Source organism: Streptomyces sp. NPDC001027, assembly GCF_040299045.1.
Classification (GTDB): domain Bacteria; phylum Actinomycetota; class Actinomycetes; order Streptomycetales; family Streptomycetaceae; genus Streptomyces.
The window spans coordinates 1-56,564 of record NZ_JBEPBI010000007.1 but is presented as its reverse complement, the minus strand read 5'-3'; the positions used below and the strand labels follow the sequence as shown (position 1 = coordinate 56,564).

General features: G+C 72.5%; 49 protein-coding genes, 1 pseudogene and 1 riboswitch (1 of these 51 running past the window's edge). Of the genes and pseudogenes, 24 read left to right on the top strand and 26 right to left on the bottom strand.

Annotated elements, in window-relative coordinates; translation table 11 throughout:
* The 3 genes from ABT300_RS04365 to ABT300_RS04355 form a co-directional block, all read right to left on the bottom strand.
* Positions 1-484, bottom strand: the start of a protein-coding gene (locus ABT300_RS04365) for a C40 family peptidase (RefSeq protein WP_351671931.1). Its footprint begins 551 nt before the window's first position; 484 of the gene's 1,035 nt are visible here — the first part of the coding sequence; it begins with the start codon at positions 482-484; its stop codon lies off the left edge, out of view.
* Between the two features lie 215 nt (positions 485-699).
* On the bottom strand, positions 700-2,043 hold the full coding sequence (locus ABT300_RS04360; RefSeq protein WP_351671928.1) for an NYN domain-containing protein: 1,344 nt from the start codon (positions 2,041-2,043) through the stop codon (positions 700-702).
* Positions 2,044-2,112: 69 nt separating this feature from the next.
* Positions 2,113-2,352 carry a hypothetical protein gene (locus ABT300_RS04355; RefSeq protein WP_020129990.1) on the bottom strand — a complete coding sequence of 80 codons (240 nt, stop codon included), beginning with the start codon at positions 2,350-2,352 and terminating at the stop codon, positions 2,113-2,115.
* Positions 2,353-2,534: 182 nt separating this feature from the next.
* Between ABT300_RS04355 and ABT300_RS04350 the strand changes: the two genes are divergently transcribed.
* The gene (locus ABT300_RS04350) at positions 2,535-3,326 is read left to right on the top strand and encodes a rhomboid family intramembrane serine protease (RefSeq protein WP_351671924.1); all 792 of its coding nucleotides are present in this window, start codon (positions 2,535-2,537) and stop codon (positions 3,324-3,326) included.
* Entirely contained in the window at positions 3,323-3,604 is a 282-nt protein-coding gene (locus ABT300_RS04345; protein WP_057579946.1) for an Lrp/AsnC family transcriptional regulator, read from the top strand. Before ABT300_RS04350 ends, ABT300_RS04345 begins: the two co-directional genes overlap by 4 nt.
* Before the next feature lie 121 nt (positions 3,605-3,725).
* On the opposite strand, the gene ABT300_RS04340 is transcribed toward ABT300_RS04345, so the two are convergent.
* The 6 genes from ABT300_RS04340 to ctaE form a co-directional block, all read right to left on the bottom strand.
* Entirely contained in the window at positions 3,726-5,090 is a 1,365-nt protein-coding gene (locus ABT300_RS04340; protein ID WP_351671920.1) for an aminotransferase class V-fold PLP-dependent enzyme, read from the bottom strand.
* A gap of 180 nt (positions 5,091-5,270) precedes the next feature.
* Positions 5,271-5,387: riboswitch (SAM riboswitch) on the bottom strand.
* 73 nt (positions 5,388-5,460) lie between these two features.
* Positions 5,461-6,525: an anthranilate phosphoribosyltransferase gene (trpD, locus tag ABT300_RS04335; RefSeq protein ID WP_351671917.1), complete on the bottom strand. Its 1,065-nt coding sequence runs from the start codon at positions 6,523-6,525 to the stop codon at positions 5,461-5,463.
* A gap of 146 nt (positions 6,526-6,671) precedes the next feature.
* Entirely contained in the window at positions 6,672-8,318 is a 1,647-nt protein-coding gene (qcrB, locus tag ABT300_RS04330) for a cytochrome bc1 complex cytochrome b subunit (protein ID WP_351671914.1), read from the bottom strand.
* Complete coding sequence (gene qcrA, locus ABT300_RS04325; RefSeq protein ID WP_319278870.1) at positions 8,315-9,373, bottom strand: cytochrome bc1 complex Rieske iron-sulfur subunit; 1,059 nt, start codon at positions 9,371-9,373, stop codon at positions 8,315-8,317. Before qcrA ends, qcrB begins: the two co-directional genes overlap by 4 nt.
* Positions 9,370-10,182 (bottom strand): cytochrome bc1 complex diheme cytochrome c subunit, encoded by an 813-nt coding sequence (qcrC, locus tag ABT300_RS04320; RefSeq protein ID WP_351671909.1) that lies wholly within the window; start codon positions 10,180-10,182, stop codon positions 9,370-9,372. The genes qcrA and qcrC overlap by 4 nt, the downstream gene beginning before the upstream one ends.
* A gap of 62 nt (positions 10,183-10,244) precedes the next feature.
* Entirely contained in the window at positions 10,245-10,865 is a 621-nt protein-coding gene (gene ctaE, locus ABT300_RS04315; protein ID WP_057579930.1) for an aa3-type cytochrome oxidase subunit III, read from the bottom strand.
* Positions 10,866-11,043: 178 nt separating this feature from the next.
* On the opposite strand from ctaE, the gene ABT300_RS04310 reads away from it, so the two are divergent.
* Positions 11,044-11,448 (top strand): response regulator, encoded by a 405-nt coding sequence (locus tag ABT300_RS04310; protein WP_351671905.1) that lies wholly within the window; start codon positions 11,044-11,046, stop codon positions 11,446-11,448.
* Between the two features lie 52 nt (positions 11,449-11,500).
* Here ABT300_RS04310 and ABT300_RS04305 read toward each other — a convergent pair whose 3' ends face one another.
* From ABT300_RS04305 to ctaC, 4 genes are all read right to left on the bottom strand, one after another.
* The gene (locus ABT300_RS04305) at positions 11,501-12,754 is read right to left on the bottom strand and encodes a L,D-transpeptidase (RefSeq protein WP_351671902.1); all 1,254 of its coding nucleotides are present in this window, start codon (positions 12,752-12,754) and stop codon (positions 11,501-11,503) included.
* Between the two features lie 131 nt (positions 12,755-12,885).
* A complete protein-coding gene (locus tag ABT300_RS04300) occupies positions 12,886-13,284 on the bottom strand; it encodes a cytochrome c oxidase subunit 4 (protein ID WP_351671899.1) in 399 nt (132 codons plus the stop codon).
* Complete coding sequence (ctaD, locus tag ABT300_RS04295) at positions 13,281-15,017, bottom strand: aa3-type cytochrome oxidase subunit I (protein WP_351671896.1); 1,737 nt, start codon at positions 15,015-15,017, stop codon at positions 13,281-13,283. Before ctaD ends, ABT300_RS04300 begins: the two co-directional genes overlap by 4 nt.
* Complete coding sequence (ctaC, locus tag ABT300_RS04290) at positions 15,014-15,973, bottom strand: aa3-type cytochrome oxidase subunit II (protein WP_351671893.1); 960 nt, start codon at positions 15,971-15,973, stop codon at positions 15,014-15,016. The genes ctaD and ctaC overlap by 4 nt, the downstream gene beginning before the upstream one ends.
* 296 nt (positions 15,974-16,269) lie before the next feature.
* Between ctaC and ABT300_RS04285 the strand changes: the two genes are divergently transcribed.
* Positions 16,270-17,670 (top strand): cysteine desulfurase/sulfurtransferase TusA family protein, encoded by a 1,401-nt coding sequence (locus ABT300_RS04285; RefSeq protein ID WP_351671890.1) that lies wholly within the window; start codon positions 16,270-16,272, stop codon positions 17,668-17,670.
* A gap of 1 nt (position 17,671) precedes the next feature.
* Here the strand turns inward: ABT300_RS04285 and ABT300_RS04280 are convergent, their stop codons facing one another.
* On the bottom strand, positions 17,672-18,646 hold the full coding sequence (locus ABT300_RS04280; RefSeq protein WP_351671887.1) for a carbohydrate kinase family protein: 975 nt from the start codon (positions 18,644-18,646) through the stop codon (positions 17,672-17,674).
* Between the two features lie 130 nt (positions 18,647-18,776).
* Between ABT300_RS04280 and ABT300_RS04275 the strand changes: the two genes are divergently transcribed.
* Both ABT300_RS04275 and ABT300_RS04270 read left to right on the top strand, forming a co-directional pair.
* Positions 18,777-18,986 (top strand): hypothetical protein, encoded by a 210-nt coding sequence (locus tag ABT300_RS04275; protein ID WP_351671884.1) that lies wholly within the window; start codon positions 18,777-18,779, stop codon positions 18,984-18,986.
* Between the two features lie 165 nt (positions 18,987-19,151).
* Entirely contained in the window at positions 19,152-21,263 is a 2,112-nt protein-coding gene (locus tag ABT300_RS04270; RefSeq protein ID WP_351671881.1) for a hypothetical protein, read from the top strand.
* A 168-nt stretch (positions 21,264-21,431) separates the two neighbouring features.
* Here ABT300_RS04270 and ABT300_RS04265 read toward each other — a convergent pair whose 3' ends face one another.
* Positions 21,432-21,788 (bottom strand): HesB/IscA family protein, encoded by a 357-nt coding sequence (locus tag ABT300_RS04265; protein WP_018848827.1) that lies wholly within the window; start codon positions 21,786-21,788, stop codon positions 21,432-21,434.
* Positions 21,789-22,103: 315 nt separating this feature from the next.
* Between ABT300_RS04265 and nadA the strand changes: the two genes are divergently transcribed.
* The gene (nadA, locus tag ABT300_RS04260) at positions 22,104-23,297 is read left to right on the top strand and encodes a quinolinate synthase NadA (protein WP_351671878.1); all 1,194 of its coding nucleotides are present in this window, start codon (positions 22,104-22,106) and stop codon (positions 23,295-23,297) included.
* A gap of 55 nt (positions 23,298-23,352) precedes the next feature.
* Here the strand turns inward: nadA and ABT300_RS04255 are convergent, their stop codons facing one another.
* From ABT300_RS04255 to ABT300_RS04235, 5 genes are all read right to left on the bottom strand, one after another.
* Positions 23,353-25,593 (bottom strand): serine/threonine-protein kinase, encoded by a 2,241-nt coding sequence (locus ABT300_RS04255; RefSeq protein WP_351671875.1) that lies wholly within the window; start codon positions 25,591-25,593, stop codon positions 23,353-23,355.
* A gap of 124 nt (positions 25,594-25,717) precedes the next feature.
* On the bottom strand, positions 25,718-26,398 hold the full coding sequence (locus ABT300_RS04250; protein ID WP_306953019.1) for a response regulator: 681 nt from the start codon (positions 26,396-26,398) through the stop codon (positions 25,718-25,720).
* On the bottom strand, positions 26,395-27,804 hold the full coding sequence (locus ABT300_RS04245; RefSeq protein ID WP_351671870.1) for a sensor histidine kinase: 1,410 nt from the start codon (positions 27,802-27,804) through the stop codon (positions 26,395-26,397). The genes ABT300_RS04250 and ABT300_RS04245 overlap by 4 nt, the downstream gene beginning before the upstream one ends.
* Before the next feature lie 112 nt (positions 27,805-27,916).
* The gene (gene pspAA, locus ABT300_RS04240) at positions 27,917-28,195 is read right to left on the bottom strand and encodes a PspA-associated protein PspAA (RefSeq protein ID WP_351671867.1); all 279 of its coding nucleotides are present in this window, start codon (positions 28,193-28,195) and stop codon (positions 27,917-27,919) included.
* Positions 28,196-28,229: 34 nt separating this feature from the next.
* Positions 28,230-29,027, bottom strand: coding sequence for a PspA/IM30 family protein (locus tag ABT300_RS04235; protein WP_107444392.1), 798 nt, complete (start codon positions 29,025-29,027; stop codon positions 28,230-28,232).
* Between the two features lie 299 nt (positions 29,028-29,326).
* Between ABT300_RS04235 and ABT300_RS04230 the strand changes: the two genes are divergently transcribed.
* Together ABT300_RS04230 and ABT300_RS04225 are read left to right on the top strand one after the other, a co-directional pair.
* The gene (locus ABT300_RS04230; protein WP_351671863.1) at positions 29,327-29,920 is read left to right on the top strand and encodes a DUF3043 domain-containing protein; all 594 of its coding nucleotides are present in this window, start codon (positions 29,327-29,329) and stop codon (positions 29,918-29,920) included.
* Between the two features lie 83 nt (positions 29,921-30,003).
* Positions 30,004-30,705, top strand: a complete 702-nt coding sequence (locus ABT300_RS04225) for a class I SAM-dependent methyltransferase (RefSeq protein WP_351671860.1) — start codon at positions 30,004-30,006, stop codon at positions 30,703-30,705.
* A 97-nt stretch (positions 30,706-30,802) separates the two neighbouring features.
* Here the strand turns inward: ABT300_RS04225 and ABT300_RS04220 are convergent, their stop codons facing one another.
* Positions 30,803-31,015, bottom strand: a complete 213-nt coding sequence (locus tag ABT300_RS04220) for a hypothetical protein (RefSeq protein WP_319278890.1) — start codon at positions 31,013-31,015, stop codon at positions 30,803-30,805.
* A 173-nt stretch (positions 31,016-31,188) separates the two neighbouring features.
* Between ABT300_RS04220 and ABT300_RS04215 the strand changes: the two genes are divergently transcribed.
* Complete coding sequence (locus tag ABT300_RS04215) at positions 31,189-32,397, top strand: bifunctional adenosylcobinamide kinase/adenosylcobinamide-phosphate guanylyltransferase (RefSeq protein WP_351671855.1); 1,209 nt, start codon at positions 31,189-31,191, stop codon at positions 32,395-32,397.
* Positions 32,398-32,668: 271 nt separating this feature from the next.
* On the opposite strand, the gene ABT300_RS04210 is transcribed toward ABT300_RS04215, so the two are convergent.
* On the bottom strand, positions 32,669-33,571 hold the full coding sequence (locus ABT300_RS04210) for a class I SAM-dependent methyltransferase (protein ID WP_351671852.1): 903 nt from the start codon (positions 33,569-33,571) through the stop codon (positions 32,669-32,671).
* Positions 33,572-33,719: 148 nt separating this feature from the next.
* Between ABT300_RS04210 and cobT the strand changes: the two genes are divergently transcribed.
* The 3 genes and pseudogenes from cobT to ABT300_RS04195 all read left to right on the top strand — a co-directional run.
* Positions 33,720-34,925, top strand: coding sequence for a nicotinate-nucleotide--dimethylbenzimidazole phosphoribosyltransferase (gene cobT, locus ABT300_RS04205; protein WP_351671849.1), 1,206 nt, complete (start codon positions 33,720-33,722; stop codon positions 34,923-34,925).
* Between the two features lie 60 nt (positions 34,926-34,985).
* Positions 34,986-36,713, top strand: a complete 1,728-nt coding sequence (locus ABT300_RS04200; protein WP_351671846.1) for a phosphatidylglycerol lysyltransferase domain-containing protein — start codon at positions 34,986-34,988, stop codon at positions 36,711-36,713.
* Positions 36,710-37,426, top strand: a pseudogene (locus tag ABT300_RS04195) (hypothetical protein); the annotation flags it as partial. The gene ABT300_RS04200 and the pseudogene ABT300_RS04195, both read left to right, overlap by 4 nt.
* 215 nt (positions 37,427-37,641) lie before the next feature.
* Here the strand turns inward: ABT300_RS04195 and ABT300_RS04190 are convergent.
* Entirely contained in the window at positions 37,642-38,409 is a 768-nt protein-coding gene (locus ABT300_RS04190) for a hypothetical protein (protein ID WP_351671843.1), read from the bottom strand.
* A gap of 143 nt (positions 38,410-38,552) precedes the next feature.
* On the opposite strand from ABT300_RS04190, the gene ABT300_RS04185 reads away from it, so the two are divergent.
* The 8 genes from ABT300_RS04185 (at position 38,553) to ABT300_RS04150 (ending at position 50,266) form a co-directional block, all read left to right on the top strand.
* Positions 38,553-39,350 (top strand): adenosylcobinamide-GDP ribazoletransferase, encoded by a 798-nt coding sequence (locus ABT300_RS04185; RefSeq protein WP_351671840.1) that lies wholly within the window; start codon positions 38,553-38,555, stop codon positions 39,348-39,350.
* Between the two features lie 311 nt (positions 39,351-39,661).
* On the top strand, positions 39,662-41,197 hold the full coding sequence (locus ABT300_RS04180) for a leucyl aminopeptidase (RefSeq protein WP_351671837.1): 1,536 nt from the start codon (positions 39,662-39,664) through the stop codon (positions 41,195-41,197).
* Between the two features lie 270 nt (positions 41,198-41,467).
* Positions 41,468-42,856, top strand: coding sequence for a dihydrolipoyl dehydrogenase (gene lpdA / locus ABT300_RS04175; RefSeq protein WP_020130028.1), 1,389 nt, complete (start codon positions 41,468-41,470; stop codon positions 42,854-42,856).
* A 66-nt stretch (positions 42,857-42,922) separates the two neighbouring features.
* A complete protein-coding gene (sucB, locus tag ABT300_RS04170) occupies positions 42,923-44,692 on the top strand; it encodes a 2-oxoglutarate dehydrogenase, E2 component, dihydrolipoamide succinyltransferase (protein WP_351671834.1) in 1,770 nt (589 codons plus the stop codon).
* A gap of 254 nt (positions 44,693-44,946) precedes the next feature.
* On the top strand, positions 44,947-45,570 hold the full coding sequence (locus ABT300_RS04165; protein WP_351671831.1) for a GntR family transcriptional regulator: 624 nt from the start codon (positions 44,947-44,949) through the stop codon (positions 45,568-45,570).
* Between the two features lie 328 nt (positions 45,571-45,898).
* Positions 45,899-48,604 carry a pyruvate dehydrogenase (acetyl-transferring), homodimeric type gene (gene aceE, locus ABT300_RS04160; protein ID WP_351671828.1) on the top strand — a complete coding sequence of 902 codons (2,706 nt, stop codon included), beginning with the start codon at positions 45,899-45,901 and terminating at the stop codon, positions 48,602-48,604.
* A 77-nt stretch (positions 48,605-48,681) separates the two neighbouring features.
* The gene (locus tag ABT300_RS04155) at positions 48,682-49,665 is read left to right on the top strand and encodes a helix-turn-helix transcriptional regulator (protein WP_351671825.1); all 984 of its coding nucleotides are present in this window, start codon (positions 48,682-48,684) and stop codon (positions 49,663-49,665) included.
* Between the two features lie 79 nt (positions 49,666-49,744).
* The gene (locus ABT300_RS04150; RefSeq protein ID WP_351672029.1) at positions 49,745-50,266 is read left to right on the top strand and encodes a DUF4240 domain-containing protein; all 522 of its coding nucleotides are present in this window, start codon (positions 49,745-49,747) and stop codon (positions 50,264-50,266) included.
* Positions 50,267-50,303: 37 nt separating this feature from the next.
* Here ABT300_RS04150 and ABT300_RS04145 read toward each other — a convergent pair whose 3' ends face one another.
* Both ABT300_RS04145 and ABT300_RS04140 read right to left on the bottom strand, forming a co-directional pair.
* Positions 50,304-50,579, bottom strand: coding sequence for a hypothetical protein (locus tag ABT300_RS04145; RefSeq protein WP_351671822.1), 276 nt, complete (start codon positions 50,577-50,579; stop codon positions 50,304-50,306).
* 75 nt (positions 50,580-50,654) lie between these two features.
* The gene (locus tag ABT300_RS04140; protein ID WP_502977876.1) at positions 50,655-51,506 is read right to left on the bottom strand and encodes a peptidoglycan recognition protein family protein; all 852 of its coding nucleotides are present in this window, start codon (positions 51,504-51,506) and stop codon (positions 50,655-50,657) included.
* Positions 51,507-51,726: 220 nt separating this feature from the next.
* On the opposite strand from ABT300_RS04140, the gene ABT300_RS04135 reads away from it, so the two are divergent.
* Entirely contained in the window at positions 51,727-52,911 is a 1,185-nt protein-coding gene (locus ABT300_RS04135; RefSeq protein ID WP_351671819.1) for a MarP family serine protease, read from the top strand.
* Between the two features lie 81 nt (positions 52,912-52,992).
* On the opposite strand, the gene ABT300_RS04130 is transcribed toward ABT300_RS04135, so the two are convergent.
* On the bottom strand, positions 52,993-53,490 hold the full coding sequence (locus ABT300_RS04130) for a GNAT family N-acetyltransferase (RefSeq protein WP_351671816.1): 498 nt from the start codon (positions 53,488-53,490) through the stop codon (positions 52,993-52,995).
* 258 nt (positions 53,491-53,748) lie between these two features.
* Here ABT300_RS04130 and ABT300_RS04125 point away from each other — a divergent pair, with 258 nt between their 5' ends.
* A complete protein-coding gene (locus ABT300_RS04125) occupies positions 53,749-54,642 on the top strand; it encodes a TIGR01777 family oxidoreductase (protein ID WP_351671813.1) in 894 nt (297 codons plus the stop codon).
* 161 nt (positions 54,643-54,803) lie between these two features.
* Positions 54,804-56,222 (top strand): NAD(P)/FAD-dependent oxidoreductase, encoded by a 1,419-nt coding sequence (locus ABT300_RS04120; protein ID WP_351671810.1) that lies wholly within the window; start codon positions 54,804-54,806, stop codon positions 56,220-56,222.
* Positions 56,223-56,564: the final 342 nt, after the last annotated feature.

The window sequence follows — 56,564 nt, the reverse complement described above, 5'->3', positions numbered from 1 at the left end:
CCTCGCTGCGCTCCTGCGCGAGCTCGCGCTGCTTCTCCTGGATCTTCTTCAGCGCCTCGACCTGCTGGGCGCTGAGCTGGTCGGCGGCGGACGCCTTGTCCAGGTAGTCGTCCGGGTTGGAGGAGAGGAGCAGCTGCAGGGACGGGTCGATGGAGCCGGTGCGGTACTGGGCCGCGGCCGCCAGGCCCATGGAGTCGCGCAGCTCGTTGAGGTCTGCCTGACCGCGCGCGACGTTGTCCTGGATGGTGGAGATCTCCTTCTGGAGCTTCTCCTGCTTCTCCTTGGCCCCGTTGTACGTCTCGGTGGCCTGCTCCGCCTCTTCGTAGAGCTTGTCGACCTTGCTCTTGACCTCGTCCTTGCTGAGCTTCTCGCTGGGCGCCGCGTTGGCGGCCTGTGAGCTCAGCACGACGGCAGCGGCGGCTGCGGTGGTCAGCACGGTCACGCGCGCGCGACTCGGCTGCTTCGGTCGACGATGGGACGCCACGGAGACGGGCTCCTTCTTTTGAGTGATCACCCGTTTGGAGGTTCGATCACCAGACCTTAGTGACCTCTCCGTGATCAGTTCAAATCCCCCGGCAGAAAAAACCCATCACGCAACGCAGTTTTTTCACACAACTCACGTGCAGTGATTGACCGATTGACGCTACGTTGCGTGACGATTCCGCCAATTCGGTCATTGAACCCGCATTTTCCACCTTCTCAGGACAGTCGCTTCAGAAGCACCGCGGAAGCCACCGGTCGGGCGCCCGCCTTCGCGATGCCGTCGGCGACCTCGCGGTCGGTCGAGGCGACGATGACCGGCCGGCCGGGCGGCTCGGCCCGCACCAGCTGCCGGATCAGCTCGTCGGCCGTGACGCCCGGCTTGGAGAACAACACCCGCACCCCGCGCGGCGGAGCGAGCAGCACCGGAGCGACGAGCTCGGCGCCGTCGAAGACACAGGTGACCTCGGCGCCGGTCTGCGCGGCGAGTTGCGAGAGCTGACCGAGGAGCCGCAGCCGCTGCTTCTCCAACGGCATCTGCGGATAGCCGGTCTTGGTGACGTTGTAGCCGTCGACCACGAGATGCGCCTGCGGCAGCGCGAGCAACTGGTCGAGAATGGCCGGATCGTGCTCCGACAAGGCCCGTGCGGCGATGTCCTTCGGGGTCATTCGTCCCGGTTCGACCGCGTCGACGGTCTCCGCCGGCCGCACCGACACCGGCGGCAGCGCCAGTTCGCGCCGCAGCCCCTGAGCGGCGTCGAGCACCGTGTCCAGCAGCAGCCGCACCCGCATGTCCTCGACGCTGCGCCCCTCGCGGGCCGCGCGCCGAGCCGCCTCCAGAGCGGCCTCCGCCTCACCCAGACGCGCCTTCAGCCGACGTGACTCGCTCTCCGCGGCGGACACCTGGGCGTGCCCCTCGGCGCGCGCGGTCTCCATCTCGCCCTGCGCCTTGCGCAGGGCGGCCTCGCCGCGCTTGACGTCACTGAGGGCCGACCGCAGCTTGCGGTGCAGCGACTCGGTCTCCTTCTTCGCCGCGTCCAGCTCGGCGCGCAGCCGCTCGGTGTCCGACCGGGTCTGCTCACGCGCCCGCTCGAGCTCCTCGCGCAGCCGCTCCAGCTCGGCGCGGCTCTCCTCGTCGGCCCGCTCGGCGTCGGCCCGCTGGGCCTCCTCGCCGGCCGACGTCACCAGCTTCACCCAGCCGACGGGCCGCAGAACATAGGCCGCGGCCGCCACGTCGAGCGGGTCCGCGGCCGGGGTGGGGGCGCCGGAGTCGAGGGCGCCGGACAGTTCCGGCTGGGCCTCTCTGAACTTCTCGGCGATGCGCTGCCTGAAGAGCGGATCGGTCTCCAGCGCGGCCGCCATCGCGTTGCCCGCGAACTTGGCGCGCCGGTTGGGCGCGAAACGGGCGTACTGACGCAACTGGGCGGGCAGTTCACCGACGGTCAGTCCGCCGAAGCCGTCGGAGACGATCGTGACGACCCTGCGCCGCACGCCGTCCGGCAGCGGACGGTCGAGCATCTCGGCGGCGCCGTCGCCCGGCCCCCCGCCTGCGCTCTCCACCATCCGTCACACCCCAATACTGTGGGAGCCCGCCCCCACTCTCGACGTCGCTCGAGCGGGGGGACCCCGTCGTCAGGAACCGGCGCCCGGCCGATCCACGAGTTCCACCTGGTCCACGGCGTTGCACCAGCGACAACGCACCGACTCGATGGTCTCACTGACCACCTCGCGCTCCTCGACCTTCGGCTCGCCCGCGAGGTCCAGGTGCACGTACTCGACGACCTTCGACGAGCGCGTCACGTCGAACCGCGTGAGGTTGCCGCAGAGAGTGCAGCGCCACCGCGTGGCGGCGGTCGGCAGGGGAACCGTCATCGTGACTTTCCACTTCCTTCTGGTGTCGTGCTCGCTGTGCCGGGTCGGGCCCAAGGCTCCCCCGTGCGTGTGGCTCGTAACCCTACGGCCTGCCGGGTACCCTCCGCCCGTCCGTCCGCGGCGGCCGAGCGGCGGCGAGGCGCTCCCGGTGTGTGCGTCCCGTTACGTCATGCTCTGTACCCATGATCAGCAACTGGAACGGGAACGGGGCGGTCGGCCGAGCGCTCCGGAACCCCTCGGCACCGGTGACCTGCGGACTGATCGCCCTGTGCTGCCTGATCTTCCTGGTCAGCCCCGCCTCGGGGCTCGATCCGGCGTACGGCGCCGGCGACGAGCTGGCGGCCGCCCAGCGGGCCTACTTCCGACACTGGGGCGTGGTGCCCGCCGAGCTCTTCACGGGCGCGCCCCGGGCCGTCCTCACCCCCGCGACCGCCCTCTTCGTCCACGGCAGCTGGGTGCACCTGCTGGGCAACATGCTCTTCCTCTACGTCTTCGGGGCGATGACGGAGGAACGGATGGGCCGCGCCGAGTTCGCGCTCTTCACCGTCGGCTGCGGCTACCTGGCCCTGCTGGGTTACGCCGCCGCCAACGCCGGGTCGTCGCAGTCCCTGGTCGGCGCGTCCGGGGCGATCTCCGCGGTGCTCGGCGCGTTTCTGTACCTGTTCCCCCGGGCGCGGGTCACCAGCCTCCTGCCGTTCCTGTTCTTCCTGCCGCTGCGGTTCCCGGCCTGGGTCGTGCTGCCCTTCTGGGCGGCCCTGCAGTGGGCGGCGGCGGGACAGGCGCCCAGGGGCCCGGGGGTGGCGTATCTGGCGCACCTGGTGGGGTTCGGCCTCGGGCTCCTCTACGCGTGGGCCCGTTTCGGGATCGGGAAAGGTCCCACGGACCGCCCGGGAAGGGCGGCGGCGGGCGACGGGCGGGCGGCTAGAGTGAGGGCCGCCCCAGCTCCGGCCTCCGAGGGAGAGAACCAGCCGTGATCACCGCGATCGTCCTCATCAAGACCAGCGTGGACCGGATCCCCGAGATCGCCGAGCGGATCGCCTCGCTGGAGTCCGTGAGCGAGGTCTTCTCCGTCACGGGGACCTATGACCTCATCGCGATGGTCCGGGTGAAGCAGCACGAGGACCTCGCCGAGGTCATCCCGGGCAGCATCAGCAAGATTCCCGGGGTCGAGGGGACGGACACGCACGTCGCTTTCCGCACGTACTCGCAGCACGACCTCGAAGCGGCGTTCGCCATCGGCTTGGACTCGTAGGGGGCTGCTCCGGTCGGGGGCGGGCAGTCGCGCAGTTCCCCGCGCCCCTTGAGGGGGACGACCCCGGCGGCGCCGTTCTCCCCCGGCGCGCCCCGGGGGGACCATTCCCTGGGGGCCTGGGTCAGTTCAGGGTGGGGACGCAGCGGCCGTTCTCTGTGCGGTAACGCCACTTCGCCCCCTCGGTCACCAGCTCGCGGACCGCGGTCACGAAGCGCTCGACGTGCTCGTCGGGGGTGCCCGCGCCGAAGCTCACCCGGATGGCGTTGAGGGACTTCTCCCCCGGAGCCGCCTCGGGGGCCCCGCACTCGCCCTGCGCCTCGGGGGCGCCGCCCAGGAGGGTGCGGACCAGGGGGTGGGCGCAGAAGAGGCCGTCGCGGACGCCGATGCCGTACTCGGCGGACAGGGCCGCGGCGAAGTGGGAGCTGTTCCAGCCCTCGACGACGAAGGAGATCACGCCGACGCGCGGGGCGTCGTCGCCGAAGAGGGACAGGATCCGGACCTGCGGGACCTCCGCGAGGCCGGTGCGCACCTTCTCGATCAGGTGCCGCTCGCGTGCCACCAGGGCGTCGAAGCCGGCCTCGGTGAGGGCCCTGCAGGCGGACGCGATGGAGTAGGCGCCGATCACGTTCGGGGAGCCTGCCTCGTGGCGGGCCTCGCTCTCGTGCCACTCCACGTCCACTCCCCCGTCCTCGCGCCGGGTGACCTTGCGGCTGGCGCCGCCGCCCGCGAGGTACGGGTCCGCCGCGACCAGCCAGTCCGCGCGGCCGGCCAGCACGCCGGAGCCGAAGGGGGCGTACAGCTTGTGGCCGGAGAAGGCGATCCAGTCGACGTCGAGGTCCTGCACCGACACCGGGTGGTGCGGGGCCAGCTGGGCGGCGTCCAGGACGATCCGGGCGCCGTGGGCGTGCGCCGCCGCCGCCAGCTCGCGCACCGGCCACAGCTCACCGGTGACGTTCGAGGCGCCGGTGACGCAGACCAGCGCCGGGCCGTACGGGTCCCGGGCGGCCAGGGCGCGCTCCAGGGTCTCCACGGCCTGGCCAGGGGTGCGCGGGGCGTCGAGGTAGCTGACCCGGGCGTCCTGCCAGGGCAGCAGTGAGGCGTGGTGCTCGGTCTCGAAGACGAAGACCTGGCAGTCGGCGGGCAGGGCGCGTGCCAGCAGGTTGAGGGAGTCCGTCGTCGAGCGGGTGAAGACCAGCTGGTCGTCGGGGCGGCAGTCGAGGAACTCGGCGACGGTCCTGCGGGCGTTCTCGAAGAGGTCCGTGGAGAGCTGGGAGAGGTACCCCGCGCCGCGGTGCACGCTGCCGTAGTACGGCGCGTAGGCGGCGACGTCGTCCCAGACGCGCTGGAGGGCGGGGGCGCTGGCAGCGTAGTCGAGGGCCGCGTAGGCGACCTCGCCGCCGGTGACGAGCGGAACGGTGACATCCCGCCCCAGAACGTCCAGAGGGGCGCAAACGGGGCGGGTGACGGCAGCGGTGGAGACGGACATGGAGAACTCCCGTGAGAGGCAAGGGGGAACCGCCGTGCGAGCGGACAGGGCTCGAGCACGGAGGAAGGGGAAAGGGGTGTGCGGAGGCGGGGCTCGACGCCCTAGCGCATTCGCTTGCTCACAGGAGACTCCCTCGGACGACCCAGGACCCCTGGCGTTCTCACTCGAAAGAGTGCGAGGGATCCGCGCTTGCCGTGGGCCTCGCTGCCCACAGCCTGGTCTTCACCCGGGGCACCCCGCCACGGACGGAGGGTTGCCGGACAGTCGGCCGGGGCCTCATGACTGTCACTCATGACCTGGTACAGGAACCTACGCGAGCCGATCACGGTCCCGCAACCCGTGTCCGGATGGCGGGACCGCGTCTCACGCGTCAGGCGTTGCTGGCGGCCACCCAGCGCTCCAGGGCCCGCTTGGCCGCCCCGGAGTCCAGCGACTCCGCTGCCCGCGCCATGCCGGCCCGGATCTGCTCGGCCAGCGTCCCGCCGCCCGGCTCGAGGGCCACGAGCGCCGCCGCCGAGTTCAGCACGACGGCGTCGCGGACCGGGCCGCGCTCGCCCTCCAGCAGACGGCGGGCGACCTCGGCGTTGTACGAGGGGTCCCCGCCCCGCAGGGCCTCCACCGGCACCAGTTCCAGGCCGACGTCGCGGGGGTCGAAGGTCTCCTCGGTGACCTTGCCGTCGCGTACCACCCAGACCCGGGAGGTGGCCGTCGTGGTCAGCTCGTCGAGGCCGTCGTCGCCCCGGAAGACCAGGGACGAGTTGCCGCGCTCGGCGAAGACGCCCGCGACGACCGGCGCCATGAGCGGATCGGCGACGCCGACGGCCTGGGCCCGCACCCTGGCGGGGTTGGTCAGCGGGCCGAGGATGTTGAACACCGTGCGGATGCCCAACTGGCCGCGCGCAGCGCCGACATGACGCAGCGCCGGATGGAACTTGATCGCGAAGCAGAAGGTGATCCCGGCCTCCCGCGCCACCTCGGCCACCCGGCGCGGGGTCAGCTCGAGGTTGACGCCGAGCTTCTCCAGCACGTCCGAGGCGCCGGACGCGGAGGACGCGGCCCGGTTGCCGTGCTTGACGACGGTGGCGCCCGCGCCGGCCACGACGATCGCCGACATCGTGGAGATGTTGACCGTCTTCGCGCCGTCGCCGCCCGTGCCGACGATGTCGACGGTCGGCCCCGGCACCTCGATCAGGTTGGCGTGCTCGTACATCGCCCGGACCAGCCCGTTGATCTCCTCGACGGTCTCGCCCTTGGCCCGCAGCGCCACCACGAACCCGGCGATCTGCGCGTCGGTGGCCTCGCCGCGCATGATCCGGTCCAACGCCCAGAACGTGGCGTCCGCGCCCTGGTCGCGGCCGTACAGCAGGCCGTTCAGCACCTCGGGCCAGGAACGGCCCGCCGCGGTGTCGCCTCCAGCGGGGGTCACAGCGCTCATCAGCCGCTCCTGGGTGTCGTACGGATCTTCCGTGGGTGCCGTGGAAGACGTGTGTGCCCACCCTATCCAGCCGACGGGCACGGCAAAGGGCCCCGTCCGACAACCGGACGGGGCCCTTTCACCGTGGCGTGGCGACGCCTCGACGATCAGTGGTGGCCGTGGCCGCTCGTGATCTCCTTGTACTCCTCGACGGTGGGCTTCGGGATCTGCTGGTCCTCGCCGAAGTACGCTCCGCTGATCTTGGCGCGGAGCTTCTCCTTGCCCGTCACCTTGCGCTCGACGCCGTTGTCGTCGACCGTGGCGCCGATCGCGGCCGGCTCGTACTGCTCGTGCGCCGTGAGCGTGTGCAGCTGCTCCTGGCTGAGCGGCTCGTGGATCTCGATGAACTCACCGTGCGGCAGGCGCTTGATGGTGCCGGTCTCCCGGCCGTGCAGCACCTTGTCCTTGTCGCGGCGCTGCAGACCGAGGCAGATCCGCTTGGTGAGGATGTACGCGATGACCGGTCCGACGAAGAAGAAGATCCGGACGAACCAGGTGATCGCGTTGATCGACAGGTGGAAGTGGGTGGCCCACAGGTCGTTGCCGCCGCCGACCAGCGTGATCATGTACATCGTGACCCAGGCGACGCCGAGCGCCGTACGGGTCGGAGCGTTGCGCGGGCGGTCCAGGATGTGGTGCTCGCGCTTGTCGCCGGTGACCCAGGACTCGATGAACGGGTAGAGCGCCAGCGCCGCGAGGACCACGCCGAACAGGACCAGCGGGATGAACACGCCCAGGACGAGCGTGTGACCCCAGAGGTTGATCTCCCAGCCCGGCATGAAGCGGATCAGGCCCTCGGCGAAGCCCATGTACCAGTCGGGCTGGGCGCCGGTCGACACCTGGTCCGGACGGTAGGGGCCCATCGCCCAGATCGGGTTGATCTGCGCGATCGCCGCGATGACCGCGATGACGCCGAAGACCAGGAAGAAGAAGCCTCCGGCCTTCGCCATGTACACGGGCAGCAGCGGCATGCCGACGACGTTCTTGTTGCTCTTTCCGGGGCCCGCGAACTGCGTGTGCTTGTGGTAGAAGACCAGGATCAGGTGGCCCACCATCAGGCCCAGCATGATGCCGGGCAGCAGCAGGATGTGGATCGAGTAGAACCGCGCCACGAAGTCGTGGCCGGGGAACTCGCCGCCGAACAGGAAGAACGAGATGTACGTGCCGACGACCGGCATCGACAGGATCGCGCCCTGGGTGAAGCGGACACCGGTGCCGGAGAGCAGGTCGTCCGGGAGCGAGTAACCGGTGAACCCGGTGAACATGCCGAGGACGAACAGCAGGAAGCCGAACAGCCAGTTGACCTCACGCGGCTTGCGGAACGCACCCGTGAAGAAGACGCGCATCATGTGCACGAACATGCCGGCGAGGAAGATCAGCGCCGCCCAGTGGTGGATCTGCCGGATGAGCAGACCGCCGCGCACGTCGAACGAGATGTGCAGGGTCGAGTTGAACGCCTCGGACATCAGCTGTCCCTGGAGCGGGACGTAACTGCCGTGGTACTCCACCTCGTTCATCGACGGGTGGAAGAACAGCGTCAGGTACACACCCGTCAGGATGATGATGATGAAGCTGTACATGCACACTTCGCCCAGCATGAACGACCAGTGGTCGGGGAAGATCTTGCGCATGTTGGCCTTGGCGAGGGAGTAGATCCCCAGCCGGCCGTCGGCCCAGTCGGCGATCCGCTCGCCGGCCGGAGCCTTCCCGCGTGCGCGGGACTCGTTGCTCTCGTGGTTCTCTGTGGTGCTCATCCGCGCTCCCAGAAAGCAGGACCGACGGGCTCCTCGAAGTCGCCGCGCGCCTCGAGGTAGCCCTCGTCGTTCACGCCGATGCGCAGCTGCGGCAGGGCGTGACCGGCGGGACCGAAGATCACTCGGGCGCCGTCGGAGAGGTCGAAGGTGGACTGGTGGCAGGGGCACAGCACGTGGTGCGTCTGCTGCTCGTACAGGGAGATCGGGCAACCGACGTGGGTGCAGATCTTCGAGTACGCCACGATGCCGTCGTGCGACCACTCGAGCTCGCGCTTGTCCTTGATGTTCTCCGGCTGGAGCCGGACGATCATCAGGGCCGCCTTGGCGATCTCGTTCTGGAAGTCCTCGTCGTGCTCCTCCAGGCCCTCGGGCTTGGCGAAGGTGAGAGAACCGACGGCCACGTCCGAGGGACGCAGCGGCTCGTTGGTGTTCATGTTGACGAGCAGCTTGCCCTTGGCCCACAGCGTGTGCCGCAGCTTGTCCTCGGGCAGCGGGCCGAGGTCGCGCAGCAGCACGACGCCGGAGAGCGGCACCAGGGCGACCGCGCCGAACAGCGTGTTGCGGATCAGCTTGCGGCGACCGAACGCGGACTCCTTGGCGCCCTGCCGGAAGTCCGCGTGGACCTTGGCGCGGACCTCGGGGCTCGCGGCGATCGGGTGGCGCTCGTCGGCGACCTCGACGTCCGACATCAGGGTGCGGGCCCAGTGGACCGCGCCGGCGCCGATGGTGAACAGCGCCGTGCCCAGCGTCAGACCCAGCGCGAAGTTCAGCGCGCTGAGGTGGCCGATCGGGAACACGAAGATCGACTTGTCGGCGGGGATCGCCACGTACGAGGCGATGAAGCCGACCGTGGCGAGCATCGACAGCGTGAACAGGAAGGCGACCGCACGCTCGGACCGCTTGGCGGCCCGCTCGTCGATGTCCTGGACGCGGTGCTCGTGGGGCGGCAGACCGGGGTCGGCGAACGGGTTGCGCTCGTCCGCGACGTCCACCGCGCCGTGCGCGTGGCCCTGCTCTACGGGCAGGTTCTCTTCTGGAATGTCTTGGCTACTCATGACTTCCTGGCCTTTGCGGTCCGAGCGGCGACCCAGACGGCGACCGCGATCAGGGCGCCGAGTCCGAAGATCCAGGCGAACAGACCCTCGCTGACCGGCCCGAGGCCGCCCAGCTCCAGACCACCGGGGTTGTCGGTGTCGCTGCTGTTGACCGCGTGCAGGTACGCGATGATGTCCTTCTTGTTCTGCTCCGACAGGGTGGTGTCGGGGAAGGAGGGCATGTTCTGCGGGCCGGTCTGCATCGCCTCGTAGACGTGCTTCGGGTCCACGTCCTCGAGGGTCGGGGCGAACTTGCCCTTCGTCAGGGCGCCGCCCTTGCCGGTGAAGTTGTGGCACTGCGCGCAGTTGGTGCGGAACAGGTCGCCGCCCTTGGCGATGTCCGCGCCCTCCGGGCCGTACTCGGCCTCGGTCGGGACGGTCGGGCCGGAGCCCAGCGAGGCGATGTACGCGGCGAGCTGGTCGATGTCGGCCTGCGAGTAGATGTTCTTCTTCTTCACCACCTGCGGGCCCTCGGAGGTCGCCGCCGGCATGCGGCCGGTGCCGACCTGGAAGTCGACGGCCGCGGCGCCCACGCCGACCAGGCTCGGACCGTCGGAGCTGCCCTGACCGCCGGTGCCGTGGCAGCTGGCGCAGCCGACGGCATAGAGCTTCTTGCCCTCGTCGATGGCGAGGGACTGGGCGGTGTCGTCAGCCTGCGCCTTGCTCGTGGGCGCGAGCGCGGAGAACAGCCACCCTGTGCATGCCAGCGATAGGACGAGGACGACGAGCGCCGCCAGCGGATGGCGTCGTCGTGCGGAGAGCTTTTTCACGGATTACCCCGGTGTCAGGATCTTCTGCGTCGATGCTTGTGGAGGTGCGGGAGCGGGCCCGGCTACTTGATCAGGTAGATCGTGGCGAAGAGGCCGATCCAGACGACATCGACGAAGTGCCAGTAGTAGGACACGACGATGGCCGCGGTCGCCTGCTCGTGGGTGAACCTCTTGGCCGCGTAGGTGCGCCCGAGGACGAACAGGAAGGCGATGAGGCCGCCCGTCACGTGCATGCCGTGGAAGCCGGTGGTCAGGTAGAACACCGAGCCGTACGGGTCGGAGGAGAGCGAGAGCCCGTCCTTCTTGACCAACTCCGTGTACTCGTAGATCTGACCGCCGATGAAGATCGCACCCATGATGAAGGTGACGATGAACCACATTCTGAGCTTCTTCACGTCACCGCGCTCGGCGGCGAAGACGCCGAGCTGGCAGGTGAGGGAGGAGAGCACCAGGATCGTGGTGTTGGTGGCCGAGAACGGGAGGTTCAGGGCCTCGGCCATCTCCTTCCAGTGATCGGGACCCGTCACCGATCGCAGGGTGAAGTACATCGCGAAGAGGGCCGCGAAGAACATCAGCTCGGAGCTCAGCCAGATGATGGTTCCGACGCTGGTGAGGTTCGGCCGATTGACCGACGGGTGCGCGTGCCCGGTTTCTACTGTCGTTGCTGTCGCCACGACCGACATTATGTCGGTCCCTTATCCCGCCCTCACTCCGGGGGGTGCCGTTCGGAGTGATCGCCCCGTGTGTACTGCCCGTATGGCCCATCGAAGTGGTGTTCCAGGCGGTGTGGACGGGGCGGGTGAGGGAGTAGCATCCGCGGCATCGGTTCTGTCCGTACGACGCTGATGTCACGGAGGAAGCATGCAGGCGACCGCCACGGTGCTGGTCTACAGCGACGACGCCAACACGCGGGAGCAGGTGCGGCTCGCGACCGGGCGCAGGCCCGCGCCGGACGCCCCCCTGGTGGAGTTCGTGGAGTGCGCGACGGCGCCGGCGGTGCTGCGGGAGCTCGAGAAGGGCGGCGTCGACGTCGTCGTCCTCGACGGGGAGACCGCTCCCATGGGCGGCATGGGTCTGTGCCGTCAGCTCAAGGACGAGATCTTCCGGTGTCCGCCGGTGCTGCTGCTCATCGGGCGGCCCCAGGACGCGTGGCTCGCGACCTGGAGCCGCGCGGACGCGGCTGTGACGCTGCCCGTGGAGCCTGTGGAGTTCGCGGGGGCGCTGGCCGCCCTGCTGCGCACGAAGGCGCTCCAGCAGAGCGCGTAGCGGCTCGGGGGGCGGGGCCCGGTTCGCCGTCGGCCCCCGCGCCCCCGGGCGGTCACACCGCCGCCGGGCTCAGGCGCGCCGTCTCCGCCTGCGTCTTCTGCTTGGCGCCCGTCAGCGCGCTGCCCTTGGTCCAGCGGGCCCAGTCCAGGTTCCAGTCGCCGAAGCCGTTGCCGAACGTCTCCATGGTGTCGCCGTTGCTGTTGACGACCTGGACGACGTCGCCCTGACGGATGTTGTCGAAGAACCACTGGGCGTTGGCCGTGCTCATGCCGGTGCAGCCGTGGCTGACGTTCGCGTACCCCTGGGAGCCCACGGACCAGGGGGCGGCGTGGACGTACTCGCCGCTCCAGGTGACGCGGGTGGCGTAGTAGACGGGCAGGTCGTAGGAGTCCGCGGAGCCCTCGGCGATGCCGACGGTGGTCCCGCGCATACGTACGTAGTACTCCTTGCCGAGGACGACCTTGACGCCGTTACGGGTGTCGAAGCCGGGCTTGCCGGTGGTGACGGGGATCTGCTTGATCTCCTGGCCGTTCCTGGACACCGTCATGGAGTGCGTCGCCGCGTCCGTCACGGCGACGACCCGGTCGCCGGTGGTCAGTTTCAGCTCCTTGACCGGGCCGCCCCACAGCCGGTCGCTGATCTTGATGCCGTCCAGGTTGCTGTGGGCGCGGACGGTGGCGTGGGCGGGCCAGTACTCCTTGGGGCGGTAGTGGAGCTCCTTGTCGTCCACCCAGTGCCAGCCGCCCTGCGCGAAGGGCGTGGAGTCGACCTTCAGCCCCCGTTCGACGACGGCCCGCTGGGCGGGGTCCTTGACCGGCTGGTCGAGTTTGGCGACGACGGGCTGGCCGACGCCGTACTCGCCCGCCTCGGGGCCGAACTCCACGGCCAGCCGCTTCTTGACGGTGGGCTTGCCGGTGTCGAAGGTGAGGACCCGGCGGCCGGGCGCCCCGTCGTCGTCCTCGGTGCTCACCCGGACCGTGTAGTGGGCTCCTGCGGCCAGCGGCTCGGTGCTGCGCCAGCGGCTGCCGTCGGCGGAGAGTCGGCCCGCCACGTAGCGGCCTGTGGCGTCGACCGCGGTGACGTCCGTGATGCGGTCGTCGTCGTCGGCGGTGACCTCGAGAGGCTTGTCCGGGTCGGCCTTCTTGCCGTCGCCGTCGGGCGTGCTGAAGGAGATCTGGTCCGTCGCGTCGTAGGGGCGCGCGGAGAGCGGGTTGCCGTCGGAGCCGCAGCCGGTGGCGACCGCGCCCAGGGCGATCACCAGCAGGGTGCAGCCGACGACGGTGCGGGGGCGGGGTTGGTGGCTCATGACTTCACGCTAGGGAGCCGCCCCCTCGGCGGCGCGCTGAGTGACCCGGACGGAGCACGCCCGTTGCGGCAAAAGCGTGAGCCCGGACGCTCCTGACGGAGTGTCCGGGCTCTCGCCGCGTTCAGCGCGTGCTACTGGGTGCGGTTCTCACCGCGGTAGTACTCGAAGACCCAGCCCCACAGACCGATCATGATGATCGGGACGGAGAAGTAGAGCAGCCACCAGCCGACCGCGACACCGAGGAAGGCCAGGGCGCCGCCGATGCCGAGCGACAGCGGCTGCCAGCTGTGCGGGCTGAAGAAGCCCAGCTCGCCGGCGTCGTCCGCGACGTCCGCCTCCTTGTTGTCCTGTGCCCCCGCGTCGACCCGCCGGGCGGTGAAGCCCAGGTAGAAGCCGATCATGATGCACAGGCCGAAGGCCAGGAAGAGCGCCGTGGTGCCGGCCGGCTCCTTCGACCACACGCCATAGACGACCGCCATGGCGAGGACGAAGACGCTCAGCCAGACGAACATCTTGCCCTGGATCTTCACTTGCCGGCCTCCTTGCTGCCCGCGATGGCGCTGGCGCCGTGGCCGCTGTGCTCCAGCTGCTCGAGCGCGGCGATCTCCGGGTGGTGCAGGTCGAACGCCGGGGATTCGCTGCGGATCCGCGGCAGGGTGAGGAAGTTGTGGCGCGGCGGCGGGCACGAGGTGGCCCACTCCAGGGAGCGGCCGTAGCCCCACGGGTCGTCGACGCCGACCGGCTTGCCGTACTTGGCGGTCTTCCACACGTTGTAGAAGAACGGCAGCACGGACAGACCGAGGACGAACGAGCTGATCGTCGAGATCGTGTTCAGGGCGGTGAACCCGTCGGCGGCGAGGTAGTCCGCGTAACGACGCGGCATGCCCTCGGCGCCCAGCCAGTGCTGGACCAGGAAGGTGCCGTGGAAGCCGATGAACAGCGTCCAGAACGTGATCTTGCCGAGCCGCTCGTCGAGCATCTTGCCCGTCATCTTCGGCCACCAGAAGTGGAAGCCGGAGAACATCGCGAAGACGACCGTGCCGAAGACGACGTAGTGGAAGTGCGCCACCACGAAGTACGAGTCGGAGACGTGGAAGTCCATCGGCGGCGAGGCCAGGATGACGCCGGTCAGACCACCGAAGGTGAAGGTGATGAGGAAGCCGGTCGCCCACAGCATCGGCGTCTCGAAGGACAGCGAGCCCTTCCACATCGTTCCGATCCAGTTGAAGAACTTCACGCCGGTCGGAACGGCGATGAGGAACGTCATGAAGGAGAAGAACGGAAGCAGCACGCCGCCGGTGACGTACATGTGGTGCGCCCACACCGTCACGGAGAGGCCGGCGATCGAGATCGTCGCGGCGATCAGGCCCATGTAGCCGAACATCGGCTTGCGGGAGAAGACCGGGATGACCTCGGAGATGATGCCGAAGAACGGCAGGGCGATGATGTACACCTCTGGATGGCCGAAGAACCAGAAGAGGTGCTGCCACAGCAACGCGCCGCCGTTGGCCGCGTCGAAGACATGTGCCCCGAATTTCCGATCCGCCTCCAGCGCGAACAGCGCGGCGGCGAGAACGGGGAAGGCCAGCAGGACCAGGACCGCGGTCAGCAGCACGTTCCAGGTGAAGATCGGCATGCGGAACATCGTCATGCCGGGTGCGCGCATGCAGATGATCGTGGTGATGAAGTTGACCGCGCCGAGGATGGTGCCGAAGCCGGAGAAGGCCAGACCCATGATCCACAGGTCGGCGCCGATGCCCGGCGAGCGGACCGCGTCCGACAGCGGGGAGTAGGCGAACCAGCCGAAGTCGGCCGCACCCTGCGGGGTGAGGAAGCCGCCCACGGCGATGGTCGAGCCGAACAGGTAGAGCCAGTAGGCGAACATGTTCAGCCGCGGGAACGCCACGTCGGGCGCGCCGATCTGCAGCGGCATGATCCAGTTCGTGAAGCCGGCGAACAGCGGCGTCGCGAACATCAGCAGCATGATCGTGCCGTGCATCGTGAACGCCTGGTTGAACTGCTCGTTCGACATGATCTGCAGGCCCGGACGGGCGAGCTCGGCGCGCATGAGGAGCGCCATGACGCCGCCGATGCAGAAGAACGCGAACGACGTGACCAGGTACAACGTACCGATGGTCTTGTGGTCGGTGGTCGTCAGCCACTTCACCACGACGTTGCCGGGCTGCCGGCGCCTGACCGGCAGCTCGTTCTCGTACGAGTCCTCAGCTGCGGAGGCACCCTGGGGTTCGTTGAGGATGCTCACAGGACGTTCGACTCCCGGTTCTTCTCGGGGCTCGTTTGCTCGATGCCGGCCGGAACGTAACCGGTCTGCCCGTTCTTGGCGATGTCCTTCAGGTGCTGCTCGTAGCGCTCCGGAGAGACGACCTTCACGTTGAACAGCATCCGGGAGTGGTCGACGCCGCAGAGCTCGGCGCACTTGCCCATGAAGGTGCCCTCGCGGTTGGGCGTCACCTGGAAGGAGTTGGTGTGACCCGGGATGACGTCCTGCTTCATGAGGAACGGCACCACCCAGAAGGAGTGGATGACGTCACGCGAGGTGAGGACGAAGCGGACCGTCTTGCCCTTGGGAAGCCAGAGGGTCGGGCCCGGGTTGTTGGTCTGCGGGTTCCGCTCACCGGGGGTGCCGCAGGTGTAGACGCCGCCCGCGTCGGCCGGGAAGTCCTTCTTGAACCGGTCGGGGATCGCGGCCAGGTTCTCGTCGGTCTTCGCGTCCCCGCTGGAACCGGCGACGTTCTCGATGTAGTTGAAGCACCAGCTCCACTGGAAGCCGACCACGTTGACCGTGACGTCGGGCTTCTTGTCGAGGCTCAGCAGCTTCGACTCGTCGCGCGCCGTGAAGTAGAACAGCACCGAGACGATGATGATGGGGACGACCGTGTACAGCGCCTCGATCGGCATGTTGTACCTGGTCTGCGGAGGAACTTCGACCTTTGTGCGGCTGCGCCGGTGGAAGAAAGCACTCCACAGGATCAGGCCCCACACCAGCACGCCGGTGGCCAGCGCGGCAGCCCAGGAGCCCTGCCACAGGGAGAGGATCCGCGGAGCCTCTTCTGTGACCGGGGTGGGCATACCAAGGCGGGGGAAGTCCTTGTATGTGCAACCGGTGGCGGTCGCCAGGACCAGGCCCGCGGTCATTGCCTGCAGCAGCTTCCGCCGCATCGGGCGCCGCGGCGAGCGGTCGGAGCCGTTGGGACTCACGTAGCGCCTTCCCGAGAGTCTCGCCCGCGCGGTTGGCTGCGGCCTGCCTTCTCGCTGGTCGGTCGCCGCCCTGCGTCGGGCAGGGGTTTGGATGTTTATGCGGACCAAACCCTAGCCGACGCCCTCCGGGGGGTCGCGGGGAGGGTGGCATACGCGCCGCCGGTCACCCCGAAGGGGTGGGGACGGGCGCCTAATAGGTCGTCAATGCGGGTTGTGCGGCGACTTCGGGCCGGTGCGGTCCGTTCACGCGGTTCCCCGCGCCGCTTCGCAGCTCCCGTACGTTCTACCGTTGGCGTGTGTCCTACTTCGACGCCGCATCCGCCGCTCCCCTGCATCCCGTCGCCCGTCAGGCCCTGTCGGCCTCGCTCGACGAGGGGTGGGCGGATCCCGCCCGGCTGTACCGGGAGGGCCGGCGGGCCCGGATGCTGCTGGACGCGGCGCGGGAGGCGGCGGCCGAGTCCGTCGGGTGCCGGCCGGACGAGCTGGTGTTCACGTCCTCCGGGACCCGGGCCGTGCATTCCGGGATCGCGGGCGCGCTGGCGGGTCGCCGGCGGGTCGGACGTCACCTGATCGTGTCAGCCGTCGAACACTCCTCGGTACTCCATTCGGCCGAGGTGTTCGAGACGGAGGGCGGGTCGGTGACCCGGACGCCGGTGACGCGGACCGGTGCGGTGACCGTCGAGTCGTACGCCGACGCCCTGCGCTCCGACACCGCGCTGGCCTGTCTGCAGTCGGCCAACCACGAGGTGGGCGCCGAGCAGCCGGTGGCGGCGGTGGCCGAGCTGTGCCGGGAGGCGGGAGTGCCGCTGCTGGTGGACGCGGCTCAGTCGCTGGGGTGGGGGGCCGTGGAGGGCCCCTGGTCGCTGCTGGCGGCGAGCGCGCACAAGTGGGGCGGGCCCTCGGGCGTCGGGCTGCTCGTCGTGCGCAAGGGCGTCCGGTTCGCACCGCAGGGTCCCCTGGACGAGCGGGAGTCGGGGCGGGCGGCCGGGTTCGAGAACCTCCCGGCGATCGTGGCGGCGGCGGCCTCGCTGCGGGCGGTGCGGGCGGAGGCGGCGGCCGAGGCGGAACGGCTGCGGAAGCTGACGGGGCGGATCCGCGCGCGGGTGGCGGACCTCGTCCCGGACGTCGAGGTGGTCGGGGACCCGCATCGACGGCTGCCCGGGATCGTCACCTTCTCCTGTCTGTACGTCGACGGGGAGGCGCTGCTGCACGAGCTGGACCGGGCGGGCTTCTCCGTGTCGTCCGGATCGTCCTGCACCAGCAGCACGCTGACGCCCAGCCATGTGCTGAAGGCGATGGGCGTGCTGAGTGAGGGAAACGTGCGGGTTTCGCTGCCGTCGGGGGCCGCCGAGGAGGATGTCGAGCGGTTCCTCGCCGTGTTGCCGGGGGCGGTGGCGGAGGTGCGGGAGAAGCTCGGGGCGCCCGTGCCGGTGGCCGCCGCCGAGGCACGCGGAGCACACGGGGTGCACCAGGACGCGCTCGTGGTGGACGCGCTGGGTCGGCGGTGCCCGATCCCGGTCATCGAGCTGGCGAAGGTCATCGGGGACGTGCCGGTGGGCGGCACGGTGCGGGTGCTGTCCGACGACGAGGCGGCCCGGCTCGACATCCCCGCGTGGTGCGAGATGCGGGGGCAGGAGTACGCCGGTGAGGAGCCGGCGGACCGAGGCGTCGCCTATGTGGTCCGCCGGCTGTCCTGAGTCAGGCCAGGTGCTTGCGGACCTCGGCGCCCGCCTCGTCGCCGTAGGCCTTGATGAAGCGCTCCATGAAGTGGGCGCGGCGCAGCTGGTACTCCTGGGTGCCGACCGTCTCGATCACCAGGGTGGCGAGCATGCAGCCGATCTGGGCGGCGCGCTCGTGGGAGACGCCCCAGGCGAGGCCGGAGAGGAAGCCGGCGCGGAAGGCGTCGCCGACCCCGGTGGGCTCGACCTTGGCCTCCTCCTGCGGGCAGCCGACCTCGATCGGGTCCTCGCCGGCGCGCTCGATGCGGACGCCGCGCGCGCCGAGGGTGGTGACGCGGTGGCCGACCTTGGCCAGGATCTCGGCGTCCGACCAGCCCGTCTTGGACTCGATGAGGCCCTTCTCGTACTCGTTGGAGAAGAGGTACGAGGCGCCTTCCAGCAGTATCCGGATCTCGTCGCCGTTCATACGGGCGATCTGCTGGGAGAAGTCGGCGGCGAAGGGGATCCCCCGGGACCGGCACTCCTCGGTGTGCCGGAGCATGGCCTCCGGGTCGTCGGCGCCGATCAGGACCAGGTCGAGGCCGCCCACGCGGTCGGCGACCGTCTTCAGCTCGATCAGCCGGGCCTCGCTCATCGCGCCCGTGTAGAAGGAGCCGATCTGGTTGTGGTCGGCGTCGGTGGTGCACACGAAGCGGGCGGTGTGCAGGGTCTCCGAGATGCGGACCGAGGCGGTGTCGACGCCGTGCCGGTCGAGCCAGGCCCGGTACTCGTCGAAGTCCGCGCCCGCGGCGCCGACCAGGATCGGGTCGGTGCCGAGCTGTCCCATGCCGAAGGCGACGTTCGCGCCCACCCCGCCCCGGCGCACGTCCAGGTTGTCGACCAGGAAGGAGAGCGAGACCGTGTGGAGACGGTCCGCGACCAGCTGGTCGGCGAAGCGGCCGGGGAACGTCATGAGGTGGTCTGTCGCGATGGAGCCGGTGACTGCGATGCGCACGGCGTGGACTCTCCTGAGGGGAGGGGGATTGACAGTTCACGCTACCCGGTCGGCTCGCGCCACTGAAGCAGCTGAAACTACCCGATAGTAGATCTTTCTTCGCGGGCCACGTCGTGCCTACCGTTCGAGTATGACGAACCTCAAGGTCCACGGCCCCGCTCCGGCCGATCTCGACGGCGACCTCGCGTCGCTGCGCGGCGACTGCGCGCGGATGGCTCCGCACTGGGCCGCCCCGGAGAAGATCACTTCCCGCCCGGTCTCCCCGTCACTCATCCACGGCGTGAACGTTCCCGCGGCGTCGGCGCGGCTGCTGGAGGCGATGCCGGAGTACGGCAACTAGGGCCTGCTGTTCGGATCACTCCGGGTTGCTCCCGGGGTGGTCCCCCGATATTTCCTTCGGTAGGGCGCGCGGAAGGGAACCGCGCGCTCCCCCGTCGCGTCCCATCGGCGTCCCTCGTGAAGGGGATGCGGGGTACGACAGCAGGGCAGCCGAAGGAGCGATGCGGTGAACACCGAGCGACCCGAGAACGACGACGCCGCGCGCGAGCCGGAGAACACGTCTTCCGCCGAGACGAAGGCGCGGGACGCCGAGCGGGCGCAGGAGGCCGAGCCGACGCGGAACGCCGAGCAGGCGCGCCCCCGCGACGCCGGGCCGGCGCAGGCCGAGGCCGACGCGGTCGACAAGGCCGAGGAGGCCGGGCCGGCGGATGCGGAGCCCGCTGCTTCGGACGAGGTCGTGGCGGAGGCCGGGGCCGTGCGGGAAGCGGGCGGCTCCGCCCCGGCCGACGGTCCGGACGAGGCTCGCGACTCCGACGAGATCGGCGACTCCGGCGAGGCCCGTGGCCCGGCCGAGGTCGAGGGCTCGGACGAAACCTGCGGCTCGGACCGTGTCGACGGCTCGAGCCCGGTCGACGGCTCGGAGAAGACCGTCGGGGTCGGCGTCGAGAAGGGCGCAGCCGCCCCGGGTGCGCCGGTCGCATCCGACGAACCCCGGGAGAAGGCCGGCGCCTCGGCGGAGGCCGCCGTCCCCGACGACGCCGACACCGCGACCGCCGCCGACTCGGTCGCGGCGGCGGCCCGGGACGGGGCCGGCGTGGCGCACGAGCCCGCAGCCGCGGACGGCGGACGCGGCCCCGGTCGCACGGAGCCCGTCGTCGGCGCGGCGGGCGGCGGATGGCCGGTTCCCGGCCCGCGGCGCCGCTCCCCCCTGCTCATCGCCTCCGTCGCGGCGGCCGTGCTGCTGGTGGGCGGCGGCGGGGCCTATCTGACCGCCGAGGCGACGGGCGGCTCGGGCGGCGGCCCCGGTTCGGGATCGCCTTCGGGCGACGGCTCCCCCGCCGCGCTCGTCCTGGACGACCACGCCGGGGGCAAGGGCGCCTCCCAGGGCTCCTCGAACGGCATCGCCCCCGGCGAGCCCGACCCCCACGGGGTGACCTACAAGGCCGCCGGCACCCTCCCCGACGGTCCCGACTCCGCGCCCGTGTACTGGGCGAAGGGCGCGGTCACGGCGGACGAGGCGGCCCGTCTGGCGAAGGCGCTGGGCATCGACGGCACGCCGGTGGCCGACGGCGAGGCCTGGCGGATCGGCGCCGGCGACAGCTCCGGGCCGGCGCTGCGGGTGAACCGGCAGGCGCCGGGCATGTGGACCTTCACCCGGTACGCCCCCGGCGCCGACAGCTGCACGTCGCTGAGCGACAAGTGCACCGGGACCCCGACGCCGGCCACCGACGACCCGGTGAGCGAGGCGGCCGCGAAGAAGGCGGCCGCGCCGGTCCTGAAGGCGCTCGGGCAGGACGACGCCAAGGTGGACGCGAGCCTGACCATGGGCGCGCAGCGCATGGTGAACGCCGATCCCGTGGTCGGCGGGCTGCCGACCTACAGCTGGACGACCGGCCTCGGGGTCAACGCGCAGGGCGAGGTCGTCGCCGGGAACGGGCAGCTGAAGCCGCCCGCCAAGGGCGCCTCCTACCCCCTGGTCAGCGCGCAGGAGGCGCTGGACGCGCTGAACGCGGCGCCGGGGTCCGACCACCGGATGGGCATCGGCGGCTGTGCCAGCCCGGTGCCGCTGAAGGACCGGCTGGAGAGCCCGTGCGGCGCGTCGACGTCCGCGCCGAAGCAGCAGACGGCGACCGTCGAGGACGCGGTGCTCGGGCTGGCCCCGCACACCTCCGGCGGCCGGCAGGTGCTCGTGCCGTCCTGGCTGTTCGCCGTGAAGGCGGCGGGGGGCGCGGACGGGTACACCGTGGCGCAGCCGGCCGTCGAACCGGCGTATCTCACGTCCCCCACGACGTCGGCCCCCACGCCGCGGCCGTCCGGCTCCTCGGGCACCCGTGACGTGCAGGTGGACGGCTACTCCGCCGAGGGCAGGGAGCTGACCGTCGGCTTCACCGGCGGGGTCTGCGCCGACTACAAGGCGACGGCGACGGAGAGCTCGGACGAGGTGAAGGTCACCGTCACGGAGACGCCCTGGCCGGACAAGGTCTGCATCCTGATCGCCAAGGAGTACCACCAGGTCGTGCAGCTGGACGCACCGCTGGGCGCCCGGAAGGTGGTCGGCTCGGACGGCGCGGGCGTTCCGCTGGAGAAGCCGGGGGCCCGGCTCCCGCAGACCCGCTGACCCCCTGGCCCGCTGACCCTTCGGGGGCGGCGCCGAACGGACGGGCTCCGCAGCCGTCCCCGGGTAGAGCACACGACGAAGGCGGCGGTCCCCTCGGAGGGGGCCGCCGCCTTCATGTGCCGGCTGCTGCGGTTCGCGATGGAATGGGCGAGGTCCTGGCTGGAGGTCCTAGCTGAAGGAGTCGCCGCAGGCGCAGGAACCCGTCGCGTTCGGGTTGTCGATCGTGAAGCCCTGCTTCTCGATGGTGTCGACGAAGTCGATGGAGGCGCCGCCCAGGTACGGGGCGCTCATGCGGTCGGTGACGACCTTGACGCCGTCGAAGTCCTTGACCACGTCGCCGTCGAGCGAACGCTCGTCGAAGAAGAGCTGGTAGCGCAGGCCGGAGCAGCCGCCGGGCTGAACGGCGACGCGCAGCGCCAGGTCGTCGCGGCCTTCCTGGTCGAGCAGGGCCTTGACCTTCGCCGCAGCGGCGTCGGACAGGAGGATGCCGTCGCTGACAGTGGTCTTCTCGTCCGATACGGACATCTACATCTCTCCCGGGTTGTACGGAGACTGCTTGCCGACGTGTCCAACCGCCGGGACCGCGGATTCATTCCGGGGCCGAGGACTCGCGTTTCCGTTTCTTTCCTCTTCTTGTCTTTCATGCTCGCACACCCGCGGTGGAGCGGACAGCGCCCTCCGGTCCGACGCGTGCCCGACGCCGGCCCGACGCCGGCCTGACGCCGATCCGGCGGACGGTCCGCGTTTCGGGATTCACGTCACATCGACGCAATGACCATCGTGAAAGTGCCGCGACGCGGGTTATGATAGATAACGTCAATTCGACGAAAAGTAGAAAGGGTGCGTGCCGTGACCACCGCCCAGCCCACGGAACTCGACGTACAGCCGACTCCGCTCGCCCTGTTGCTGCTCGGCCGTGAGGCCGACCCGAAGAGCGAGCGGGGCGTCGAGTGCCCCGGCGACCTGCCCTCGCCCTCGGACCCGGACCTGGTCGCGCGCGCCCGCGCGGCCAAGGAGAAGCTCGGTGACAAGGTCTTCGTGCTCGGCCACCACTACCAGCGCGACGAGGTCATCCAGTTCGCCGACGTCACGGGCGACTCCTTCAAGCTGGCCAGGGACGCGGCCGCCCGTCCGGAGGCCGAGTACATCGTCTTCTGCGGTGTGCACTTCATGGCCGAGTCCGCCGACATCCTGACCTCCGACGACCAGAAGGTCGTCCTGCCCGACCTCGCCGCCGGCTGCTCGATGGCCGACATGGCCACCGCCGAGCAGGTCGCCGAGTGCTGGGACGTGCTGACCGAGGCCGGCGTGGCCGACCAGGTCGTGCCGGTGTCGTACATGAACTCGTCCGCGGACATCAAGGCGTTCACGGGCCGGCACGGCGGCGCCATCTGCACCTCGTCCAACGCCGAGCGGGCCCTGGAATGGGCCTTCCAGCAGGGCGAGAAGGTGCTGTTCCTGCCCGACCAGCACCTCGGCCGCAACACCGCCGTGCGGGACATGGGCATGTCCCTCGAGGACTGCGTCCTCTACAACCCGCACAAGCCGAACGGCGGGCTGACCGCCGAGCAGCTGCGCGACGCGAAGATGATCCTGTGGCGGGGCCACTGCTCGGTGCACGGCCGCTTCAGCCTGGAGTCGGTCGAGGACGTGCGCGCCCGGATACCCGGCGTCAACGTGCTCGTGCACCCCGAGTGCCGGCACGAGGTCGTCGCCGCGGCCGACTACGTCGGCTCGACCGAGTACATCATCAAGGCGCTGGAGGCGGCCCCGGCCGGCTCCAAGTGGGCCATCGGCACCGAGCTGAACCTGGTCCGCCGGCTGGCGAACCGCTTCGCGCCCGAGGGCAAGGAGATCGTCTTCCTGGACAAGACGGTCTGCTTCTGCTCGACCATGAACCGCATCGACCTCCCCCACCTGGTGTGGACCCTGGAGTCGCTGGCCGAGGGCAAGCTGGTCAACCGCATCGAGGTCGACCGGGAGACCGAGCAGTTCGCCAAGCTGGCGCTGGAGCGGATGCTGGCCCTGCCGTAGCCGGACCGCCGTCGGGCCCCGAACGCACGATCGCCCCGACGGCCAGGTCACCGGGTCACCCCGCCTGGGGTTCCAGGTCGGGGTACTCGGGGTCCACGGTGAAGACGGTCCCGTCGGGGCTGAGCACGACCAGGGCGCCCCCGTCGAAGAACACGCGCGGCGCGGCATAGCCGGAGTCGACGACCCGCTCGGCCCTCGCGGCGGACTCCCACAGCAGTTCGCCCGTCGCGACGTCGACGGCGGCGACCCGTCCGGAGGCGCTGGCCGCGAACACCGTCTGTCCCCGCCCGTCGGCGGCGGGCCTGCCGGGCTGCTGAAGCGTCGTCGAGGTCTGCCACAGCTGCTTGCCCGTCCCGGGCGAGTGGGCGGCCAGCCGCCCCCGGGAGTCGGCGAAGCAGAGCACCCCGCCCACCAGCGCCACCTGCCCGCGCGGGCTGCCGGTCAGCTTCACCTTCCGCACGGCGCCGGTGCCCGGGTCGATCAGCAGGACCTCGCCGTACGCCGGCTCGTCGAACGTCCGCTGGCCTCGCGGGACCTGTGCGGTGAAGGCCAGATCGCCGTCGACGGCGCCGACGTAGTCGAGGTCGCCGTCCGGCACGCTCACCTTCCGGGTCGAGCCGTCGGCGGGATCCACGGCGTAGAACACGTTGCGCGACGGTGTGCCGGCGTCGGTGCAGTCGGCGTACGGGACGCCGTCCGCCTGCTGGAACTCACAGTGGTAGGTGGGCCCCGCGGGCACGGTGGCCGTCCAGCGCGCGGCGCCGCCGCGCACGTCGCGGGCGGTGACGCGGTAGCCGTCCGAGGTCAGCACGAGATCGCCGACGACCGCGGGGTCGACGGCGCCCGTCCCCGGCATCGGGCGCGACCAGAGCAGCTTGCCGGTGGCGGCGTCGAGGGCGAGCAAAGTGGCGCTCTGGTCGTTGCCCGCCTTGTTCATCACGACTTCCGACACCAGCAGCACGCCGTCGTGGACCCCGAGGACTCCGCTGTTGAACCGCACCTGCGACAGACCCCGCGGCAGGGACTCGGCGCGCCAGGCGATCCGGCCGGTCGCCCCGTCGACCCGGACCGGCAGGGTGCCGTCGCCGCCGCAGTACAGGGCGCTCTTGCCCATCGCGCAGGTCAGGGAGGCGTTGTCGGGCGCCCCGCCGCCCAGCGGCTTCTTCACCCCGGTCGCGGCGACGCCGTACACCGAGGTCTGCCAGGGCCGCCAGCCGCTCGGCAGGGGGTCCCGGTCGACGGAGAGCGCGTCGTCGCTGCTGTCGCTCGACTCCTCGGCCCTGCTGAAGGGGGTCACGTCGAGCAGCAGGTAGCCGGTGACGGCCAGGGCGAGGACGCCGGCCGTCCCGGCCAGGACCGGCCACCGGCGCAGCAGGGAGCGGCGGCCGGGGCGGGGATTTGCGGCCGCCCCGGCCGGACAGCCCGGTTCGTCCTCCGTCGCAGGCGGCGGCAGACGCAGGGACACCGTCTCCTGGTCTCCCGCCGCGGGCCCGGGCAGCACCCGGGCGAACTCCTCGGCCAGCTCCTCGAGCCCGGGCCGGCTGTCGGCGTCCTTGGCCAGACAGCGGGTGAGGACCGAGCGCAGCGGCTCGGCCACCGCCTCCACCTTCGGCTCCTCCTGCATCACCCGCCACGCCGTCAGATATGGGCTGTCCGCGTCGAAGGGGCCGCGCCCCGTCGCTGCGAACACCAGCAGCGCGGCGAGGGAGAACACGTCCGAGGCGGGGCCGACCGAGCGGGCGTCGGTCAACTGCTCGGGCGACATGAACGGCGGGGTGCCGATCATCTTGCCGGTCTCGGTGAGCGTCTGGTTCTCCGCCGCCCGGGAGATCCCGAAGTCGATGACGCGCGGCCCGTCGTGGGCCATCAGGACGTTGCCGGGCTTGAGGTCGCGGTGGACGACGCCGGCCCGGTGGATCTCCCGCAGCGCCTCCACCAGGCCGAGGGCGAGCCGGCGCAGTTCCGCGCCGCGCAGCGGGCCGTGGTCGCGGATACGGGCGGAGAGCGCGGGGCCCGACACGTACTGCGTGGCCATCCAGGGCCGGACGGCCTCCGGGTCGGCGTCCACGACCGGGGCGGTGAAGGCGCCGCTCACCTTGCGGACCACCGCGATCTCCTGCCGGAAGCGGGCGCGGAAGACCGGGTCCTCGGCGTACTGGGCGTGGACCACCTTGACGGCGACCTCACGCCCCGAGCGGGCCCGGCCGCGGTAGACGACGCCCATGCCGCCGGCCCCGAGCCGGTCGACGATCCGGTATCCGCCGAGCGCCTTCGGGTCGTCCTTGTGCAGCCCCACCGCGCCCGTCCCCTCCTGCGCAGATCTTCGATCAGATCGCTGAGAGGCCAGCATAGGGAAAGCCCCCAGGGGACGCAGAGCCGAGGGAAAGGGCTTCACCCGCCGCACACCGGAGCAGCCGCCCTCACTCCGCCCTCGGGCGCACCAGGCCCGACTCGTAGGCGATCACCACGAGTTGCGCCCGGTCGCGCGCGCCCAGTTTCGCCATGGCCCGGTTCACGTGCGTCTTGACCGTGAGCGGGCTGACCTCCAGCCGTTCGGCGATCTCGTCGTTGGAGTGACCGCCGGCGACCAGCACGAGGACCTCGCGTTCGCGCACGGTGAGCGCGCCGAGCCGGGCGGAACGGGCGGGGTCGTGGTCGTCGTCCGCGCCGCCCTGGGCGAGGAAGCGGGCGATCAGCCCCTTGGTCGCGGTCGGCGAGAGCAGCGCCTCGCCGCCCGCGGCGATCCGGATCGCGCTCAGCAGCTCCTCGGGCTCGCTGCCCTTGCCGAGGAAGCCGGAGGCGCCGGCCCGCAGCGACTGCACGACGTAGTCGTCCACCTCGAAGGTCGTCAGGATGACCACCCGGACGTGGCCGAGGGCCGGGTCGGCGCTGATCAGACGGGTCGCGGCGAGACCGTCCGTGCCGGGCATGCGGATGTCCATCAGGACGACGTCGACGGGCCCCTCCTTGGCCAGCCGCACCGCCTCCGCGCCGTCGGACGCCTCACCGACCACCTCCATGTCGGGCTCGGAGTCGACGAGCACGCGAAAGGCGCTGCGCAGCAACGCCTGGTCGTCGGCGAGCAGGACGCGGATGGTCATACGGGATCCTCTGCGGTACGGGGCTCTGCGGCACGGGACGGCTCCGTACGGGACGACCCCGTAGGGGACGGCTCGGTGCGGGACGCGTCCGTGCGGGGCTGCGGGGGGCGGCACCGCGCGGCGGGGAGCCGGCCGGGCGGGGGCTGCCCCGCGCCGGGCTCCACGGCACGGCTCCCGACGCGGCTCCCGGCCGCGCGGGTCTGCGCCTCGACGGCGCCGGTACGGGGCTTGACCGGCAGGATCACATGGACGCGGTAGCCGCCGCCGTAGCGGGGGCCGGTGGTGAGGGTGCCGCGCAGGGCCGTGACGCGTTCCCGCATGCCCAGCAGCCCGTGGCCGCTGCCCGCCGCCGGCGGGGCGTCCTCCGCGGGCTGCCCGTCGTCGAGGACCGTGACCTCGATGTTCGGCCCCACCCGTACGACGCTGACCTCGGCCTTCGCCGCCGGTCCGGCATGCTTTTGGACGTTGGTGAGGGCTTCCTGGACGACCCGGTAGGCGGCCAGGTCGACGGCGGCGGGGAGCGTGGTCCCGTGGTCGGCGCGGGCCACCTCGACCGGGAGTCCGGCGTTGCGGAAGGTGCCGGCCAGCTCGTCGAGGCGGTCCAGGCCGGGGGCGGGCTCGGTGGGGGCCTCCGGGTCGCCGGACTGGCGCAGCAGACCCACCGTCGCCCGCAGTTCGTTGAGCGCGGAGCGGCTGGCCTCGCGGACGTGCGCGAGGGCCTCCTTGGCCTGGTCGGGCCTCTTGTCCATGACGTGTGCGGCGACCCCGGCCTGGACGTTGACCAGGGCGATGTGGTGGGCGACGACGTCGTGCAGGTCGCGGGCGATGCGCAGCCGCTCCTCGGCGACCCTGCGGCGGGCCTCCTCCTCCCGGGTGAGCTCCGCCCGCTCGGCGCGGTCCCGGATGGCCTGGACGACCGCCCGGCGGCTGCGGACCGCGTCGCCCGCGGTGGCGCCGATGCCGGTCCAGGCGAGGATCCCGAGGTTGTCCTGGGCGTACCAGGGCAGCGGTCCGGCGAGCATGGCGGCGCCGGTGAGGACCGTCATGGTGAGCAGGCCGGCCCGCAGGGTGGTGGGACGGTCGGTGGCGGAGGCGACGGTGAAGAGGGCGACGACGGCGGACATCGCCACGGGGGCGCGGGGGTCGCCGGTGACGGACTCGGCCACGGACGCCGCGCCGGTGAGGACGAGGACCGTCATGGGGGCGCGGCGGCGCAGGACGAGGGCTGCGGCGCCGAGGGTCATGAGCAGCAGGCTGAGCGGATCCGGCGTGCGGATGCTCCGCTCGCCGTGCGGGTCGACGAGCGACCCGGCGAGCATGCAGAGGAGGACGCCCGCGGCGAGGAAGGCGTCGAAGGTCAGGGTGTGGGCCTTGAGCCGGCGCACGGCCCGGGAAAGGAGGGTCACTTTCTGGTTGCCGTCGCTTTCCTCGCCGTGGCCGGGGGCCGGCGCCCCCAGACCCCGCTGTCGGCCCTGACCGGGCCTCGCCCCCGGGACCGTCACTGGGAGGACGCGGACCTCACCCGGGGATCAGACCGTCGTCGCTGAGCATCTCCCGGACCTCCTCCAGGCTCGCGTCCGGCGAGGGGAGGATGAGCTCGGAGGGCTCCAGCGCCTCGTCCGGCAGGGGTTCGCCGAGGCGGCGTACGGCGTCCAGGAGGGCGCCGAGGGTGCGGTGGAAGCCGTCCTCGTCGCCGCTCTCCATCTCCGCGAGGAGGTCGTCGTCCAGCTTGTTCAGTTCGACGAAGTGGGAGTCGGCCAGTTCCCACTGGCCCTCCCCCATGATCCGTACGATCACGTCGCCCTCCTCGGCTCCGGGCCCCGGCGCCGGGCTACTGCTTGTCGAAGCGCGGGGTGTCCTGCGGCTGCTGCTGGGACTGCGGCCGGCCCGTGCCGCCCTCGATGGCCTGCTGGCCCGCGGACGGGCCGCCGGCGAGCTCGGCCTTCATGCGCTGCAGCTCCAGCTCCACATCCGTACCACCGGAGAGCCGGTCCAGCTCGGTCTGGATGTCGTCCCTCGCGATGCCCGTCGGGTCGTCCAGGGCGCCGGAGGCGAGGAGCTCGTCGAGGGCCCCGGCCCTGGCCTGGAGCTGGGCGGTCTTGTCCTCGGCGCGCTGGATGGCCAGACCGACGTCGCCCATCTCCTCGGAGATGCCGGAGAAGGCCTCGCCGATGCGGGTCTGGGCCTGGGCGGCGGTGTAGGTGGCCTTGATGGTCTCCTTCTTCGTACGGAAGGCGTCCACCTTGGCCTGCAGGCGCTGGGCCGCGAGAGTGAGCTTCTCCTCCTCGCCCTGGAGCGTGGCGTGCTGCGTCTCCAGGTCGGTGACCTGCTGCTGGAGGGCGGCGCGGCGGGAGAGCGCCTCGCGGGCGAGGTCCTCGCGGCCGAGCGCGAGCGCCTTGCGGCCCTGGTCCTCCAGCTTGGAGGACTGCGACTGGAGCTGGTTCAGCTGCAGCTCCAGACGCTTGCGCGAGGTGGCGACGTCGGCGACGCCGCGGCGGACCTTCTGCAGGAGCTCCAGCTGCTTCTGGTACGAGTAGTCGAGGGTTTCGCGCGGGTCCTCGGCCCGGTCAAGGGCCTTGTTCGCCTTCGCGCGGAAGATCATCCCCATACGCTTCATGACACCGCTCATGGGCTTCGCGCGCCCCCTTCTGACGGACTCCGGCTCTCAGGTCTGCGACAGAACCCACAGTACGGGCCCTGCCTCCATTGACGCACTGTTCGGGGGCGGATGCGCTCCTCCCCAAGGACGACTGACGGGGCCCGGGCTCCGGCGTGAGGAGTAGGTGACGGTCAGGGTGCGCGACGCGCCGCCCTTCGCCCCTCTTCCTCGCACTCGCCCGGTCTGTCCCTTCTACAGACGACTGGTGTTGCCGGATCGTTCCCGTCCGGGCTGGGGTCCATGCCCAGAAGCGCTTACGCTTGGGTTTTGTGTTCCGTAGCCGTGCCAAGGAAGAGAAGGCCCCCGCCGACGCGGTGGTGACCGACTCCAAGCAGCCCCGTGACCCTCAGGCGAAGAAGGGCAGGCCCACGCCCAAGCGCAGTGAGGCCCAGACCCAGCGCCGCAGCGTCGCCAACACCTCGACGTCGCGCAAGGACGCCGCCAAGCGGCAGCGCGACGAGCGCCGCGCCCAGATGGAACGGCAGCGCCAGGCGCTGGCCGGCGGCGACGAGCGCTATCTGCCGGTCCGCGACAAGGGCCCGGTCCGCAAGTTCGCCCGCGACTTCATCGACTCCCGGTTCAACGTGGCGGAGTTCTTCCTGCCGATGGCCGTGGTCATCCTCGTGCTGAGCATGGTGCGGGTGGGCTCGTTGCAGACCATCGCGCTGCTGCTGTGGCTGGTCGTGATCGTCCTGATCGTGCTGGACTCGCTCATGACCGGCTTCCGGCTGCGCAAGCGGCTGACCGAGCGCTTCCCCGACCAGAACCGGCGGGGCGCGGTCGCCTACGCGCTGATGCGCTCGCTGCAGATGCGCCGGCTGCGGCTGCCCAAGCCGCAGGTCAAGCGTGGAGCGCAGCTCTGAGCACTGCGGCTTTCTCCGGGGGAGCGGCCGAGGCCTGGCTGAACAAGCTGGGCGGGCTGCGTGACGTCGTACGTCAGGAGCTGGTGGCCCGGCAGCTCGACGAGCAGATGGCGGGACGCTATCCCGTGGGACAGCGGCTGCGGGTCCTCGACGTCGGGATGGGTCAGGGCACGCAGGCGCTGCGGCTGGCCCGGCTCGGTCACCAGGTGACCGGTCTGGAACAGGACGCGACCATGGTCGCCGTGGCCCGCGAGGCCCTCAGGGGCGAGCCCGAGGGCATCCGGGAGCGGATGCGGATCATCGAGGGCGACGGCCGGGACACCGGGGTGCACTTCCTGCCCGGCAGTTTCGACGTGGTGCTGTGCCACGGCGTGCTGATGTACGTGGAGGCGCCGGACGCCCTGCTGGCGGGGCTCGGGCGGATGCTGGCGCCCGGCGGGCTGCTGTCGCTGCTGGTGCGCAACGCGGACGCGCTGGCCATGCGGTCGGGGCTGGCCGGGGACTGGGCGGGCGCGCTGGGCTCCTTCGACACCGTCTCGTACCGCAACCGGCTGGGCCTGGACGTGCGGGCGGACCGGCTGGCGACGCTGACCGACGCGCTCGCCGGGATCGGGGCGCCCCTTCAGGCCTGGTACGGGGTGCGGGTCTTCACGGACACGGCCGCGGACGACGCGGAGATCCCGGGCGACCTCGAGAAGCTGCTCTGCGCCGAGGAGCGGGCCGGGCGGACCGACCCCTACCGGCAGGTCGCGGCGCTGCTGCATCTGTGCGGGGTGCGCGGCTGAGCCGACGTCATCCGCTCGTTCGGGTGAACGTCCCCTCGCCGCACGGCGGGGGTGGACGGGGGCGGGACGGCCGGGGTCCGGCCGCCCCGCCGTACGGCTACGCCTCGTTCGCGCGCAGGCTCATCGGGCCGTAGATCTCGGTGGACTCCTCGAAGAGCCGCACCTGGTCCGCGCCGCCTTCGAGAAGGTCCTTCCAGACCTCTCCGATCCAGGACTCGGCGTCCCCCTGCGTGGTGAATTCGTCGGGCTGCACCGCGGGTTGGACCTCCGTCCCGTCGGCCTTCTCGAACCGCCACGTCCATGCCGCCATGTACGCCTCCCAGCTGTGACCACGTGCAGAGCAGAAGCCGGATCCAGGTCCGGCTTCCGCCCTGAGCCTAGGGCCTGTCCGGCGGCCCGTGCCGCAGACGCGGGATCTCGCCCGCTCCGGACGGGTCCGGGCCGGATGCGCGGGACCAGGTCGGACGCGCGAAAATCAGCTCCGTGGAAGTCACTCTGCTCGGTACCGGCGCCCCCGCGGGACTGCCCCGCCCCGAATGCTCCTGCGCCGTGTGCGCGATCTCGCTGGGGGCGCACGCGCGGGCCGCGACCGCGCTGCTCGTGGACGGCGCCCTGCTGCTCGACCTCACGCCGGGCGCGGCCTTCGCGGCCGCGCGGGCGGGGCACTCGCTGGCCGGGGTGGGCCAGGTGCTGCTGACGCATCCGCACGACGGTCCGCCGGTGGAGGTGCCGGCCGGCCTGCCGCAGCCCGGCCGGGTCCCGGACGGGCGGGAGTCGACGGCGCCGACGGGGCATCGGGTGCGGGCGGTGGCGATGGACGCGCCGGGCACCGGGTACGCGGTGACCGGGCCCGCGGGGCAGCGCCTGTTGTATCTGCCGCCGCGGGGCGCGCCGGCCGGCCTGGAGGAGGGGTCGGAGCACGCCGGGCGCTACGACATGGTCCTCCTGGACGTGGTCGGGCGGCCGGACGCGCTCGCGAAGCTGCGGGCGGTCGGGGCGGTCGGGCCGACGACGGACGTGATCGCCGTCCACCTGGACCACGACGTGCCGCCGGGCGCGGAGCTCGGCCGACGGCTGGCCGCGGCGGGGGCGCGGGCGGTCCCGGACGGCACGACGCTGACGGTGGGCGTGTACGAGGACGTGCCCGACGTGCCGCGCCGGACGCTGGTGCTGGGCGGGGCCCGGTCGGGCAAGTCGGTGGAGGCCGAACGGCGGCTGGAGGCCTTCCCCGACGTGTGGTACGTGGCCACCGGCGGGACCCGGGGCGGCGACACCGAGTGGGCGTCCCGGGTGTCCGCGCACCGGGAGCGGCGGCCGGGTTCCTGGCGGACGACGGAGACCTGCGACCTCGTCCCGTTGCTGTCGCGGGACGGGGCGCCGCTGCTGATCGACTGTCTGTCGCTGTGGCTGACGGACGTGATGGACGCGGTCGGGGCCTGGGACGACGCGGTGTGGGCGGACGGCGGCGAGAAGGCGCTGCGGGCGCGGGTGCGGGAGCTGGCGGACGCCGTGCGCTCGGCCCGGCGGACCGTCGTCCTGGTGTCCAACGAGGTCGGCTCGGGCATCGTGCCGGCGACGGCGTCGGGGCGGCGCTACCGCGACGAGCTGGGACGGCTGAACGCGGCGGTCGCGGCGGAATGCGAGCAGGTCGTGCTGGTGGTGGCGGGCCAGGCGCTGGTGCTCCGCGGCTGAGCCGCCCCGCCGCCCTGCCCCGCGCGGCGCGGTGCGGTGCGGCTGGCGCGAGGCGACGCAGGGCGGCTGGCGCCCGTACCGGCGGCTTGTGTTGCGCGGTCCCCGCGGCTCGCTCACGCAGTGCCCTGCCCGGCAATACCCCTTGCGGTCCTTCGCCCCAGCTCCTCGCGGCGCAGCCCGGGCCCCCGGCGCCGTCCACGGGCGGGCAGGCCCACGTCCTTCGGCGCGAGCCGGGCGCGCCGGGTGTTCCGCGGTCCCCCGTCCGGGTCGGTCAGGCTCTGCGGGCGACGATCCGGTACGCGTTCGAGAAGCGCGTGCGGCGCAGGGCCGGGGCCAGGAGATGGTCGAGTGCGGCGGCCAGGGCGATCAGCGGGCCGGCCGCCGCGCGCAGCCGGGTCCTGCGCAGGTAGAGCGAGGCCGCGGCCGCCAGGTCTCCCGGCGCGTGCGGGCCGGCGCGGTCCGCCACGACGATCTCGCAGCCCCTGGCCTCGAGTTCGGCCCGCAGGTTGGCCTGCGGGATCAGGTGGAGGTGGCGGGGCGGGTCGTGGTCGGGCCACCACTTGCCGAGCACCGCGGCGAAGGCGCTTGCCGGGTCCGGGAGTTCGAGGAGCAGATGGCCGCCGGGACGCAGGGCGGTCAGCGCCGCGGCGAGCTCCTGCCGCGGGTCCCGGGTGTGTTCCAGGTGGTGGAGCATGCTGACGACGTCGTAGCGGCCGCGCAGCCGGGACAGCGTCCCGGGGTGCGTCAGGCGTCCCATGTGGGCCTCGTCGAGCCGTCCCGCCGCGTGCGCCCACCGCACCACGGGGGCCGGGTCCACCCCGTCGAACGCCGTGTAGGCGAACACCTCCCTCGCCGCGTCCGGGAAGGCCGCGTCCCCCGTCCCGACGTCCAGCCAGCTCTCCGGCTCGGGGAAGGGCAGCATGGTGCGCGCCGTCGCCCGCAGGCGTCCGCGGGTGAGCCGCCGGTGGTCCTCCCGCGCGGCGTAGAGCTCCAGGCCCTCGGCGGTCAGTCGCGGGTTCTGGAAGGCGTGCCGGCAGTCCCGGCATTCGTCGACCACGAACGTGCCCGGCCTGGGGTGGCGCAGGTCCGGTGCGCGCAGCCGGGTGCGCAGGCTCTCCGAGCCGCACCAGGGGCAGTCGTCGCGGCGCGGCTCGTGGACGGGCCTGGGGGGCATGAGCGGCTCCGGGAGAGCGAGGCGAACGAGGGACGATATACGTCAAAACGGAACGTATGGGATAGCGGCCGTGGGTGCAATGACGTCGTGCGGGCGTGGTGACGACGGGGAGCGGAGCCGTTCGACCGGTGCCGGTACTGTTCGGCGAATGAGCTCGCTTAATCTCGACGACTTCACCGATCTGATCGAGCGTCCCGACGGCGGTGTGCGCCGCGACGCGGAGGCCCGCCGGGAACGCCAGATCGTGCCGCCCGGATCGCTGGGGCGTCTGGACGACCTGGGTGAGTGGCTGGCGGCGGCGCAGGGCTCGTCGCCCGTGCGGCCGATCCTGCGGCCGCGGGTGGTGCTGTTCGCGGCCGACCACGGGGTGGCCGAGCTCGGCGTCTCCGCCCGACCGGCGGGCAGCGCCGCGGAGTCGGTGCGGGCGATCCTGGAGGGCGGCCGGCCGGTCTCCGTGCTCGCCCGTCGCCTCGACGTCCCCGTGCGGGTCGTGGACATGGCGTTGGACTGCGATCCGGGCGACTTCCCGCAGGACGTCGTACGGCACCGGGTGCGGCGCGGCAGCGGTCGTATCGACGTCGAGGACGCGTTGACGGCGGAGGAGGCCGAGGCGGCCTTCTCGGCGGGCGTGGCCGTCGCCGACGAGGAGGCCGACTCGGGGACGGACCTGGTCGTGCTGGGCGACGTCAGCGTCGGCGGGACGACGGCCGCGGGCGTGCTGGTGGCGGCGCTGTGCGGGACCGACGCGTCCGTGGTGACCGGGCGGGGCGGCGAGGCGATCGACGACCTGGCGTGGATGCGCAAGTGCGCCGCCGTCCGCGACGCGCTCCGGCGGGCACGGCCGGTGCTGGGCGACCAGCTGCAGCTGTTGGCGACGGTGGGCGGGGCCGACCTCGCCGCCATGACGGGCTTTCTGCTCCAGTGCGCCGTGCGGAAGTTGCCGGTAGTGCTGGACGGCGTGGTGGCGGCCGCCTGTGCGCTCGTCGGGCAGCGGGTCGCGTTCCGGGCGCCGGACTGGTGGCTGGCCGGCCACGCCAGCGGTGAACCGGGACAGGCCAAGGCGCTCGACCGGATGGCCCTGGAACCGCTGCTGGACCAGGGCGTGAGGGTCGGCGAGGGCGCCGGCGCGCTGCTCGCCCTGCCGTTGGTCCGGGCCGCCGCGGCCCTGGCCGCCGAGCTCCCGGAGAAGCCGGAGCAGGCCAAGCCCGGGGAGACGAACCTCGAGGCGAGCCCCGAGGAGGCGAAGCCCGAGGAGACGAGGGAAGACAGCCGGGAGGACGGCCGGGAAGAGGCTCGGGACACGGCTCGGGAGGAGAGCCAGGGGAAGACGCAGGAGGGGGTCGAAGGCCCCTAAAGGGGACAGGCGTCACCAAAGGAGCGGTTTTCCACAAGTGCACCCATATGATCACCGCTCATGGGCAACACCCGGGGCGCCGCCGCCTTCGCCGTCTGGTACCTGCGCGCCGTCGCGTCCGTCAACTTCCTCAGCGCGGTGTGGGTCACCCTGGGGCAGGACGTGCGGCGGCACAACCAGGCGGACTTCTTCACCCCGTACCTGCTGACGGCCGGCTTCGCGTCCGGGCTGTTCACCGCGTTCCTCGCCGTCACCATGGGGCGGCGCAAACGGGCCGCGTGGATCCTGAACCTGGTCCTGAGCGGAGCCTTCCTCGGGCTGTTCGCCCTGGCCATGGCGTTCCCGGAGATCCGGCGCCATCCCCAGAACTGGGTCTCGCTCGCGCTGACCGCCGCGTTCGTCGCCGCGTTGCTGGCCGGGCGGCGCGCGTTCTACGCCAAGGGCGACCGGTCCAACCCGCGGCTCGCCGCGGCCGTCGGCGCGGGCGGGCTGCTCGGCGCCTCGCTGCTGGCCGCGCTGCTGGTGACGGTCACCGACCGGGCGTCCACGCCCTCCACGTTCCTCGAGCGCTGGCGCTACGGCGCCCTGCGGCTGGTCTCCGTCGCGGCGGACGGCCGCGGCGCCCCCGGGATCGCACCGCCCACCTGGGTCGACGTCGCCGTCAACGTGCTGAGCACGGCGCTTCTGCTGGCCGTCCTGTACGCCGCCTTCCGCTCCCGGCGGGCCGTCGACCCGCTCACCGAGGACGACGAGAAGCGGCTGCGGGAGCTGCTCGACCGGCACGGCGAGCGGGACTCGCTCGGCTACTTCGCGCTGCGCCGGGAGAAGAGCGTGTGCTGGTCGCCGACCGGGAAGGCCGCCGTCGCCTACCGCGTCGTCGGCGGGGTGTCGCTGGCCTCGGGGGATCCGCTCGGCGACCCGGAGGCCTGGCCGGGGGCGATCGAGCCGTGGCTGGCCGAGGCGCGGGCGCACGGATGGATCCCGGCGGTGACGGGCGCGAGCGAGGAGGCCGGGACGGTGTACGCCCGGCACGGGCTGGACGCGCTGGAGCTCGGGGACGAGGCGGTCGTCGAGGTCGCCGAGTTCACCCTCGAAGGACGCGCCATGCGGACGGTCCGGCAGGCGTGCAACCGGGTCCGCCGGGCCGGGTACACCGTGCGCGTACGACGTCACGAGGACATCCCGGCCGACGAGATGGCGTACCTGCTGCGACGGGCCGACGACTGGCGCGACGGGGCCGCCGAGCGCGGGTTCAGCATGGCGCTCGGGCGGCTCGGGGACCCGCGGGACGGGCGCTGCGTGATGCTGGAGTGCACCGACGCCGACGGTGAACTGCGCGCCCTGCTCTCGTTCGTGCCGTGGGGGCCGCGCGGGCTGTCCCTCGACCTGATGCGGCGCGACCGGCACGGCGACAACGGGCTGACCGAGTTCATGGTCGTCGAACTGCTGCGGCGGGCCCGGGAGACGGGGATCGTCCAGGTCTCGCTGAACTTCGCGGTGTTCCGCTCGGTCTTCGAACGGGGCGACCGGCTGGGCGCCGGGCCGGTGCTGCGGCTGTGGCGGTCGCTGCTGTGCTTCTTCTCCCGCTGGTGGCAGATCGAGTCCCTCTACCGCGCCAACGCCAAGTACCGGCCGGTCTGGGAGCCGCGCTTCCTGCTGTTCGAGAAGAGCGCGGACCTGCCGCGCATCGCCCTGGCGTCGGTGCGCGCCGAGGGGTTCCTGGAAGCGCCCGGGCTGCCCGCGCTGCCGGGGCGCCCACGGCGCGGACGCCTGGAGACGCGGCGGTGAAGCGGGTCGCCCGCTGGGCCCGCGCCGAGTGGGGGCCGCTGTACCGGGCCGTGCGCGGCCCGCTGGCCCGGCGGCGGTGGCGGGCGGTCCCGATGACGCTGGCGGCGGTGTGTCTGACGTCCCTGACGCAGATCGTGCAGAACCAGTCCTGGGGCTACCGGCCCGTGCAGGACCTCGGCGCCGTGCGGGCCGAGGACCCGCTGTGGCTCGCCCTGACGCGCACACCGCTGTCGCTGTTCGTGCCCGCTCTCGACCTGCCGGTCTGGGGCGCGCTGGCGCAGATACTGCTGGTGTTCGGGGTCGCGGAGCTCTGTCTCGGCCGGCCTCGCACCCTGCTCGTCGCCTACACCGCCACACTCGCCGGCACGCTGTACGCGCGCGTGGGGCTGGCTCTCGGCCCCGGCGGCCCGTTCGGCCTGCCCGCGTCCGACGCGCTGGTGGTGGACACCGGCCCCTCGGCGGCGGTGGTGGGCCTCGCGGTGTTCCTGGGCTGGCGCTTTCGCGCGTACGCGACGGCGGCCGCGGTGATCGTCGCGATGGCGGTGGAGGTGCTGCTGAAGAACAACCTGGCCGGCAGGGAGCACCTCGCGGCGATCGCGGCCACCGCGGTCCTGTACGTGTTCCTGCGCCGGCGGGACCGGGCCGACGGGACGGCGCGACGCCCGCGCGGCGGACGGCTCCGCCGGGGGCGCGGCCGGGGGCCGCACCGGGGGCCCCGGCAAGCCGGCCCGGATCCCGAACCGGCCCCCGCCCCCCGGTCGTCACCGGACCCGCAGTCTCCGGACCCGCCGTCGCCCGACCCGCCGTCGCCCGACCCGCCGTCGCCCGACCCGCCGCCGGACGGCGGGCGCGGCGGCCGCTCGTACGGGCCCCGACGTGCGCACACCTCGGACCGGCGGCATCGTACGCGTGCGGCGGACCAGCCCTCTCACTTCCGTTCGCCGGACTGAGCCAGCTCCGCGTCCGTCTTCCCGCCGAGCCAGTCCCCCACCAGCCGTCGGGGCCCGACCCAGCGCCGGTCGTGACGGTAGGCGCGCAGCATCGCCTTCGCGCGGGCCCGCGGCCGCCGCCGGTAGAACCGGCGGGCCCACGGCGAAGCGGGCCGGGCGACCCGGACCAAGCCGATCAGCCCCACGAACGGGACGAACACGCTGAAGACGGCGGTCTTGACCTTGCCCTTCGTCAGCACGGCCAGCGAGAACAGGATGTTGACGCCGACGGTCGCGAGGACGCTTCCCCGGTCCTGGAGCTCCTCCTCGCTCATCCCGTCGACGCCGAACGGCGCGAAGCCCACGAGCAGCAGTCCGCCCAGCGCCGCCGTGAGGACCACGGCCTCCACGCTCTTGCGGCCCGCCTCCGTCCAGTACACGTCGTCCAGGTGCAGGATCAGCGCGAACTCGTCGAGGACCAGGCCCGTGCCGATGCCGAAGACGACCGCGAAGGCTCCCGCCCCGAAGCCGTGCCGGCCGCTCGCCACGGAGCCGAATCCGCCCGCGACGGTCAGCACGACGCCCGGGACCACGTGGTGGATGTGGACCCCGCCGGCGGAGCTGATGTTCCCGAACGGGCCCTTGCCGGCCCGGATGAGGCGGGTGATGACCCGGGTGATCAGGAAGGTGGCCACGAACGCGATCAGGGCGAGGAGCAGCGGAAGCTTGCCCGGTTCGACGATGTTGCGCTGCAGCCAGTCGCCCATGCCTCCAGTCTCACGGGGAGCGGGGCGCGCTGCCTCGCGGGCGGCGCGTCCGGGCTATCCGGGGCCCGCCCTCCGGGACCCGCGCCGCGGTGGTCCCCGTCCCCGGCATGAGCCGCCGGACGGGCAGGCCATAGTCTGCGGCGATGTCCACTGCCGTGCCCCCCGCCGCACCCCTCGACGGTTTGCGCTTCGCCTTCGGCACCCTCACCGTGCTGCCGGTGCGGGTGACCCGCTGGGACCGCCCGGCCGCCCGCGCCGGGATGCTCAGCGCGCCCCTGGTCGGGCTGGTCGTCGGCGGCTGTGCGGCGGGGCTCGGGCTGCTGCTGCTGCGGCTGGGCGCGAGCCCGCTGCTCGCCGCCGTCGCGTCGGCGGCCGTGCCCGCCGTGCTCACCCGAGGACTGCACCTGGACGGGCTGGCCGACACCGCGGACGGTCTGGGCAGCGGCAAGCCCGCCGAGGACGCGCTGCGGATCATGAAGCAGTCGGACATCGGCCCGTTCGGCGTGCTCGCGCTCGTCCTGGTGCTGCTGGCCCAGACGGCGGCGCTGGCACAGGCGTACGGCGACTCCTGGGCGCGGGGCGCGGTCGCCGCCGTCGTCTCGGCGCTCGCCGCACGCCTGGCGCTCACCCTTGCCGCCCGCGCCGGCGTCCCGGCGGCCCGACCGGAGGGGCTGGGCGCGGCGGTCGCCGGGGTGGTCCCGGTCGCGGGCGCGGCGTCCGTGGCGGCCGTCTGCGTCGTCGTCGCGGGCCTCGGCGGCGGGCTGTCCGGCGTGGCCGGCGGGGTGCGCGCGGCCGCCGCGGTCGTCCTGGCGCTCGTCGCCGCCGAACTGCTGCTGCGTCACTGCACGCGCCGCTTCGGCGGGGTCACCGGGGACGTGTTCGGCGGGCTGGCGGAGACGGCGGCGACGACCGCGCTGACGGTGCTGGCCCTGGGCGGGTAGGGCGCGTTCGGCGTCGTGCGGAGGGCGGCCGTGGCCGGCGGGGAACCCGAGGGGTGTGCGCCGGTCACGGTAGTGCGAGGATCGTCCGGCGGAGACGACGCCACCGACAGGGGCGAAGACTCGCGTGCATGAGCGAACGCACAGGCACGCGTACGCTCGTCCCGGGATTCGCCACGCCGGTTCGCCGCGCCGGTGGGACGCAACCCCGGACACGACCGCACCCGACGACCCTCATCCGGGGTCGGCTGTCGGGCCGGTCGACCCGTACTCCGGCCACAGCAACTCCACATCGGAAGCGAGATTTCACCACCGTGACTGCTCTCACTCTCAGCACCGCCGCGGCGCCCGGCCTCCGGGCCGACGCGATCGTGATCGGTGTCGCCAAGGGCGCAAAGGGCCCGATCGTTGCCCCAGGCGCCGAAGCCGTCGACACGGCGTTCGACGGCCGGCTCGCCGGCGTTCTGGAGACCCTCGGGGCTTCCGGCGCCGAGGGCGAGGTGACGAAGCTGCCCGCCCCGGCCGGCTTCAAGACGCCGCTCGTGCTCGCGGTGGGGCTCGGCTCCGAGCCCGAGAAGGACGCCGGCTACGAGGCCGAGGCGCTGCGCCGCGCGGCCGGCGCCGCCGCCCGCATCCTCGTCGGCTCCAAGAAGGCCGCGTTCGCGCTGCCGGTGACCGACGCCGGCGACATCGGCGCGATCGGCGAGGGCGTGGTGCTCGGCGCCTACTCCTTCGACGCGTACAAGCAGACCGCGCGCGCGAACGGCGACGCCAAGGCCAAGAACGCCAAGGCGCCGCTCGCCGAGGCCGCCCTGCTCGGCGGGAAGCCGCGCGACGCCGCCCACAAGGCCGCGCTGCTGCGCGCCGCCGCCGTCGGCGAGGAGCTCAACCGGGCGCGCGACCTGATCAACATGCCGCCGAACGACCTCGACCCGCAGGCGTTCGCCGGCATCGCGCAGGCCGCGGCGAAGGAACACGGCATCAAGGTGCAGGTCCTCGACGAGAAGGCGCTCGCCAAGGGCGGCTACGGCGGCATCCTCGGCGTCGGCGCCGGCTCGGCGGCGGCTCCGCGCCTGGTCAAGCTGTCGTACACGTCCGGCAAGGCGACCAAGCACCTCGCGTTCGTCGGCAAGGGCATCACCTACGACTCGGGCGGCATCTCGCTCAAGCCGGCCGGGCACAACGAGACGATGAAGTGCGACATGAGCGGGGCCGCGGCGGTCTTCGCCGCGGTCGTCGCCGCCGCGCGGCTCGGCCTCGAGGTGAACGTCACCGGATGGCTCGCGCTCGCCGAGAACATGCCGTCCGGCTCCGCCACCCGCCCGGGCGACGTGCTGCGCATGTACAGCGGCAAGACCGTCGAGGTCCTCAACACCGACGCCGAGGGCCGGCTGGTCCTCGCGGACGCGCTGTGGGCGGCCTCCGCGGAGAAGCCGGACGCGATCGTCGACGTGGCGACCCTGACCGGCGCGATGATGCTGGCGCTCGGCAGCCGCACCTTCGGGATCATGGCGAACGACGACGCGTTCCGCTCCACGGTGCACGAGGCGGCCGAGGAGGTCGGCGAGCCGGCGTGGCCGATGCCGCTGCCGGAGCACCTGCGCAAGGGCATGGACTCCACCGTCGCGGACATCGCGAACATGGGTGAGCGGATGGGCGGCGGACTGGTGGCCGGTCTCTTCCTGCGCGAGTTCGTGGGCGAGGGGATCGCCTGGGCGCACCTGGACATCGCCGGACCGGCGTTCAACGAGGGCGGCCCGTTCGGCTACACGCCGAAGGGCGGCACCGGCACCGCGGTGCGGACGCTGGTGCGGCTGGCCGAGCTGACCGCCGCGGGCGATCTCGGATGACGTTCGCCTGACGACCCGGTCCGTTTCCGTCGCATGACGACCGCAGGGGCGTGGGGGCTGGTCGCGCAGTTCCCCGCGCCCCTTTCGGGCGCTCAGCTGAACGTGGGACGTCTCACACCCCGGCCCCGTGTCTCGTCGGGGTCCGACAAGTGCGAGGATGGGGCTCGGCAGGACAGGGCCCCCACCACAGGGCCGAGACAGAGCGGCCGGACACCAGCCGCCGACCGGTCACTGGAGACCGGCGTGGCGCACATGCATGGAGGACGTGACGTGGCGAACGACGCCAGCACCGTTTTCGACCTAGTGATCCTCGGCGGTGGCAGCGGTGGTTACGCCGCGGCCCTGCGCGGGGCGCAGCTGGGCCTGGACGTCGCCCTGATCGAGAAGGACAAGGTCGGCGGTACCTGCCTGCACCGGGGGTGCATCCCCACCAAGGCCCTGCTGCACGCGGGCGAGATCGCCGACCAGGCCCGCGAGAGCGAGCAGTTCGGCGTCAAGGCCACCTTCGAGGGCATCGACGTCCCCGCCGTCCACAAGTACAAGGACGGCGTCATCTCGGGGCTGTACAAGGGCCTGCAGGGACTCATCGCCTCCCGCAAGGTGACGTACATCGAGGGTGAGGGCCGTCTGTCCTCCCCGACCTCCGTCGACGTCGGCGGACAGCGCGTCCAGGGCCGCCACGTGCTGCTCGCGACCGGCTCGGTGCCCAAGTCGCTGCCGGGCCTGGAGATCGACGGCAACCGGATCATCTCCTCCGACCACGCCCTCGTCCTGGACCGCGTGCCCAAGTCCGCGATCATCCTGGGCGGCGGCGTCATCGGCGTCGAGTTCGCCTCGGCGTGGAAGTCCTTCGGCTCCGACGTGACGGTGATCGAGGGCCTCAAGCACCTCGTCCCGGTCGAGGACGAGAACTCCTCCAAGCTGCTCGAGCGCGCCTTCCGCAAGCGCGGCATCAAGTTCAACCTGGGCACCTTCTTCTCGAAGGCCGAGTACACCGCCGACGGCGTCAAGGTCACCCTGGCCGACGGCAAGGAGTTCGAGGCCGAGGTCCTGCTGGTCGCGGTGGGCCGCGGGCCCGTCTCCGCCGGTCTCGGCTACGAGGAGCAGGGCGTCGCGACGGACCGCGGCTACGTCCTGGTCGACGAGTACATGCGCACCAACGTCCCGACCATCTCCGCGGTCGGCGACCTGGTCCCGACGCTCCAGCTCGCGCACGTCGGCTTCGCCGAGGGCATGCTGGTCGCGGAGCGTCTGGCCGGCCAGAAGGTCGTCCCGATCGACTACGACGGCGTCCCCCGGGTGACGTACTGCCACCCCGAGGTCGCCTCCGTGGGCATCACCGAGGCCAAGGCCAAGGAGATCTACGGCGCGGACAAGGTCGTCGCTCTGAAGTACAACCTCGCGGGCAACGGCAAGAGCAAGATCCTCAACACCGCGGGCGAGATCAAGCTCGTCCAGGTGAAGGACGGCGCCGTGGTCGGCGTCCACATGGTCGGCGACCGCATGGGCGAGCAGGTCGGCGAAGCCCAGCTGATCTACAACTGGGAGGCGCTGCCCGCCGAGGTCGCGCAGCTCATCCACGCCCACCCGACGCAGAACGAGGCGCTCGGCGAGGCCCACCTGGCCCTGGCGGGCAAGCCGCTGCACTCGCACGACTGACCCTCGGTCGTACCACGTCGAAGCGACGACCCAGACTTCCGCAATCGTTAAGGAGCAACCGAAACCATGGCGGTTTCCGTAACCCTTCCGGCGCTCGGCGAGAGCGTCACCGAGGGCACTGTCACCCGCTGGCTGAAGGCCGAGGGTGAGCGCGTAGAGGCCGACGAGCCCCTGCTCGAGGTGTCGACCGACAAGGTCGACACCGAGATCCCCTCCCCCGCAGCCGGCGTCCTGGCCTCCATCAAGGTCGCCGAGGACGAGACCGTCGAGGTCGGCGCCGAACTGGCCGTCATCGACGACGGCACCGGCGCGCCCGCCGCTGCCCCCGCCCCGGCCGCCGAGGAGGTCGCTCCGCCGGCCCCCGAGCCGGCCCCGGCCGCCCAGCCCTCCACCGAGCAGGCGGCTCCCGCCCCGGCTCCCACCGCCGAGGCCGCCTCCGGCGGCGGCTCCGCCGAGGGCACGGACGTCGTCCTGCCCGCGCTCGGCGAGTCCGTCACCGAGGGCACCGTCACCCGCTGGCTGAAGTCGGTCGGCGACTCGGTCGAGGCCGACGAGCCGCTGCTCGAGGTCTCCACCGACAAGGTCGACACGGAGATCCCGGCGCCCACCTCCGGTGTGCTGCTCGAGATCACCGTCGCCGAGGACGAGACCGCCGAGGTCGGCGCCAAGCTCGCCGTCATCGGCGCCCCGGGCGCGGCTCCGGCCGCTGCTCCGGCTCCGGCCGCGCCCGCTCCGGCGCCCGCCCCGGCCGCCCCCGCCGCCCCGGCTCCGGCCGCTGCAGCCCCGGCTCCCGCGCCCGCTCCGGTCGCCGCTCCGGCTCCGGCTGCTCCGGCGCCCGCGCCGGCCGCTGCGGCCCCGGCCGCCACGGCTCCGGCCGCCGCTCCGGCGCAGCCCGCGGACGAGGGCGCCTACGTGACCCCGCTGGTGCGCAAGCTCGCCGCGGAGCACGGCGTCGACCTGGGGTCCGTCAAGGGCACCGGCGTCGGCGGTCGCATCCGCAAGCAGGACGTCGTCGCCGCCGCCGAGGCCGCGAAGGCTGCCGCCGCTCCGGCTCCGGCCGCAGCCGCTCCGGCCGCGTCCGCCGCGAAGAAGGCCCCGAAGCTCGAGGCCTCCCCGCTGCGCGGCCAGACCGTGAAGATGCCCCGCATCCGCAAGGTCATCGGCGACAACATGGTCAAGGCGCTGCACGAGCAGGCGCAGCTGTCCTCGGTCGTCGAGGTCGACATCACCCGGCTGATGAAGCTCCGCGCGCAGGCGAAGGACTCCTTCGCGGCCCGCGAGGGCGTCAAGCTCTCCCCGATGCCGTTCTTCGTGAAGGCGGCGGCCCAGGCGCTGAAGGCCCACCCGGCCGTCAACGCCCGGATCAACGTCGAAGAGGGCACGATCACCTACTTCGACACCGAGAGCATCGGCATCGCGGTGGACTCGGAGAAGGGCCTGATGACCCCGGTCATCAAGCACGCGGGCGACCTGAACATCGCCGGCATCGCCAAGGCCACGGCCGACCTGGCCGGCAAGGTCCGCGCGAACAAGATCACCCCGGACGAGCTGTCCGGCGCGACCTTCACCATCAGCAACACCGGCTCGCGCGGCGCGCTGTTCGACACGATCATCGTGCCGCCGAACCAGGTCGCGATCCTCGGCATCGGCGCCACGGTCAAGCGTCCGGCCGTCATCGAGACGGAGGAGGGCACGGTCATCGGCGTCCGCGACATGACGTACCTGACCCTGTCCTACGACCACCGTCTGGTCGACGGCGCCGACGCGGCCCGTTACCTGACCGCGGTCAAGGCGATCCTCGAGGCCGGCGAGTTCGAGGTCGAGCTCGGCCTCTGATCCCGTAGGTCCAGCGACGCAGGCGCCCCCGTCCGGTTCTCCGGGCGGGGGCGCTCGTCGATGAGCGCGCGGTTGTCGACCTCTGGGTCCGTTCGGGGCCGACCCGCGGGCGGGGCCCCCGTCATGCTCGTGTAAGTCTCGTCTCACCTGCGTAAAAGCGTCCCCGCGCGCCTCTCCTCTCCGGGCCCCCGGCCGTATTGTCTAAACGTCAACGCCCCGGGGCCGATGGGCGGCCCCTGCTCGAAGGAGCTTCCATGACCGCGCCCGTCGTCCACTCGCTGCGCGAACAGATCCGCGAGCACATCGTGGAAGGGATCGTCAGCGGGCGCTGGCAGCCGGGCGAGCGGATCGTGGAGCGTCGGATCGCCACCGAGCTGGAGGTCAGCCAGACGCCGGTGCGGGAGGCGCTGCGCGAGCTGGAGTCGCTGCGGCTGATCGAGTCCGCGCCGAACAAGGGCGTGCGGGTGCGCAATCTGACGGCGGCCGACCTGGAGGAGAGCTATCCGGTCCGGGCGGGCCTGGAGGCGATCGCCGCGGAGCTGGCCGCCCAGAGGCTGGCCGAGGACTGCTCGGCGCTCGAACCGCACGTCGCCGCGCTCTACGAGGCCGACCGCGCCTGCGACGGCACCGGGCAGGTGCGGCACACCGTGGGCTTCCACCGGGAGCTGGTGCGGGCGGCCGGGAATTCGGTGCTGCTGCACACGTGGGAGGGCCTCGGCATCGAGGTGTTCACGGCGCTGTCCATCCGCTGGCTGGGGACCGTGCAGCAGTCGTACGCGGAGGAGCACGAGGAGCTGGTGGCCGCGTTCAAGCGGCGCGACCCCCGGATCGCGGAGCTGGTCAAGGCGCACGTCCTCGGGTGCGCTCCCCGCCCGTAGAGCTGGGCGCGGGGGCGGCCGCCCGGTGTGTCCAGGGGAGCGTGCCCACGCTCATACGTGGGCTCCGACCTGCGAAAACGGCCGAAATGTGCGGCACGCGGTGCCTGCCCGAAAGGCACCGGGTGCCTACTTTCTCGTGATCAAGAGGTTTTCCCCCGGAACCCTTTGATCGATCATCGATCAGCGGGTTATTGTCGCCGACGGGCCTCGCGCGGAGCCGCACAACGACACCGCACCCGGGCTCCACGCCCTGTCCTGCCAAAGACTTAAGGGCACCCCCGAACCCTTGCCGATGAGGGAACCCCCTTCGACTGAGGAAGGCGGCGACATGACCGACCCCCAGGCCATCCAGCCCAGCGCGCTCGACCAGCTCCCCGACCGGGACCCGGAGGAGACCGCCGAATGGCAGGCCTCGCTGGACGCGGTCGCCCAGGCGGCCGGGCCGCACCGTGCCGCGTACCTGATGCGCCGCACGCTGGAGCGCGCCGAGGGCAACGGCATCGCGCTGCCCAAGCTGCTCGAGACGGACTACGTCAACACCATCCCCACCGCCGCCGAGCCCTCCGCGCCCGGCGACCCGGAGATGGAGCGCAGGATCACCGCGTGGAACCGCTGGAACGCGGCCGCGATGGTGACCCGCGGCAGCAAGCACGGCGTCGGCGGCCACATCGCCACCTTCGCCTCCGCCGCCTGGCTGTACGAGACCGGCTTCAACCACTTCTTCCAGGGCAAGGAGGCCGACGGCTCGGGCGACCAGCTCTACATCCAGGGCCACGCCTCCCCCGGCATCTACGCCCGCGCCTTCCTCGACGGCCGGCTGACCGAGCGCCACCTCGACAACTTCCGCCAGGAGTCGGGCGGCGAGGGCCTCCCGTCGTACCCGCACCCCCGCCGGCTGCCCTGGCTGTGGGAGTTCCCGACGGTGTCGATGGGCCTCGGCCCGCTCTCCGCCATCTACCAGGCGCGCTTCAACCGCTACCTCACCAACCGCGGCATCAAGGACGTCTCGGCGTCCCACGTGTGGGCGTTCCTCGGCGACGGCGAGATGGACGAGCCCGAGTCGACGGCGGCGCTCGCACTCGCCTCCCGCGAGGGCCTCGACAACCTGACCTTCGTCATCAACTGCAACCTGCAGCGCCTCGACGGTCCGGTCCGCGCCAACTTCAAGATCGTGCAGGAGCTGGAGGCCCAGTTCCGCGGCGCCGGCTGGAACGTGATCAAGTCGCTGTGGGGCTCCGCCTGGGACGAGCTGTTCCAGCTGGACACCACCGGCGCGCTGGTCCGCCGGCTGCGCGAGGTGCCGGACGCCCAGGTGCAGACGTACCAGACGCGCGGCGCCGCCTACATCCGCGAGGACTTCTTCGGCAAGGACCCGGCGCTCGCCGAGATGGCGAAGCTGCTGAGCGACGACAAGATCCTCGAGTGCTTCCACCTCTCGCGCGGCGGTCACGAGGCGCGCAAGGTGTACGCCGCGTACAAGGCCGCCGTCGGGTTCAAGGGCGCGCCGACGGTCATCCTGGCCCAGACGGTCAAGGGGCACACGCTCGGCGAGGGCTTCGCCTCGAAGAACGCCAACCACCAGATGAAGAAGCTCTCGGTGGACGAGTTCAAGGCGATGCGCGACCTGCTGGAGCTGCCGATCTCCGACGCGCAGTTCGTCGACGGGGTCGTCCCCTACGGGCACCCGGGCGCCGACTCCCCCGAGGTCCGCTACCTCCAGGAGCGCCGCGCGGCCCTCGGCGGCCCGGCCCCGGCCCGCCGCAGCCACGCCCTCGCTCCGCTGCCGGCCCCCGCCGACAAGGCGTTCGCCTCGTTCGACAAGGGCTCCGGCTCGCAGAACGTGGCGACCACGATGGCCTTCGTCCGCCTCGTCAAGGACCTGGTCCGCGACAAGGAGACGGGCAAGCGCTGGGTGCCGATCGTCCCCGACGAGGCGCGCACCTTCGGCATGGAGAGCCTGTTCCCGTCGCTCGGGATCTACTCCCCCAAGGGCCAGACGTACGAGCCGGTCGACCGCGACCAGCTGATGTACTACAAGGAGGCCGAGAACGGCCAGATCCTCAACGAGGGGATCACCGAGGCCGGTTCGATGGCCGACTTCATCGCCGCTTCCACCGCGTACTCCACGCACGGCGAGGCGATGATCCCGTTCTACATCTTCTACTCGATGTTCGGCTGGCAGCGCACGGCCGACCAGATGTGGCAGCTCGGCGACCAGCTCGGCCGCGGCTTCCTGGTCGGCGCCACCGCGGGCCGCACGACGCTGACGGGCGAGGGCCTGCAGCACGCCGACGGCCACTCCCCGGTCATCGCCGCGACCAACCCGGCCGCCCTCAGCTACGACCCGGCCTTCGCCTACGAGATCGCGGCGATCGTCAAGGACGGTCTGCGCAGGATGTACGGCGAGGCCGCCCCCGGTGAGGACAGGGACGTCTTCTACTACCTCACCGTTTACAACGAGCCGATGCCGCAGCCGGCCAAGCCGTCCTCGCCCGGCGTCGACGAGGGCATCCTCAAGGGCCTGTACCGCTTCAACACGGCGGAGTCGGCGGGCGTGCAGGTCGCGGCGGCCAACGCGCCGCGCATCCAGCTGCTGGCCTCGGGCACCGCGATCCACTGGGCCCTGAAGGCGCAGAAGCTGCTCGCCGAGGAGTGGGGCGTGGCCGCCGACGTGTGGTCCGCGACCTCCTGGACCGAGCTGCGCCGCGACGCCCTGGACGCCGACGCGGCCCTGCTGCGCGGCGAGGAGCGTCTGCCGTACGTCCGCCGGGCGCTGCAGGGCGCCGAGGGCCCGGTCCTCGCGGTCTCCGACTACATGCGTCAGGTCCCGGACCAGATCGCGCAGTGGGTCGAGCAGGACTGGTCCTCGCTGGGCGCGGACGGCTTCGGCCTCTCCGACACCCGTGAGGCGGCCCGCCGGCACTTCGGCGTGGACGCCGAGTCGATCGTCGTCGCGGCCCTGGCGCAGCTCGCCCGGCGCGGCGAGGTCAAGGCGGCCTCGGTGAAGGAGGCGCGCGAGCGCTACGGCCTGTAGGTCACGGTTCGACGAAGGGGGGTGCGGCTGCGGCCGTGCCCCCCTTCGCGGTCGGCGGGTCCCGGCATCATGTCCCCATGCGTGCTGCCCGCCTGATCAAGATGGTGCTCCTTCTGCAGTCCCGGCCGACCATGACCGCGTCCGAGCTGGCGCGGGAGCTGGAGGTGTCGGAGCGGACCGTCACCCGGGACGCCCAGGCGCTCTCCGAGGCGGGCGTGCCGGTGTACGCGGAGCGGGGGCGCGCCGGGGGCTACCGGCTGGTCGGCGGGTACCGGACGCGGCTGACGGGGCTGGCGCGCGGTGAGGCCGAGGCGCTGTTCCTGAGCGGGGTGCCGGGGGCGCTGCGGGACATGGGGCTGGAGGACGTGGCGTCGGCCGCCCGGCTGAAGGTGTCGGCGGCGTTGCTGCCGTCGCTGCGGGACGCCCCGCGCACGGCGGCGCAGCGGTTCCATCTGGACGCGCCGGCCTGGTTCCGGGAGCCCGAGGCGCCGGCGCTGCTTCCGGTGGTCGCGGAGGCGGTGTGGGACGACCTGTGCGTGCGGGCGCGTTACCGGCGCGGGGAGGGCGAGGTCGAGCGGGAGCTGGAGCCGTACGGGCTCGTGCTGAAGGCGGGGGTCTGGTACCTGTGCGCCCGGGTGCGGGAGGACGCCGTGTTCCGGACGTACCGCATCGACCGGTTCATGGCCGTGGAGCCTCTGCAGGATCGTTTCCTCAGAGATGAGGACTTCGATCTGCCGGGCTTCTGGGACGCGCAGGCCGAGCAGTTCGCGCGGTCGCTGCTGCGGGCCGAGGTCGTCGTGCGGCTGTCGGAGGCCGGGATGAGCCGGCTGCCGTACGCCGTCGACCCGGTGGCGGCCCGGGACGCGCTGGCCGGCGCCGGGGAGCCGGACGGGCGGGGCTGGGCGACGGTCACCCTGCGGGTCGAGTCGCTGGAGGTGGCGCACACCCAGCTCACGGCGCTGGGACCGGAGGCGGAAGTGCTCGCCCCGGCGGCGCTGCGGGAGTGGTTCGCCGCGGACGCGCTGCGGCTGGCGGCGCGATACGGGACCCGGGAGAGCTGACGCGGCGCCCGAACCCCGCCGGGAATCCCGCGCACTCCGGGGTGCGTCCCGCATCTCCAGGCACGATGCTGGACGCGTGATGGACGAGACGGAGTTCTGGGAGCTGGTGGACGCCTCCCGCGAGGCCGCCGAGGGCGATCCCGAGGAGCAGGCCGACCAGCTCGTGGAGCGGCTGACCCGGCTGGACCCGGAGGCCGTGCTCGACTTCGCCCGGCACTTCGAGTCGCGCTACAACCGCGCCTACCGCTGGGACCTGTGGGGCGCCGCCTGGCTGCTGATGGACGGGGCGAGCGACGACGCCTTCGACTTCTTCCGGTGCTGGCTGATCGGTCAGGGCCGCGAGGTCTTCGAGGGCGCCCTGCACGGCGACCCGGACTCGCTCGCCGACCTGCTGGACGACTTCGACGAGGAGATCGACGGCGACGGCGAGGAACTCGGCTACGCGGCCGACGAGGCCTACGAGCAGCTCACCGGGATGGTCGCCCCGGATCTGGGCATTCCGCCGGCCGCCGCCGAACCGGAGGGGACGCCCGTCGACTTCGAGAACGAGGGGGCGCTGGCCGAGCGCTATCCCCGGCTGTGGCAGCGCTTCAAGGAATGAGCCCCGGCGTGCGGCCCCGGCGTCCCGGAGGCCGCCCTCACGCCGCCGGCCTGCGGCGGGTGCCGTCGGCGGGGAGGTAGGCCTGCGCCTGGTCGACCCGCACCGCGTGGTGCAACGGCGCCTTGTTGGCCTGCTCCAGAGCGGAGGCGGTGGCCGCCGCCGGACCCAGGACGACCGCTGCGACGGCGCACAGCACCGTCCAGGAGTCGCGGACGGCCCTGGTCCGGGAGGACCTGCCCCAGGGGGCCCTGGTCCGGACGCCCTGCTGCGTACTCTGCGCGGTCTGCGCGGCCCCGGCACGGCTGCTGCTCATGATCCCCACCTCCGGTCGGTTCTTCGTGTCGGGCACGACCGTAGAGCGGTGGAATGGGAGGACCGTGAACGGCGCCTAAGGCGTTCCTGTGAGAGCGTGCGCGGCCGTCCTGCCCTGGAGGCGGGCGGCCTTCTCGCGGATCTCCGGGAGGCGCGCGGCGAGGGCGGCGCCGGGACAGCTCGTCATGAAGCCGTCCCGGTGGCCCGCCAGGGCGGGCAGGGTGGCGGTGGTCCCGGCCGCGTACCGGCTGTGGCTGTTGCTGGAGGTGAGCCGTACGTGCGCCCGCGGGTCGACGCCGGACAGGCCCAGTTTCCAGGCGGCGAGGGCGGCGATCGCGTCGACCATGGCCTGCGGCACCGGGACGCCGGATGTGAACGTGCCGAGCGCCGCGATGCCCACCGTGCGGTGGTTGAAGCCCTGGGTGTGCGCCCCGGTGACGGCGCGGTCGACGCCGCCCGCCCGGCCCTCGTAGATCGTGCCGCAGCGGTCGACGAGGAAGTTGTATCCGATGTCGTCCCAGCCCCGGGCGTCGGTCTGGCCGGTGTACAGGGAGCGGATGATGCGCGGCGCGTCGGCGCAGTCGTAGCCGTTGGGCGAGTCGGTGTGGTGGACGAAGACGGCGACGGCCTTGTCGTCGTAGCGCGGCGGCGGCTGTGCGTGCCGGGCGAGGGCGTCCAGCCAGGCGGTGCGCGGCACGACGGGCGGCCGGGCCGCCCGGTGCCCGGCGGCGGGCCGGGCGGCGGCGTGCCGCGGGGTCCGGTCGGCGGAGGCGGCGTCGCCGACGTCGCCCGCGCACGCCCCCAGGGCGGCGACGGCGGCGAGCCCGGGCAGACAGCCCAGGAGCACGAGGAGCGGGCCCGGTATGCGCGTACGGCGCGGCCGGCGCGTTCCCCGCGGACCGTGCGACGCCGGTCGGAGGGCACACATGACCCCACTGTCCGACCAATCCGCTCCGTCCGCGATGTGGAGTGTGCCACCCGGTGGAACCATCGTCCCGGTCCGGGACGTTTTCCGGGGTACACGCATGTGCGGCCGGCGGGGCCGCCCGCGCGTGTGACGGCGACGACGGACGAACGGCTGATCACTGGGCCCCTCCCGCGCGTACTAGGACACGACCTGGGGGATCCAAGAGAAAAAAGGGGGGCCGGTGGACCTGCTCGACATTCTGCTGGTGCTGGTGATCCTGGCCTACGCCGGCTCCGGTTACCGGCGGGGGCTGGTGGCCGGCTGTGTGTCGCTGGCCGGCTTCGTGGGCGGTGCGGTGATCGGCGTGTGGGTCCTGCCCTGGCTGATGGATCCGGTGACCCCGGGGACCACCGCGGCCACCGTGACGGCCGTGCTGACGGTGCTCCTCCCGGCGGCGGTGGGGCACGAACTGGCAGGGCGGCTGGCGTTACGGCTGCGCCGGGAGCTGGACCGCGGGCCGCTGCGGGTGGCGGACGGGATCGGCGGCGCGGCGGCCAACGTGGTCGCGGTGCTGATCGTGGCGTGGGTGGCGGCGAGCGTGCTGGGCGCGTCCTCGTCGCCGTTGGTCACGTCGTCGATACGGGACTCACGGCTGCTGGGGGCCGTGCAGGACGTCATGCCGGACACCACGCCCACCTGGTTCGCGCGGGCCACGTCGGCGCTGACCCAGGCGGGCTTCCCGCAGGTCTTCAACCCCTTCGAGAACGAGTCGACGGCCGAGGTCGCCAAGCCCACCGGGGACAGCGTCACGGCGAGCGCCACCGAGGCGGCCAAACGCAGCACGGTGAAGATCGAGGGCGTCGCGGGCGACCAGGGCCGCGAGGGCAGCGGCTTCGTGTACGCGAACGAGCACGTGATGACCAACGCGCACGTGGTGGCGGGCATCGACAGCCCGACCGTGCGGGTCGGGGGCGTCGGGCCGTCGTACGACGCGCGCGTGGTGCTCTTCGACCCGGACCGGGACGTGGCGGTGCTGTACGTGCCGTACCTGAAGGCGCCGGTGCTGGTCTTCGACGACGAGGCCGCGCGCGGGAATCCGGCGGTGGTGGCCGGCTATCCGCAGGACGGCGACCTGAACCTGCAGGCGGCCACGGTCGCGGGCCGGGTCAAGGCGACCGGCCGCAACATCTACAACGACGAGATCGTCACCCGGGAGATCTACTCGATCCGCTCCACCGTGCGCCCCGGCAACTCCGGCGGCCCGCTGCTGACCACGACCGGCCGGGTCTACGGCGTGGTCTTCGCCCGCTCCACCTCCGACGACGAGACGGGCTACGTGCTGACGGCGGACGAGGTCGCCGGCGACGCGAAACGCGCGGCGACCGCCACCCGGCCCGTGGACACGGGCGACCTGGCCCCTTCCTGAGCGGCGGCCCGCTCCCCCGCCCGGCGGCGCGCCCACCCTGGCCCGCCCCGCGCGCGGCTGCACCCACAGGCCCCGGCGGGACTACACCCGCCGGCCCATGAGGACGTCGTCCACGTATGCGCCGTCCAGGAGGAACTCCTCGGGGAGGACCCCTTCCACCGTGAACCCCTCGGCCTCGTAGAGCCTGCGGGCCGGTGCGTTGTGGCCGAGGACGCGCAGGGTGATGCGGCGCGCGCCCTGCCGGCGGGTCTCCTCGACGGCGGCGCGGACCAGCGCCCGTCCGACGCCCTGGCCGCGTGCCTCGTCGAGCACGGCGAGGCCCTGGATCTGCCGGACGTGCGCGTTGGCGGCGAGCGGGGTGGGCGGGACGAGACGCACGTATCCCACGACACGGCCGTCCAGTTCGGCGACGAGGAAGTCCTCGGGCGGATGCCGCACGTCGAAGAACGAGTCGTACGGCGGCTGCGGCTCGGGCATGACGGCGTGCAGCGGGGACCAGGTCAGCCGGTCGACGAGACCGAGCGCCGCGTCGTCGGCGGGCGACGCGGCGCGTATGAGGGGTGCGGACGGCGCGGACATGGCCGCCACCCTAGGGCCTGTCGTTTGGATCACGCCGCAGACACCGGGTGCGGCACGCGCATCTGCCGCGTCGTCGGCGGTTGCCGATGCTCCGCGTCGACGCCCTCCTCCGCCTTGCAGCCGCACGCACCACACCCCGCTCACCGGCCCCGAACAGTCCCGTTCGTGCCCTGCGGCCTGATCCAAACGACAGGCCCCACTCCGCTCCGCACGGCGACCCGGCCGGGGTTTTCCCGGGCCGGGGGGCAGGATGACCGTATGGAACGTACGCGAATCGCGGTGGCCGGGGCGTCCGGACTGATCGGCAGCGCACTGGTGCGGTCCCTGACCGCGGACGGACACGAGGTGGTCCGGCTGGTGCGCCGTGCGCCCCGGGGGCCGCTGGAGCTGCGCTGGGACCCCGAGAAGGGGCAGGTGGACACGGCCGGGCTCGCCGGATGCGACGCCGTGGTCAACCTCGCGGGCGCGGGGGTCGGCGACCGGCGCTGGAGCGAGGCCTACAAGAAGCGCATCCACGACAGCCGGGTGCACGGCACGGCGGCGCTGGCGCGGGCCGTCGCCTCGCTGGACCGACCGCCGCGGGTGTTCGTCAACGGCAGCGCGATGGGCTTCTACGGCGAGACGGGCGACCGGACCGTGGACGAGGGCGCGCCGGCCGGCAGCGGCTTCCTGCCGGAGCTGTGCGTGGAGTGGGAGGCGGCCGCGAGCCCCGCCCAGGAGGCGGGCGTGCGCACGGCGTTCACCCGCACCGGGCTGGTCGTGGCGCGCGGCGGCGGCGCCTGGGGCAGGCTGTTCCCGCTCTTCGCGGCCGGGCTCGGGGGGCGGATGGGCGACGGACGCCAGTACTGGTCCTACATCGCGCTGCACGACGAGGTGGCGGCGATCCGGCACCTCCTGGGCCGCGACGACCTGTCGGGCCCGTTCAACCTCACCGCGCCCGAGCCGCTGACGAACCGTGAGATCACCGCGGCGATGGGGCGGGTGCTGCACCGGCCGACGCTCTTCGCGGTGCCGGCGCCCGTGCTGCGGACCGTGCTCGGCGAGATGGCCGGGGACGTGCTGGGCAGCGCGCGCGTGGTGCCGAAGCGGCTGCTGGAGTCCGGGTTCGCCTTCGCGTTCCCCGGGATCGAGGACGCCCTCCGAGCCGCCTGATCCGCCACGCGACCGTATGCGACCGGCGTGCGACCGTGCCCTGTCCATGCGCGACTGTCCTTGACCGATCACGGCCCTACCCTCGACCCGAACTCGGGTATCCCGGACGCCCGTTGGGGGCATGACGTCTCCACCGGCCGCGCAACCTCGAGGAGGGGCACGTGCTTGAGCCCGCGTACCAGGCAGACGTCGTCGTGGTGGGAGCCGGAGTCTCCGGACTCTCCGCCGCGCACTGGCTGACCAGCGCAGGAGTAAGAACCGTCGTCCTGGAGGCCGCCCCCTGCGTGGGCGGCCGCATGGCGACGGAGAAGGTCGACGGGTTCCGGCTCGACCGCATCGGGCAGCTGCTGTCCACGGCGTATCCCGAACTGGCCCTGACACCGGGGCTCGACGCGCTCGTCCTGCGTCCGTTCGCGCCGGGGGTCCTGCTGCACAGCGACGGACGCCACCACCGCGCGGGCGCACAGGCGGGCGCGGGGAGCGCGAGGGGCGCACTCCACGCGGTACGCGCTCTGGCGAGCGCTCCGCGGCCGGGTGCGCTGCCCCGGCCGCGCGCCGGCGGCTCCCTGCCGTCGGGAGGACGGCCGCCGGCCTCGCCCAGGGTCCGGGCGGGCGCGCCGCTGGGCACCGCCGTGGACCAGGCGCGGCTCGGCGCCGCGCTCACCCGGCTCGCGGCCACCCCCGCCGAGCGGCTGCTGCGCCGCCCCGAACTGCCCGCCGCCCAGGCCCTCGCCGCCCGCGGGCTGCCCGCCCGCACGGTGGACGGCTTCGTACGCCCGCTGCTCGCCGCGCTGCTGTGCGACCCGGACCTCACCACGTCCAGCCGGTGCGCGGACCTCGCGCTGCGCGCCTTCGCGGCCGGCCGGCTGGCGCTGCCGGAGGGCGGGGCCGAGGCGCTGCCCGATCTGCTCGCGCGGACCCTGCCGCCGGGCTCCGTGCGCACCGGGGTGCGGGTCACCTCCGTCTCCACGACCTCGGTGACCACCGCGGCGCACGGCGAACTCCGCTGCCGTGCGGTCCTGGTCGCCACCGACGCGCGCAGCGCGGCACAGCTGCTGCCCGGGTTGCGGGTGCCCGACTTCCACCCGGTGACGATCGTCCACCACACGACGGACGAGCCGCCCGGCACCGGCGCCGCACTGCTCCTGGACGCCGACCGCGGCGGACCGGTCGCGCACACGGCGGTGGTCAGCCGGGTCGACCCGAGCCGCGCGCCCGCGGGCCGCACGCTGATCTCGTCCACCGTCCTCGGCACGCCCCCGCCGGGCGTCGAGACCGCCGTGCGCATGCATCTGGCCCGGCTGTACGGCGTCTCCACCGCGCGCTGGGAGACGCTGGCCGTGCATCACACCGCCGAGGCCGTGCCCGCGATGCGGGCGCCGCACGATCTGCGGCGCCCGGTGCGGCTCCTGGCGGGCCTGTACGTGTGCGGCGACCACCGGGACACCAGCACGGTGCAGGGGGCGCTGCACTCTGCGCACCGGGCGGCGTCCGCGATCGTCTCCGATCTGCGCGCCGCCGGTTCCCTGCCCCAGGCCGACCCACACCCCACAGCCCCCGAGCAACGGGCAGCAGCCTGAACACCCCGAAACCCCGGCGGGTCCGCCCCCCGAAGACAGGGGACGGACCCCTCGCACGCTCACCCCAGACACCTCCACCCACCCACCCCCGGCCAGGCACTCCAGCCCCGGCCAGGCACTCCACCCCCGGCCAGGCATTCCACCCCCGGCCCGGCATTCCAGCCCGTCCGGCGTTTGAGGACGAGGGCCGTCCAGGCCCGAAACGGGGGCCGGGGGGGCGGAGCCCCCGGGCACACGGCCCAGACCACTCCGCCCACCCCGCCTCGGCCAGGCACCCCACCCCCGGCCAGGCACTCCAGCCCGTCCGGCGTTTGAGGACGAGGGCCGTCCAGGCCCGAAACG

What these genes read in the sequence shown, in the direction of transcription:
- ABT300_RS04360 (WP_351671928.1), bottom strand. Translation starts at nt 2,043, where the DNA reads ATGGTGGAGAGCGCAGGCGGGGGGCCGGGCGACGGCGCCGCCGAGATG.
- ABT300_RS04355 (WP_020129990.1), bottom strand. Translation starts at nt 2,352, where the DNA reads ATGACGGTTCCCCTGCCGACCGCCGCCACGCGGTGGCGCTGCACTCTC.
- ABT300_RS04350 (WP_351671924.1), top strand. Translation starts at nt 2,535, where the DNA reads ATGATCAGCAACTGGAACGGGAACGGGGCGGTCGGCCGAGCGCTCCGG.
- ABT300_RS04340 (WP_351671920.1), bottom strand. Translation starts at nt 5,090, where the DNA reads ATGTCCGTCTCCACCGCTGCCGTCACCCGCCCCGTTTGCGCCCCTCTG.
- trpD (WP_351671917.1), bottom strand. Translation starts at nt 6,525, where the DNA reads ATGAGCGCTGTGACCCCCGCTGGAGGCGACACCGCGGCGGGCCGTTCC.
- qcrB (WP_351671914.1), bottom strand. Translation starts at nt 8,318, where the DNA reads ATGAGCACCACAGAGAACCACGAGAGCAACGAGTCCCGCGCACGCGGG.
- qcrA (WP_319278870.1), bottom strand. Translation starts at nt 9,373, where the DNA reads ATGAGTAGCCAAGACATTCCAGAAGAGAACCTGCCCGTAGAGCAGGGC.
- ctaE (WP_057579930.1), bottom strand. Translation starts at nt 10,865, where the DNA reads ATGTCGGTCGTGGCGACAGCAACGACAGTAGAAACCGGGCACGCGCAC.
- ABT300_RS04310 (WP_351671905.1), top strand. Translation starts at nt 11,044, where the DNA reads ATGCAGGCGACCGCCACGGTGCTGGTCTACAGCGACGACGCCAACACG.
- ABT300_RS04305 (WP_351671902.1), bottom strand. Translation starts at nt 12,754, where the DNA reads ATGAGCCACCAACCCCGCCCCCGCACCGTCGTCGGCTGCACCCTGCTG.
- ABT300_RS04275 (WP_351671884.1), top strand. Translation starts at nt 18,777, where the DNA reads ATGACGAACCTCAAGGTCCACGGCCCCGCTCCGGCCGATCTCGACGGC.
- ABT300_RS04265 (WP_018848827.1), bottom strand. Translation starts at nt 21,788, where the DNA reads ATGTCCGTATCGGACGAGAAGACCACTGTCAGCGACGGCATCCTCCTG.
- ABT300_RS04250 (WP_306953019.1), bottom strand. Translation starts at nt 26,398, where the DNA reads ATGACCATCCGCGTCCTGCTCGCCGACGACCAGGCGTTGCTGCGCAGC.
- ABT300_RS04235 (WP_107444392.1), bottom strand. Translation starts at nt 29,027, where the DNA reads ATGAGCGGTGTCATGAAGCGTATGGGGATGATCTTCCGCGCGAAGGCG.
- ABT300_RS04220 (WP_319278890.1), bottom strand. Translation starts at nt 31,015, where the DNA reads ATGGCGGCATGGACGTGGCGGTTCGAGAAGGCCGACGGGACGGAGGTC.
- ABT300_RS04210 (WP_351671852.1), bottom strand. Translation starts at nt 33,571, where the DNA reads ATGCCCCCCAGGCCCGTCCACGAGCCGCGCCGCGACGACTGCCCCTGG.
- cobT (WP_351671849.1), top strand. Translation starts at nt 33,720, where the DNA reads ATGAGCTCGCTTAATCTCGACGACTTCACCGATCTGATCGAGCGTCCC.
- ABT300_RS04200 (WP_351671846.1), top strand. Translation starts at nt 34,986, where the DNA reads ATGGGCAACACCCGGGGCGCCGCCGCCTTCGCCGTCTGGTACCTGCGC.
- ABT300_RS04190 (WP_351671843.1), bottom strand. Translation starts at nt 38,409, where the DNA reads ATGGGCGACTGGCTGCAGCGCAACATCGTCGAACCGGGCAAGCTTCCG.
- ABT300_RS04185 (WP_351671840.1), top strand. Translation starts at nt 38,553, where the DNA reads ATGTCCACTGCCGTGCCCCCCGCCGCACCCCTCGACGGTTTGCGCTTC.
- sucB (WP_351671834.1), top strand. Translation starts at nt 42,923, where the DNA reads ATGGCGGTTTCCGTAACCCTTCCGGCGCTCGGCGAGAGCGTCACCGAG.
- ABT300_RS04165 (WP_351671831.1), top strand. Translation starts at nt 44,947, where the DNA reads ATGACCGCGCCCGTCGTCCACTCGCTGCGCGAACAGATCCGCGAGCAC.
- aceE (WP_351671828.1), top strand. Translation starts at nt 45,899, where the DNA reads ATGACCGACCCCCAGGCCATCCAGCCCAGCGCGCTCGACCAGCTCCCC.
- ABT300_RS04155 (WP_351671825.1), top strand. Translation starts at nt 48,682, where the DNA reads ATGCGTGCTGCCCGCCTGATCAAGATGGTGCTCCTTCTGCAGTCCCGG.
- ABT300_RS04150 (WP_351672029.1), top strand. Translation starts at nt 49,745, where the DNA reads ATGGACGAGACGGAGTTCTGGGAGCTGGTGGACGCCTCCCGCGAGGCC.
- ABT300_RS04145 (WP_351671822.1), bottom strand. Translation starts at nt 50,579, where the DNA reads ATGAGCAGCAGCCGTGCCGGGGCCGCGCAGACCGCGCAGAGTACGCAG.
- ABT300_RS04140 (WP_502977876.1), bottom strand. Translation starts at nt 51,506, where the DNA reads ATGTGTGCCCTCCGACCGGCGTCGCACGGTCCGCGGGGAACGCGCCGG.
- ABT300_RS04130 (WP_351671816.1), bottom strand. Translation starts at nt 53,490, where the DNA reads ATGTCCGCGCCGTCCGCACCCCTCATACGCGCCGCGTCGCCCGCCGAC.
- ABT300_RS04125 (WP_351671813.1), top strand. Translation starts at nt 53,749, where the DNA reads ATGGAACGTACGCGAATCGCGGTGGCCGGGGCGTCCGGACTGATCGGC.